Origin of the sequence: Sphingomonas sp. NBWT7 (assembly GCF_014217605.1) — a bacterium.
Classification (GTDB): Bacteria; Pseudomonadota; Alphaproteobacteria; order Sphingomonadales; family Sphingomonadaceae; genus Sphingomonas.
In genome coordinates, this window is record NZ_CP043639.1 from 2,375,465 (window position 1) to 2,433,135 (window position 57,671).

Annotated in this window: 51 protein-coding genes and 1 tRNA gene (2 of these 52 running past the window's edge); 20 read left to right on the plus strand and 32 right to left on the minus strand. The window is 61.7% G+C overall.

Translation table 11 applies throughout. The annotated features are described in order from the left end of the window. From F1C10_RS11510 to F1C10_RS11545, 8 genes are all read left to right on the plus strand, one after another. On the plus strand, positions 1–2,838 hold the 3' portion of the coding sequence (locus tag F1C10_RS11510) for a DUF4123 domain-containing protein (RefSeq protein ID WP_185206331.1). Its footprint begins 690 nt before the window's first position; the window shows 2,838 of its 3,528 coding nt (coding positions 691–3,528); its start codon lies off the left edge, out of view; it ends in the stop codon at positions 2,836–2,838. Next, complete coding sequence (locus F1C10_RS11515; RefSeq protein ID WP_185206333.1) at positions 2,835–3,191, plus strand: hypothetical protein; 357 nt, start codon at positions 2,835–2,837, stop codon at positions 3,189–3,191. The genes F1C10_RS11510 and F1C10_RS11515 overlap by 4 nt, the downstream gene beginning before the upstream one ends. 503 nt (positions 3,192–3,694) lie before the next feature. Then, positions 3,695–4,846: a diguanylate cyclase gene (locus tag F1C10_RS11520; protein WP_185206341.1), complete on the plus strand. Its 1,152-nt coding sequence runs from the start codon at positions 3,695–3,697 to the stop codon at positions 4,844–4,846. 345 nt (positions 4,847–5,191) lie between these two features. Continuing rightward, positions 5,192–6,259 carry a serine hydrolase gene (locus F1C10_RS11525; RefSeq protein WP_258042877.1) on the plus strand — a complete coding sequence of 356 codons (1,068 nt, stop codon included), beginning with the start codon at positions 5,192–5,194 and terminating at the stop codon, positions 6,257–6,259. Positions 6,260–6,266: 7 nt separating this feature from the next. Next, entirely contained in the window at positions 6,267–6,749 is a 483-nt protein-coding gene (locus F1C10_RS11530) for a nuclear transport factor 2 family protein (protein ID WP_258042878.1), read from the plus strand. Between the two features lie 351 nt (positions 6,750–7,100). Further along, complete coding sequence (locus tag F1C10_RS11535) at positions 7,101–7,808, plus strand: hypothetical protein (protein WP_185206343.1); 708 nt, start codon at positions 7,101–7,103, stop codon at positions 7,806–7,808. A gap of 542 nt (positions 7,809–8,350) precedes the next feature. Then, the gene (locus tag F1C10_RS11540) at positions 8,351–8,851 is read left to right on the plus strand and encodes a methyltransferase domain-containing protein (protein ID WP_185206345.1); all 501 of its coding nucleotides are present in this window, start codon (positions 8,351–8,353) and stop codon (positions 8,849–8,851) included. Next, entirely contained in the window at positions 8,852–9,100 is a 249-nt protein-coding gene (locus F1C10_RS11545; protein ID WP_185206347.1) for a hypothetical protein, read from the plus strand. It abuts the gene before it with no gap. Between the two features lie 225 nt (positions 9,101–9,325). On the opposite strand, the gene F1C10_RS11550 is transcribed toward F1C10_RS11545, so the two are convergent. After that, positions 9,326–11,701, minus strand: a complete 2,376-nt coding sequence (locus F1C10_RS11550) for a TonB-dependent receptor (protein WP_185206349.1) — start codon at positions 11,699–11,701, stop codon at positions 9,326–9,328. A gap of 163 nt (positions 11,702–11,864) precedes the next feature. Here F1C10_RS11550 and F1C10_RS11555 point away from each other — a divergent pair, with 163 nt between their 5' ends. Continuing rightward, complete coding sequence (locus tag F1C10_RS11555) at positions 11,865–12,446, plus strand: TetR/AcrR family transcriptional regulator (protein WP_185206351.1); 582 nt, start codon at positions 11,865–11,867, stop codon at positions 12,444–12,446. A 371-nt stretch (positions 12,447–12,817) separates the two neighbouring features. Further along, a complete protein-coding gene (locus F1C10_RS11560) occupies positions 12,818–13,606 on the plus strand; it encodes a Crp/Fnr family transcriptional regulator (RefSeq protein ID WP_185206353.1) in 789 nt (262 codons plus the stop codon). Here the strand turns inward: F1C10_RS11560 and F1C10_RS16580 are convergent. From F1C10_RS16580 to F1C10_RS11610, 9 genes are all read right to left on the minus strand, one after another. After that, on the minus strand, positions 13,592–13,960 hold the full coding sequence (locus tag F1C10_RS16580) for a response regulator (protein WP_219729746.1): 369 nt from the start codon (positions 13,958–13,960) through the stop codon (positions 13,592–13,594). The genes F1C10_RS11560 and F1C10_RS16580 overlap by 15 nt on opposite strands. 1 nt (position 13,961) lies before the next feature. Next, positions 13,962–16,466: a PAS domain S-box protein gene (locus F1C10_RS16585; protein ID WP_219729747.1), complete on the minus strand. Its 2,505-nt coding sequence runs from the start codon at positions 16,464–16,466 to the stop codon at positions 13,962–13,964. A gap of 598 nt (positions 16,467–17,064) precedes the next feature. Next, positions 17,065–17,442, minus strand: coding sequence for a response regulator (locus F1C10_RS11580; protein ID WP_185206355.1), 378 nt, complete (start codon positions 17,440–17,442; stop codon positions 17,065–17,067). Positions 17,443–17,756: 314 nt separating this feature from the next. Beyond that, the gene (locus F1C10_RS11585) at positions 17,757–18,749 is read right to left on the minus strand and encodes an Lrp/AsnC family transcriptional regulator (RefSeq protein WP_185206356.1); all 993 of its coding nucleotides are present in this window, start codon (positions 18,747–18,749) and stop codon (positions 17,757–17,759) included. 960 nt (positions 18,750–19,709) lie between these two features. Further along, entirely contained in the window at positions 19,710–19,901 is a 192-nt protein-coding gene (locus F1C10_RS11590; RefSeq protein ID WP_185206358.1) for a hypothetical protein, read from the minus strand. 28 nt (positions 19,902–19,929) lie between these two features. Continuing rightward, positions 19,930–21,225, minus strand: coding sequence for a cytochrome P450 (locus F1C10_RS11595; protein WP_258042880.1), 1,296 nt, complete (start codon positions 21,223–21,225; stop codon positions 19,930–19,932). A gap of 119 nt (positions 21,226–21,344) precedes the next feature. Then, complete coding sequence (locus tag F1C10_RS11600) at positions 21,345–22,355, minus strand: hypothetical protein (RefSeq protein ID WP_185206361.1); 1,011 nt, start codon at positions 22,353–22,355, stop codon at positions 21,345–21,347. Between the two features lie 24 nt (positions 22,356–22,379). Further along, on the minus strand, positions 22,380–23,549 hold the full coding sequence (locus tag F1C10_RS11605; RefSeq protein ID WP_185206363.1) for a phosphotransferase family protein: 1,170 nt from the start codon (positions 23,547–23,549) through the stop codon (positions 22,380–22,382). A gap of 317 nt (positions 23,550–23,866) precedes the next feature. Further along, the gene (locus F1C10_RS11610) at positions 23,867–25,636 is read right to left on the minus strand and encodes an amidohydrolase family protein (RefSeq protein ID WP_185206365.1); all 1,770 of its coding nucleotides are present in this window, start codon (positions 25,634–25,636) and stop codon (positions 23,867–23,869) included. 461 nt (positions 25,637–26,097) lie between these two features. Between F1C10_RS11610 and F1C10_RS11615 the strand changes: the two genes are divergently transcribed. Then, on the plus strand, positions 26,098–26,295 hold the full coding sequence (locus F1C10_RS11615) for a DUF1289 domain-containing protein (protein ID WP_185206367.1): 198 nt from the start codon (positions 26,098–26,100) through the stop codon (positions 26,293–26,295). 683 nt (positions 26,296–26,978) lie between these two features. On the opposite strand, the gene F1C10_RS11620 is transcribed toward F1C10_RS11615, so the two are convergent. From F1C10_RS11620 to F1C10_RS11645, 6 genes are all read right to left on the minus strand, one after another. Next, positions 26,979–29,234, minus strand: a complete 2,256-nt coding sequence (locus tag F1C10_RS11620) for a TonB-dependent receptor (protein ID WP_185206369.1) — start codon at positions 29,232–29,234, stop codon at positions 26,979–26,981. Between the two features lie 654 nt (positions 29,235–29,888). Beyond that, positions 29,889–31,010: a zinc-binding dehydrogenase gene (locus F1C10_RS11625; RefSeq protein WP_185206371.1), complete on the minus strand. Its 1,122-nt coding sequence runs from the start codon at positions 31,008–31,010 to the stop codon at positions 29,889–29,891. A gap of 809 nt (positions 31,011–31,819) precedes the next feature. Continuing rightward, positions 31,820–32,452 (minus strand): hypothetical protein, encoded by a 633-nt coding sequence (locus F1C10_RS11630; protein ID WP_185206372.1) that lies wholly within the window; start codon positions 32,450–32,452, stop codon positions 31,820–31,822. Positions 32,453–32,465: 13 nt separating this feature from the next. After that, a complete protein-coding gene (locus F1C10_RS11635) occupies positions 32,466–32,855 on the minus strand; it encodes a hypothetical protein (protein ID WP_185206374.1) in 390 nt (129 codons plus the stop codon). Further along, on the minus strand, positions 32,848–33,405 hold the full coding sequence (locus F1C10_RS11640) for a DUF2628 domain-containing protein (RefSeq protein ID WP_185206375.1): 558 nt from the start codon (positions 33,403–33,405) through the stop codon (positions 32,848–32,850). The genes F1C10_RS11635 and F1C10_RS11640 overlap by 8 nt, the downstream gene beginning before the upstream one ends. Positions 33,406–33,465: 60 nt before the next feature. After that, positions 33,466–34,062 (minus strand): DUF805 domain-containing protein, encoded by a 597-nt coding sequence (locus F1C10_RS11645; RefSeq protein ID WP_185206377.1) that lies wholly within the window; start codon positions 34,060–34,062, stop codon positions 33,466–33,468. 120 nt (positions 34,063–34,182) lie between these two features. Here F1C10_RS11645 and F1C10_RS11650 point away from each other — a divergent pair, with 120 nt between their 5' ends. Continuing rightward, positions 34,183–34,428 carry a helix-turn-helix domain-containing protein gene (locus F1C10_RS11650; protein WP_185206379.1) on the plus strand — a complete coding sequence of 82 codons (246 nt, stop codon included), beginning with the start codon at positions 34,183–34,185 and terminating at the stop codon, positions 34,426–34,428. 20 nt (positions 34,429–34,448) lie between these two features. Here F1C10_RS11650 and F1C10_RS11655 read toward each other — a convergent pair whose 3' ends face one another. The 3 genes from F1C10_RS11655 to F1C10_RS11665 form a co-directional block, all read right to left on the minus strand. Next, positions 34,449–34,934: a hypothetical protein gene (locus F1C10_RS11655; protein WP_219729748.1), complete on the minus strand. Its 486-nt coding sequence runs from the start codon at positions 34,932–34,934 to the stop codon at positions 34,449–34,451. A gap of 95 nt (positions 34,935–35,029) precedes the next feature. Further along, positions 35,030–35,407, minus strand: coding sequence for a DUF3768 domain-containing protein (locus F1C10_RS11660; protein WP_185206382.1), 378 nt, complete (start codon positions 35,405–35,407; stop codon positions 35,030–35,032). Positions 35,408–35,455: 48 nt separating this feature from the next. Next, complete coding sequence (locus F1C10_RS11665; RefSeq protein WP_258042881.1) at positions 35,456–35,998, minus strand: site-specific integrase; 543 nt, start codon at positions 35,996–35,998, stop codon at positions 35,456–35,458. A gap of 754 nt (positions 35,999–36,752) precedes the next feature. Between F1C10_RS11665 and F1C10_RS11670 the strand changes: the two genes are divergently transcribed. The 4 genes from F1C10_RS11670 to F1C10_RS11685 are packed head-to-tail and all read left to right on the plus strand — an operon-like array spanning position 36,753 to position 39,917. After that, positions 36,753–36,941 carry a hypothetical protein gene (locus F1C10_RS11670; protein WP_185206383.1) on the plus strand — a complete coding sequence of 63 codons (189 nt, stop codon included), beginning with the start codon at positions 36,753–36,755 and terminating at the stop codon, positions 36,939–36,941. 6 nt (positions 36,942–36,947) lie between these two features. Beyond that, on the plus strand, positions 36,948–37,514 hold the full coding sequence (locus F1C10_RS11675; RefSeq protein ID WP_185206384.1) for an ABC-three component system protein: 567 nt from the start codon (positions 36,948–36,950) through the stop codon (positions 37,512–37,514). Beyond that, positions 37,511–38,020 carry an ABC-three component system middle component 5 gene (locus F1C10_RS11680; RefSeq protein WP_185206385.1) on the plus strand — a complete coding sequence of 170 codons (510 nt, stop codon included), beginning with the start codon at positions 37,511–37,513 and terminating at the stop codon, positions 38,018–38,020. The genes F1C10_RS11675 and F1C10_RS11680 overlap by 4 nt, the downstream gene beginning before the upstream one ends. Beyond that, entirely contained in the window at positions 38,007–39,917 is a 1,911-nt protein-coding gene (locus F1C10_RS11685; RefSeq protein ID WP_185206386.1) for an ATP-binding protein, read from the plus strand. The genes F1C10_RS11680 and F1C10_RS11685 overlap by 14 nt, the downstream gene beginning before the upstream one ends. A 103-nt stretch (positions 39,918–40,020) precedes the next feature. Here the strand turns inward: F1C10_RS11685 and F1C10_RS11690 are convergent, their stop codons facing one another. After that, positions 40,021–40,539 carry a hypothetical protein gene (locus F1C10_RS11690; protein ID WP_185210303.1) on the minus strand — a complete coding sequence of 173 codons (519 nt, stop codon included), beginning with the start codon at positions 40,537–40,539 and terminating at the stop codon, positions 40,021–40,023. 167 nt (positions 40,540–40,706) lie between these two features. Between F1C10_RS11690 and F1C10_RS11695 the strand changes: the two genes are divergently transcribed. Together F1C10_RS11695 and F1C10_RS11700 are read left to right on the plus strand one after the other, a co-directional pair. Next, a complete protein-coding gene (locus F1C10_RS11695) occupies positions 40,707–42,233 on the plus strand; it encodes a M10 family metallopeptidase C-terminal domain-containing protein (protein WP_185206387.1) in 1,527 nt (508 codons plus the stop codon). A 639-nt stretch (positions 42,234–42,872) separates the two neighbouring features. After that, complete coding sequence (locus F1C10_RS11700; protein WP_185206388.1) at positions 42,873–43,841, plus strand: TIR domain-containing protein; 969 nt, start codon at positions 42,873–42,875, stop codon at positions 43,839–43,841. Between the two features lie 149 nt (positions 43,842–43,990). On the opposite strand, the gene F1C10_RS11705 is transcribed toward F1C10_RS11700, so the two are convergent. The 11 genes from F1C10_RS11705 to F1C10_RS11750 form a co-directional block, all read right to left on the minus strand. Continuing rightward, positions 43,991–44,932, minus strand: coding sequence for an NAD(P)-dependent alcohol dehydrogenase (locus tag F1C10_RS11705; protein WP_258042882.1), 942 nt, complete (start codon positions 44,930–44,932; stop codon positions 43,991–43,993). Positions 44,933–44,956: 24 nt separating this feature from the next. Further along, positions 44,957–45,103 carry a hypothetical protein gene (locus F1C10_RS16730; protein ID WP_258042883.1) on the minus strand — a complete coding sequence of 49 codons (147 nt, stop codon included), beginning with the start codon at positions 45,101–45,103 and terminating at the stop codon, positions 44,957–44,959. Positions 45,104–45,112: 9 nt separating this feature from the next. Further along, entirely contained in the window at positions 45,113–45,988 is an 876-nt protein-coding gene (locus F1C10_RS11710) for a helix-turn-helix transcriptional regulator (protein WP_185206389.1), read from the minus strand. Between the two features lie 17 nt (positions 45,989–46,005). Next, positions 46,006–47,223: a cytochrome P450 gene (locus tag F1C10_RS11715; protein WP_185206390.1), complete on the minus strand. Its 1,218-nt coding sequence runs from the start codon at positions 47,221–47,223 to the stop codon at positions 46,006–46,008. After that, on the minus strand, positions 47,223–49,487 hold the full coding sequence (locus F1C10_RS11720) for a TonB-dependent receptor (protein ID WP_185206391.1): 2,265 nt from the start codon (positions 49,485–49,487) through the stop codon (positions 47,223–47,225). The genes F1C10_RS11715 and F1C10_RS11720 overlap by 1 nt, the downstream gene beginning before the upstream one ends. A gap of 468 nt (positions 49,488–49,955) precedes the next feature. Then, on the minus strand, positions 49,956–50,246 hold the full coding sequence (locus tag F1C10_RS11725) for a hypothetical protein (protein WP_185206392.1): 291 nt from the start codon (positions 50,244–50,246) through the stop codon (positions 49,956–49,958). Between the two features lie 293 nt (positions 50,247–50,539). Further along, entirely contained in the window at positions 50,540–52,165 is a 1,626-nt protein-coding gene (locus F1C10_RS11730) for a DUF927 domain-containing protein (RefSeq protein WP_185206393.1), read from the minus strand. A 265-nt stretch (positions 52,166–52,430) separates the two neighbouring features. Beyond that, positions 52,431–53,315, minus strand: coding sequence for a hypothetical protein (locus F1C10_RS11735; RefSeq protein ID WP_185206394.1), 885 nt, complete (start codon positions 53,313–53,315; stop codon positions 52,431–52,433). Between the two features lie 88 nt (positions 53,316–53,403). Then, entirely contained in the window at positions 53,404–53,598 is a 195-nt protein-coding gene (locus F1C10_RS11740; RefSeq protein ID WP_185206395.1) for a helix-turn-helix domain-containing protein, read from the minus strand. Between the two features lie 120 nt (positions 53,599–53,718). Further along, complete coding sequence (locus F1C10_RS11745; protein WP_185206396.1) at positions 53,719–54,345, minus strand: hypothetical protein; 627 nt, start codon at positions 54,343–54,345, stop codon at positions 53,719–53,721. Between the two features lie 328 nt (positions 54,346–54,673). Beyond that, a tRNA-Ser gene (locus F1C10_RS11750) sits at positions 54,674–54,763 on the minus strand. A 169-nt stretch (positions 54,764–54,932) separates the two neighbouring features. Here F1C10_RS11750 and F1C10_RS11755 point away from each other — a divergent pair. Then, positions 54,933–55,739: a DUF1134 domain-containing protein gene (locus F1C10_RS11755; RefSeq protein ID WP_185206397.1), complete on the plus strand. Its 807-nt coding sequence runs from the start codon at positions 54,933–54,935 to the stop codon at positions 55,737–55,739. 116 nt (positions 55,740–55,855) lie between these two features. Here the strand turns inward: F1C10_RS11755 and pyrC are convergent, their stop codons facing one another. After that, positions 55,856–56,893 (minus strand): dihydroorotase, encoded by a 1,038-nt coding sequence (gene pyrC / locus F1C10_RS11760; protein ID WP_185206399.1) that lies wholly within the window; start codon positions 56,891–56,893, stop codon positions 55,856–55,858. 63 nt (positions 56,894–56,956) lie between these two features. On the opposite strand from pyrC, the gene F1C10_RS11765 reads away from it, so the two are divergent. Beyond that, on the plus strand, positions 56,957–57,671 hold the 5' portion of the coding sequence (locus tag F1C10_RS11765; RefSeq protein ID WP_185206401.1) for a folate-binding protein YgfZ. The gene runs 41 nt beyond the window's last position; only the first 715 of its 756 coding nucleotides appear in the window; it begins with the start codon at positions 56,957–56,959; the stop codon falls past the right edge of the window.

The window sequence follows — 57,671 nt, forward strand, 5'->3', positions numbered from 1 at the left end:
GCGGCGCGGCGCGATCCCGACAGCGGTGACGTGCTGCTCCGCGCCCCCGACGGCGGCATTACGCGGGTGCACATCGGCGCTGACGGCCAGATTGCCGGCACGACGAGCCCATCGGGGCGGCGCTGGACCAACGAGCATCGCGCCGATGGCAAGCTCGCGCGACTGACGACGCCGTCGGGCGCGCAACTGTCGATCGGCTACGATGCGTCCGGGCGTGTTCAGGCTGTCGCGCGCAACGGGATCGAACGGTTCCGTGCCGATCACGATCGCTACGGCCGGATGGAGCGCGCTGCCTTTCCCGACGGTAGCGACGTGCGGCTGGCTTATGCACTGGGCGGCGCCAGCGCGCTCGCCGATCCGGACGGCGCGATGCTCACGGCGCGGCGCGATCGGCTCGGCCGAACCGAACGGTTCGGCTACGAGGATGGTCTGCTCACCGAGATCGTTGACGGCAACGGCCGGAGCACGCGCATCGCGCGCGACGATCGCGGGCGCCCGATCGGCCTTCACCTGCCCGACGGGCGTGCCGAGACGTATCGCTACGATCCGCAGGGGCAGCTGTCGGGCATCGTCCGGGCGGGCGGCGTGGCGCTCGACGTCCTTTGCAACACCGCGGGTAAGCCGGTGCGGATGCGCAGCGCCGACGGCGCCGAGGCGAGCTTCGAGTATGACGACGCGGGGCGGCTGATAGCAGCCACCAATGCGGCGGGCGAGCTTCGCTGGCGCTACGACGATCTCGGCCGCGTCGTTGAGGAACGGTTCGGCGACACGGTGGTCGGCTACGAGTACGACGCGGTCGGGCTGGTCGCGCTCACCTACCCCGACGGATCGACCGTCCGCTACGTGCGCGACGAGGACCAGCGGCTCTCCGCGGTGCGGGACTGGACCGGCGGCTGGCATCAAATCGATTACGCACCCGATGACGCCGGGTGGCGCATCGCCTCCCCCGACGGCACCGTCGCGACGACGACGACGACCGCGGTAGGGCTCGTCGCCGCCCAGCGGATCGAGCACGGCGGCGCGCCGCTGTGCGAGACCCGCTACGTGCACGACGACGAGGACCGGCTACGCGAGCGGCACGACAGCCGCACCGGCGCCGCGTCGTTCGACTATGATGCCGAGGGGCAGTTGCGGCGTCATATACGCGCGTCGGGCCTGGTCGAGGACTTCGCCTATGACGCGGCGGGCAACCGTATCGCTTGCGCCGAGGGCGCGGCGCGGTTCGACGCGGTCAATCAGATCATTGGTCAGGGCGGCGTCCGCTACGAGCACGATGCCGACGGCGCGATGATACGCCGCATCACGCCGGACGCCGACTGGCGTTTCGCCTACGACGGCTTCGGCCACCTGATAGCCGCCGAAGACGCGGCGGGGCGCCGTGTGTCTTTCGGCTACGATGCGCTCGGCCGCCGGCTGTGGAAGCGCGTGTCGGGGAACGGGGTGGATCGCATCATCCGCTTCGTCTGGGCCGGCGAGCAGATGATCCGCGAGGAAGCGGACGGCGCAGCGCCGCGCGACTATCTCTACTGGCCGCAGACCTACACCCCGCTGCTGCTGCGCGACGGCGACGCGCTGTTCCACTACCATTGCGATCCCGCCGGCACGCCGCAACGACTGACCGGCGGCGATGGATCGATCGTGTGGGAAGTTGATGCCGATCCGTTCGGCGGCGTGCGGCCGCGTGTCGCTGCGCTCGCCCAGCCGCTGCGCATGCCCGGACAATATTGCGACGACGAGTTCGGCCTCGCGCTGCACTACAACCGCTTCCGCTTCTACGATCCGGCGATCGGCCGCTACATCAGCCCAGATCCGATCGGCATCGCCGGCGGGCTGAACCTCTACGGATACGTCGGCAACGATCCTGTGAATCGCGCCGATCCGCTTGGCCTGTGGTGGAACGTCGTCGCCAGCGTACTGGTTGCCGCGGCGGTCGCGACGGTGGTGGTGCTGACCGCGCCGATCTCCGGGCCGCTGCTAATCATCGCTGCGGGCGCGGCGGCGGGCGCGGCTGGCTTCATGGTCAACGAAGCGATGACGCAGGAGACGTTCTGCGCCTCGTGCATCCTGCTGGCGGGCATCCGGGGAGCCGCCGTGGGCGCCATCGCCGCACTGCCGATCGCCTGGCTACCCGCCACGGCGAGCGTTGGCGCCTTTGCCGGACTGGGCGGGGTCAGCGGCTTTCTGGGCTACGCCGCCGAATGGGTGATGACGCCGGGCATGGAGTGGAACTGGACCCACGCGGCGGTCGCTACGGGGCTCGGCGCCGCGACAGGGGGGCTGGGTCGGTATGCGTCCGGTCGTTTCGGCGCCAAGCCGCCCGCGACGGCTGATGCGGCGGCGCCAGAACCGTTCCAATATACGCCGAAGAAACTCGGCCAGACCGAGCCGGGTGCCGTGCCGAACAATCCCAAGCTGCAGGCCGAGATGGATGCGGCGGCTAACGCACAGGCGCGCAAGGCGGACGGCTATCCTGATCTTCCGGCCGACAAGGCTGCGACCTTTGGCGACGATGTGCGGCCTTGGGACGGGCCGGACGACGGAACGATCCGGCGCGTGATCGGCAGCGACCGCGATGCGAACGGCGGTTATTGGCAAAAGGATATCCCGACGAACGAGGCGGAATGGCGCGGCGGCTCTGCGGTCCTGAACGATTGGAACGGCAACGGCGGCTATGTCGAAAGCCCGACAAAGGGCCTGAAGGGCTGGATTGGGTCTGCCCGCCCGCAGATGTCGAGCGATGGCGTCAATGTGCTGCCCGGCCATGGCGAGCAGATCTGGATGCCGCCGGGTTCCGCAGACCCCGGCCCGACCATTCCTACGCCTTGGAGCATCAAGTGACCATATCGCCCCAAAGCAGCGCCGCGCTCGACCGCCTAATCACGCTCACGCAGGATCTGCTCGCCGAAATGGCAAGCGCCGAAAACTTGTATCCGTCTGCGCCGGGATCGGGCTGGTCGGGTGCCATGGAGACGGTTCAGCGTCATCTTGCCTTCGCGGTGGAGGGTCGCGCCGCCGACGACGCGCCGCTTGCGCTCCGCGGTGCCAATCTGTTGACCACTGCGAACAAGGGGGTAGGCGATCTCGAAACCTCGACCGCCGATCGACCGATCAGCGAGAAAGCGTTCGCGGTGACACGCGCGGCGATCGACGCTGCCAAACATCTTCGGTCGGACGCGGGGCTAGGCTTCTAGCGTCAGGACCCATCGATGTGAGTGTCGCAATCGGATTCGGGCTCCGCAAGGAGATCGGACGAGGGACCTGTTTAGGCTGATGAACGAGCAGATGGAGCGGTTGCGGCCGTTCTTTCCTAAGAGCCACGGCAAGCCTCGGGTGGATGGGCGAACTGATCAGCCGCCGAGTAGCCTGAGCGACTGGCGCGCTCAATCTGCTGGCGTGAAGACCCAAACTCGGTCATCCGCGTCGCCCTGCCGCCTCCCCAACTTCAGACATTCATTCATCGTGGCGCTTCCGGTGCGGGTGCTTCGCAATGGCGCTGCTTGATCGGAACCTTTCGCGAGCGAGAAGATCCAGGGGCTAACCACCCCCATGGCCCATTATACTTCCGACAACTGGGCGTCCGTTCATCTCGACCCGCTTGGTAGGCTGGCAGTGATAAAGCCTTAACCAGCTTGGGCCATATGCTGTGGGACGCTCGGGGGAGCGACTTGAGATTGTAGAGGCGGGCGGTGTTGTAATGAGCGATCCACGCTCAGGTTTGATGCGCCCGAAAGTATTGGGCTGGCTGTTTGCTCCGGTCGCACGACACCCAGAAATACGTGACGAACTGATCGGTACGGTCGTTCAACGTCGACCGGCAGTCTTTATCTCCTGTGCCGCAGTGATGATCATGAGCATCTCGGCCGCGATCCTGACGGGAAGCGCTTGGGCTCTCGGCTGGTTCGCCGCCGACTTTGCGCTTATCTCTTATCGGCTCTACCTCTCGTTTCGCTATGACGACGGGAGTGCTGAACCGATCAGAGGTCGCGCCGAAGTAGTCGCTTCGATGTTCACGCTGTTCATCGTTTTCGGGTTGGGCTGCTCCATCTGCATCATCAGTGGACCTGCCGCTCTTATGCTGATGGCGCTCATCTCGGTGTTAGGCGTATTTGCCGGCGTCGCTTCACGCTGGGCGGCGTTTCCCAGGTTGGCGTTGGTGACCATCACCGCAATCGCGATACCGGTATGCCTGGCGGTGACTGTACGAGCCGGCGGAGGACTGGGCATGGCCGCAGTACAGTTCGCCGCCGTTGCCGCGATGACAATCTCCCAAACGGTGCAGAATCACCGCACCCTTCTGAGGATGCTCGTAGCGGAACATCGAAACGCCTTGCTGGCGCGGACCGACGCTCTGACCGGTTTGGGAAACAGGATACGGCTGCGCGAGGATCTTAAAGCTCTCCTTTCCGATCGTTCGGCCACGGAGTGTCGGCGCGAGGCCCTGCTGTACCTCGACCTCGATGGCTTCAAGGCGTTCAATGACACTCGCGGGCACGATGCTGGCGACGAATTGCTTAAGAAAGTCGGCGAGACGATCTCTACAATGGCGAAGGACGGTCGCGCGTATCGCCTCGGAGGTGACGAGTTCGTCGTGGTAAGCCCTCTCTGCGACCAGCTCTCCGCCGTCCAACTGGCCCAACACATCGTTGGTGGGGTGGCGAGCACGCGGCTTGGAGGCAGTTGTGCTGGCGTTGGTGTGAGTGTTGGCATCGCGCTCGTAAGTGAGAACGACTCACCGGAGGCATTGCTCATTCGAGCCGATGAGGCGCTTTATGCGGCTAAGCGCGCTGGCAAGTCTTGCTATCATGTAGCCGATGCGCCGTCTTTCCATCGCCCTCTGGCGGCTTAGCCGTGTACAAAATCAGCCGTTCAAATCGTGACTCAGCGCCCGCCGACCATTCGCCAACATCAACGGCCGGTTTCCACTGGGTGAAGCGCTATCTTACGAGAAAGACCCATATCCGGTCGTTCGCGGCCTCTTTTTTGCCCCCCCCTTTTCGGCCATCCGTTTATGTTGCCCTTGGAGGAGGAATTGAGCCTTCGCCCCGCTCGCTGACCCAAGAGCTTCTCGAAAAAGGGCGGCATTCGAGATGCTACCGCGGTTCTGATGTCCGTCACCTTGATGGGTGATACGATCCAGATTGCGGCCACGCTCAGACACCGCTAGCTGTTGCATATGAGTAATACAGTCAGTGTGCTGAAGCAGGCAGTTTACGGCGGTTTGGGCGTGCTGGTGGCTTCCGCCTCAGTGGCGAACGCCAGAACGAACGTCACGCTGCCGGATATGACCACAACCCTCATCGAACAGCGCGTGGAGAGCGCGTCGATCGCCCTGATCCGCAACGGACGGATGGTGTCTGCTGGAGCGTGGGGCATGGCGGGGCCGAACCGCGCAGCGACAGCCTCCACGCCCTACAATCTCGCGTCGCTGACGAAGCCGCTTACTGCAGAAGTCATCCTGCGACTGGTGTCGGCCGGCAAGCTGTCGCTCGACGAGCCGATGGATCGCTACTGGAGCGATCCCGACCTGTCGCGCGATCCACGGCGGATGAAGCTGACGGTTCGCATGGCGCTGAGCCATCGCACCGGGTTGCCGAACTGGCGTGATGCGAAGGGACTGGCTTTCGAACATGATCCCGGCACGACGACCGGCTATTCGGGCGAGGGATATCAATACGCGGCGCGCTACGCCGAGCACCGCACCGGGCAATCGTTCGAGACACTTGCTGGCCGCTGGCTGTTCGCCCCCGCCCACATGCGCGCCTCGGGCTATGTGTCGGCGCAAGGCGAGACGGTGCCGATTGCCGTGCCATACGACGACGCGGGCAAGCCGCTGCCGGTCGAGCGGGTGACGCGATACAACGCTGCCGATCTCGCCCACGCGACAGCGCGTGATTATGCGCGCTTCCTCATCGATGCCCGCAACGATCGGGGCCTGGTCGCGTCTTTAGCGGCGGAACGCAGCAAATCGCAGGGCGACCTGGCGCCCGAAATATGTGCCGGACCGAAAGCGGTCACCTGTCCGCCCTGGACTGGCTTTGGTCTCGGCTGGCAACTCCTCGGCTTTTCCGATGGCACGACGATGCTCCACACCGGCAAGGATGCCGGGGCCTTCACCTTCGTCGCGATCGATCGCGCGAGCGGCGACGGCATCGTCATCCTGACCAACAGCGACAACGGGTGGCGGGTCATCTTGCCCATCCTCGAACGTACGGGGAGCGATCCGAAGCTGATCGCCTTCCTCCGCGGCCAGATGAACTGACAGGACCATGAGCATGATGACCGCCATTGCCGTTGCCGCAGCCTTGCTCGCGGCGCCCGTGCCACCCCCGGCCGATCCGTTGACGACGGAGATCGGCGCGCTAGATGCGAAGGTGTTCGACGCCTACAACCGCTGCGACCTGCCGACCTTCTCCGGCTATTTTGATCCGAAGCTCGCCTTCTACCACGACACCGGCGGTGCGACGTTCGAGCGTGACGCGATGGTCGACGGCGTTCGCAAGTACATTTGCGGGAAGGTGAAGCGCGAGCTGATCCCCGCGACGTTCCGCGTCTATTCGATCAAGGATTATGGCGCGATCGAGGAAGGCGAACATCGCTTTTGCGAACTGGCGACCGGACGATGCGAGGGGATCGCCAAATTCGTGATGGTCTGGGCGAAGCAGGACGGCACCTGGCGAATCACCAGCGTCCTGAGTTACGGACACCGTGCCGCGACGCCTGCAAAGCAGGCACGCGCCACTGACAGATAGCTCGTCGAGTGCCTCCTAATTCAGTTTGGCTGACCAGACCCACTTGCGGACACTCGGCGGCGCTTTCCGGCCTCTCGAAAGCGGACACCCGTTCGTCTTCCCAGATCCTCTTCACTCGGGAGCATGCTACCTACGCGGAACGTCGGAGATCACGGACTGTGCCGTTCGCCGGCTTTCCGTCCTTAATCTCTGATAGCTGCCGATTACTACAGCCATCTGTTCGGACACGAATGATCACCTCGGCCCAACTCCGCCGGAGCTACGACTGACTTCCGGTACGGCCGCGATGGACACTGCCCTCCAGGCGCGCCAGTTGCATGACCGACGCGTGTTCGCGGTGGAGGGATGATCATGGTAAAGCTAGATGCCGGGCGAGCGCTGATCGCGTACTCGGGCGCGCTCACCGGAGCGGTGATTTGGCTGGGTCTCACCGCCGCAGCGCCATCGGAGAAAAACGCCCGCTTCGACACGATAGACGTTGGTCGCATCAATGTCCGCGAGCCCGATGGCACGTTGCGCATGACGATCGCGAGCTCGGCGCGAGCACCAGGATTCATCGGCGGCGGCAAGGAGTATCCTCGTCCTGACCGCCGCATGGCCGGCCTGCTGTTCTTCAACGAAGAGGGCACCGAGAATGGCGGCCTGATCTTTGCGGGTAAGGACCAAGGCGGTAAGGCGTCAAGTGGCGGTAGCCTCACCTTCGATCGTTACAACCAAGACCAAGTGGTTCAGCTTTTCGGTTTTGAGGAGGGCCAGAACCGGTCCGCCGGCATCAAGGTAAACGATCAGCCCGAGGAACGCCTCGACTTTCTCGCCGTAGACCGGGTGCGCACCCTGCCAGAGAACCAGCAGGAAGCTGCCTATAGGGCTGCAAACGTCGGCGGAACTCAGCGCCTTTTCGCAGGCCGCGCGACTGACAAGTCGTCACAGGTTGTGCTGCGCGATGGACAAGGCCGGAAGCGCTTGGTGCTACGGGTTGGAGAGGATGGGGCAGCGTCGATCGACTTCCTCGATCCGTCAGGCAAGGTGCAGCGCACCGTTCGCCCAGCGGCCGATTAGGCGCTCGTGGCCATCGCGCCCCGCTTGCCAAGCTCGACTATTGTACCCAGCGCTGTCTTCAGCCTGGCTGCAAGCTGCATGACGGCCGTGATCCATCGGGAACAGGTATACGCCAACGAGCTTACCTTTGGCGGGGGCTGGCCCCTCGTCTTCATCATTGATCAGCCAGGCGTCTCCGTCACCGGCAAACTTTCGATGCTCGAGGATGTGCTCTATTCCATATCCTTCTTGGTCAATACGCTCATCTGTTTTCTGATAACGACCTCCGTCGTCCTATTTGCACGATCCATTTGGGCGGCACGACGAAGATCCTGCGAGAGGCCATCACGAAAACTCATTCGCGCACCGTGCGATCGACAACGTGGCCGTTCTTCCAAATAAGTAGAATTTTATGGGCCGCAGCGATGTCGCGTATCGGATCGCCGTCAACAAGGACCATGTCCCCGTCGCTCTGACGGACGGGTGCACTTGGCACGCACGCGACCATCTATATCATGAGACAATGTCTCACTCTCGTCTGCCCTACCTGCCAAACCCGGCCAATGCTCCAAGCGCCCCGCTTCTTCGGCGACATCGGCATCACTCCCGGCGCGCGGGTGCTCGATGTCGGTTGCGGCAACGGTGACCTCAGTCGGTTTGTGGCTGGGCTTGCCGGGCCAGGCGGCGAAGTCGTGGTGATTGATCGGAGCGAACAGGCGCTGGCGATAGCGCAAGCGGTCGACGCAAACTTGGGTGTGGCGCACATCCAGTACCGGGCGGTCGATCTTTCAGGTGACTTGCCTGATCTGGGCCGGTTTGACGCGATCATCGGCCGTCGCGTTCTGATGTACCTACCCGATGACGCCAAGACACTAGGGCTGCTAGCGACGATGGCTAATCCTAGTGCCGTCTTGGCATTTCAGGAACATGCTCGCACCGCCCTTCCCGTAGGACCCGGGGACCTCGCGTTGCACCGCCAGCTTTATGACTGGAACTGGAGCACGGTTGCAGCGGAAGGAGGGGATGTGGGGTTGGCGCTCCGTCTCGCCGAACTGATGCAGTAGTTGGGGCTTTCGGTCGAGGAGGCGCGCGGCGAAGCCATCCTGCTCCATCCCAACCAGCCCTCCTTCCTGCCGACCCTCACACAGGCGACGCTGCCGCGAATAGTCGAGCGGGGCAACGCGACCGTGGAGCAGATCGACCCCGACACGCTGGCGCAGCGGATGGAGGAAGAGCATCGCGTTGCGGGTGGTGCGATCGTTTGGGACCTAGCCTTCTTGGTCGCGGCCCGCGCCCAACCGGTCTCTCGCTGAAAGTTCGCATGAAGGCGGCTGGGAGCGAGCTGAACGAGGAGAGTCTGCAGCGCGACCTGCCTGACAGACTTGGCCGCGGCAACCCATAAGTCAGCTACCTCGCGGCGCTTATGTGCACTCGAACAACTGCCGTTCGTTCATGTCGGTGTCAGTGATCAACCCATACAGCGCTAAGTCGACGCCCTCATCGATCATGATGCGCTGTATGGGTTTTCAGCCGTCGGGTTAGAACTGAGCGCGTAGCCGAATGCCGTAGGTCCGAGGCGGCGCAAGATAGGCGTTCTGGTCGCCGGTCTGCAGCGGCGTGTTGAATGACTGCGACGGATAGATTTCGTTGGTCAGGTTTTGCGCCCAACCCTCGACGCTCAGCCCCGACTTCAGCTTAACGCCAAGGTTGGCGTTGATCATGTTTACCGCGCCGCGCTCGGTGAGCGAAGCGGTGTTTATAAGCTGTCGTCCGCTGTACTGGTATTGCACGCGCGCCGTCAGGTTCATCTCATCCGTGATCGGCTGGTCGAGGTTGATCGTCGCATTTCCCTGGAATTTCGGCGCGAAACGGAACCGCGAGCCCGACAGCACCGGATCGATCCGTCCGTCATCCTCGTAGCTCGCGTGCGGCAGCCAGGTGCCGTCGAGACCGAGCGTGATCGCGGGGGTCAGCTGGAACAGATTCTCGAACTCGAGGCCATAGTCCTTCGCCGCATTGGCGTTGAGCACGGTGAACTGAAGCCCGACGAACTGCGCGATCTGCACGTTCGAGATATCGTAGTAGAACAACGAGACGTTCGTGCGGGCGCGGCCGTCGAGATACTCGACCTTCGCACCAAGCTCGTACGCGTTGACCGTTTCGGGCTCGTAGGTGGGATCGAGCGGCGCCTGCGCCGTGACTCCCGGGAAGAATCCGCCACGGATCGCCGCGGGCAGCGCGTTGAAGACCGCCGCATTGTTGACGATCGTACCCCCGGCATTGGAGTCGATGTTGACGCCGCCCGCCTTGAAGCCGCGGTTGTACGTCGCATACAGCATCACGTCGTCGATCGGCCGATATTGCAGACCGAACGTGCCGCTCAGCGCCTTGTTCGTGGTGTCGGCGTCATAGGCCGGCCCGGGCGATACGCCGAGCAGCTTGAAGATCGCATTGGGGCGCGGATCGTAGAAGCTGTAGCGGAAGTCGCCCTGCTTCTTCTCGATCGAGTAGCGCAGGCCGGCAATGACGTTGAACTTGCTGCCGATCGCGAAATCCAGGTGACCGAAAGCCGCATAGGATTTCGCACGACCACCCATGATTTCGGTCGCGACGCGCCCCGGAACTGCCGCAGCAGTCCCCGCCGGAACGCCGCGCGCGGCGAGTAGCGTGTTCCAATAAGGCTGCGCCTGCGTTCCCCAGGCAAGGTCGCGACCCATTTCCAGCTTTTCGTCGGAGAAGAAGCCGCCGAGCACCAGATCGGCGTTCAGCGCCTCGATCTTGCCATTGTACGTCAGTTCCTGCGAGATGAAGCGGCTCGAGAAATCCTCGTCGAGGCTCAGGATGCTCGCGCCAGAGAAATCGGCGTCGGCATCACGCTGCCGCACGGTGAACTTGCGGATCGCGGAGACCGAGCGAATGTCGCCCTCGCCCACCCCGATCGTTATCAGCGCGGTGCCGCCGTAATCCTGAATGCGCTGCTGGTTGGAGTTGCTCAGCGATGCGCTGAAATCCTTCAGCCGGCGCGACGGCACGACCTTGCCGTTGCCGATCGTCAGCGCGTCCACCAGCGGCTGCGTCGGGCCGTTGATGAAGTCGGCGGTGGCGTAGCAGCAATTGCCCTCGCTGTTGGAATAGTCGCCGATCAGTCGGATCGAAAGCGCACTGCTCGGCTCGAAGCGCAGCTGTGCTTTCAACGCCTCGCTCGAATCGTTGTTGAGCGGGCGACCACTCGTGGCATCAGTGAAGAAACCATCGCGCTTCGATGCCAACCCGGCGATACGGAAGGTCAGAGATTCAGTCACCGGCACGCCGACTGCGGCACGCGCAAGCACGGTTTCATAATTGGAGTAGCTGAGATCGACCAGGCCGGAGACCTCGGTAGGATTGGGCATCGTTGAGGTCAGCAGCAGCGCGCCCGCGGTCGTGTTCTTGCCGAACAACGTACCCTGTGGGCCGCGCAGCACCTGCAGATTGTCGATGTCGAGGAAGTTCTGCAACGCCGAGGCAGCGCGACTGCGATAAACGCCGTCGATGAAGACGCCAACAGAGCCTTCGAAACTCCGGCTGTTGCCCGTCGTGCCCAGCCCCCGGATGATGACGTTGGCAGAGGACGACGCGATGTTGGTCACGCGAAAGCTGATGCTCGGGCTGATCGCCTGAATGTTCGAAATGTTCTCGACGCGCGCGGTCGCCAGCGCATCCGCGTTCGCAGCCGTGATGGAGATCGGGACGTTCTGGAGGTTCTCGCTGCGGCGTTGCGCCGTGACAATGATGTCGCCGAGCGCCGTATCAGGCGACTGCCCGGACGGGGCTGGCGTGGCGGGTGCGGTAGGCGCCGCATCCTGCGCGAGGGCGGCGGTCGCACTCAACATCGATGCGGTGGATGCAAGGACGACCCAGGTCTTCGACGCCATAATCACACTCCTAAGCAATGAAACGGGCTCGCTCGAGCGGCCTACTTTCGTTGCGCCGCCGCTATCACCGGCCATCTTATAGAACAAGTGTCTCGTTAAGGTGCGTGCAGCAGGGTTTTGCAGTGTTGTTGCAATGTCACGGTCGCGGGTGAATACCCATGCGATGGCAGGCGTAGCGGAAGCGAACCTCGATCAACGGCAGCGTCGCACCCGCGCCGCCCTGCACGCTGCCCTCGAACGCCTGATGAAACGCATGCCTTATTCCGACATTGGGGTAAGCCTGTTGGCGCAGGAGGCGCGCGTCGGCCGACCGACATTCTACCGCCATTTCGCCGACGTGAATGCCCTATTGATCGATCGGCTCGGAGACGATCTTGCGCAGCAACGAGCACTGGCGCGACGGCTTGCCGCGGAACGCCGGGATGCTCGTGCCGCCGTGCAGGAGATCACCGCTCATGCCTTCGACCGCATCGTGGCGCGTCCGGACCTCTACCGGACACTGCTCGATGGTTCGGCTGGTGCCAATGCCAGTACGTTGTTTCGCCAGCAGATGATCGAACTCACGGCGATTTTGCCATATCCGACGACGGACGCGCGGCGACGCCACCCGGCGCTTACCATTGCGATGTTGTCAGGCGCGGTCAGCGGCTTTCTGTTGGCCTGGATCGAAGCCGGGATGACCCCGCGGCCGCAAAAGGCTGCCGAATTGCTCATCGCACTGGTGTTGCCAGTGGAGGAACGTTAGCCAATCTACCCGGCTGATTGCCATCGCCGCCGGGGACCGAACGCAGCAGCCCCACGGAGTGAACCTTCACTAGGCGCGCGCATCCGTCAGGACCCAGACGCGGTCATTCAGCGGCAACGACGCACGTCCCGAAAGCAGACATTCGTTCACCTGAACGGATGAGGAATTATGGAGCTGAGAACGTGGGGTGGAAAGGCTGAATTTGGGAGGAAAGCGGACTGTCGGCTTTCGAGCGGCGCTGGCAGAAAGCTGCCGATGGTTCATCGGTGAACTTGGCCGCGTACCGGTGAGCTGAAGGGCCGAAGTGAACTTGTGTTATAGACTGCCTCTGGACGTTTGATCTCTGTGTAAGCGGTTTGCGGAGACCGACGATGAGCTTTCTCAAGGGACCCGACCCGCTGAAGCTTTTCCTGGCGAAGGTCGAGGGCCGATCCAAGCTGAACGACGAGGAGTGCGATGGCATCCTCGGCTTGCCGGTGACGCCGCGACAGGTGCAGCCGCATCGCGAGATCGTGCGGCTTGGAGATACGGCAGATCATGCCTGTATCGTGGCCAATGGCATCGTGGCAAGGTTCGCTCAGGTATTGAACGGGGCTCGCCAGATCGTCTCGATGCATGTGGCAGGCGACATGGTGGATCTCCATTCGCTGATGCTTCCGGCTGCTCCTGCGCCTCTGGTGGCGCTTACGTCCACAACCATCCTTCAGATCCCGCATGCCGCCCTTCGCGATCTGGTCGCGCGCTTTCCCGGCGTGGGTGCCGCTCTCTGGCGGGAGTGCGTCATCGACGGCAACATCGTCGCGCATTGGCTCGTCAACGTTGGCCGACGCGATGCGCGGGCACGCCTTGCTCATCTGATCTGTGAGCTCGCGGTGCGATCGAACCAGATCGGCAACTTCATCGAGGGCCGCTTTCCGATGCCCATAACACAAGATCAGATCGCCGATGCGCTCGGCCTGACGTCGGTTCATGTGAACCGGATGATGCAGTCGCTACGCGGCGAAGGGCTGCTCGAAAGCTCGGGCCGAGAAACCACCGTCCTCGATTGGCAGGGTCTGGTACGCGTAGGAGAGTTCGATCCTCACTATCTTCATCTCTCGCGTGCGATTGCTGGCCTTGCGCTACGACATCCGGCGGCAAATGCGCTAAACAGCCAATAACAGCCGTGCGATCTCCACGACTTTTTGCGGGGCGACAGGCTTCTCGACCCTCGCCGTTCCTGCGAACGCGTCCGGAATCGCGTCCCGGTCGTACCCGGTCACGAAAGCGAACGGGATCGACTGTCGCGCGAGCTCCTGCGGCAGTTCGAAATCGATCCCCCGGCCAAGGTTGAGGTCGACGAGCGCGCAATTTGGCGCATTCGACTTTAGTGCGCGAGCCGCGTCCGCTGGATCAGCGAACGGGCCTACGACCTGTGCCCCGGCCGCTTCCAGCGCCGCCTGAAGATCGGTCGCGAGATAATAATCGTCCTCGAGGATCAGCACCCTCGCGTTCTGCAGCGTCGGCTCTGTCATGCTACCGTCCTCCCGCATCAGTCTGAAGGATGCTTTCGCCGTCGACGAGCGGAAACTCGATACGGGCTTCCAACCCGCCCGGCCTGAGTTCGACGCTGCCATAGCCCCTGAGCTCATAGGGGATGCGCCGCCTGATCAACTCCGTCCCGAACCCCTCTCGGCGCGGTACGGCATCGACGATCGGCACGCCGTGTTCCTGCCAGAGGATGACCAGCCATTGCGAACCGTCGCGTGCCTCGACCTGCCAGCTGACATCGAGCCTGCCGGATGCACGTGAGAAGGCACCGTATTTGGTCGCGTTGGTCGCCAGTTCATGAATAGCGAGCGTCAGCACCTCGGCGATCTTCGGTGACACTACCACGGGCTCGCCGAAAAGACTGACCTGATCCTCGGACGCCGCTTGCGCCACGATCTCGTCCCGGATCAACAATTCGAGATCTACGTTCGTCCCGGCCGTTCGCGTCAGCAGTGCCTGCGTTCGCGCCAAAGCGGCGATCCGGCCTTGCAGATGCGCGACATAGTCTTCGGTAGACCGCTCACCATCGTTCGACCGACTGATGATCGACCGGGTCACCGCCAGGATGTTGCGCACCCGGTGCTGGAGCTCGGCCAGCAAGACTTGCTGCCGCTCCTGCAACCGGCGCGTCTCGGTGATGTCCTCAACGATGCCGCCGATGCGGGCTATGTGCCCGTTGTCACGCAGCGGAAAGTCAGTGTTGCGGATCCATCGAAAAGCGCCGTCGGAGGGGCGCCGTATACGAAATACATGCTGGGCGGTCTGGCCAGATCGAGCTGCCTCTAGGTGTTCTAAAGCGGACTTGTGATCCTCTGGCACGATCATCGCCATCCACTTCGTCATGTCGCCGAGCAGGTTGTCGAGCTTGGTGCCGTAGATGTTTGCGACGGCTGGGCTGACAAACTCCATGTTGAGGGAAGTAGCATCCCGCACCCATAATCCAGCCGTTGACGCCTTCGCGAACTGCTGGAAGCGATGTTCGCTCTCCAGCAAAGCGGTTTCGGCGCGAACACGTTCGATCGTGGCCCAGGTGCGCTCTGCTACTTCCTCAACAAGGGCTATCTCGGCAGAGCTCCAGTGTCGTGGACGTGACGATACTGCGGCCATTGAACAAAGCGGCATCTTCTCGCCACGCCGGATGGTCGACGCCACCATTGCTCGCATCCCCAGCGCCTTGCTGTTGGCCCTTTCCTCCGCGGTTAGTCCGCGCCTGGCGAAGTCATCCTCAACGACAAAGGTTCGGTCGAGGACCTGCTCATAAGCGTCCGGAAAGTCTGACAGCCGAACTGTCGAAGGTAGTGCCGGCACCGTTGCGTTGCCGGTCTGATAAGGAAATTCCGCAACGTCCTCTTCAGGTCGGTAATATGTAATGTAACACCGGTCGAGGTTCATGTGCGACAACAGCAGCGTGATGGCGCGGTGAGCAATTGCGTCGACATCCGGCTCTGCGCGCAAAGAGTCGGAAAATCTCAACAAGAACGCCTGCCGCTCCTCGCTTGCACGAAGCGCCTCCTCAGCCTGCTTCCGATCGGTAATCTCCTCGTACAGCACGACCACGCGATCGCCGCCGCCAGGATATGCGAAGACCTCGAACCAGCGGTTGAGGTTGGAGACAGGATATTCGATCCTCTCGGGGACGCCGGTACGAGCGACCTGATCGAACCCCTCCGTCCAGTGCAGCTCAAGGCCGGGGAAAACCTCGCTCGCTCGGCGTCCTTTCGCTTCCGATACCGCGATACCGAACAGCCGCTCGAAGGCGGGGTTGAATTCAAGGTAGAGCTGATCAAACGCACGCCCTTCTTCATCGCGTATAAGCTCAAGCTCGCAATAGCCCTGGCCCATCGTTTCAAAGAGCGAGCGGTACTTTGCCTCGCTCGCGCGCAGCGCTGCTTCGGCGCGGACTTGCTCCACCGCGCTCCAGGTCCGCTCGCCAACCTCGCTGAGGTAACGCAGCTCGGCGGCGCTCCATTGGCGCGGCGTTCGCGAGTGGACGCCGATGCACGCAACCAGCCGTCCGCCGCGTAATAGCCCGACTCCCGCAAGCGCCTGCACGCTGATCGCGGCATAGGCGTCAGGGTCCGGCACGAACTCCCCAGGCACCGTCGCGTCCTCGATCGACAGTGTCCCGCCGGACTGGAAGAGCCTGTGCATCGCCGGCGAGAAGTCCGACATCCGCATCCGATCGGGAATTGGGGGGGCACCGCGTTCCGACCTCTCCGTGACGCGAAAGTGGTCCTGGTCTTCTTCGAATTCGAAATAGCTGGCGCGCATCACGTCCAGCTGTTCGGCGAGTAGCTTCATCGCCGTAGCCTTCACTTCGGCTGGGTCGGTGAGCGCTCGAAGCGCATCGCTGAAACGGAGGAGGAAGGCTTGCCTCTCCTCGCTTTCGCGCAACGTCAAAAGGCGTTCCCGGGCCTCAGTCTCGCGAAGGACGCTTTGAGGCGCTGCCAATTGCCGCTTCGAAGCGGCGATTTCGTCGGCATTGTTCATGCCGAAGTATCACATGCAAGGACGGATCGTGAACTCACCTGGTTTAGCCTAGTTGCAATTCAGCAGGGTCCACAGCCGCGTTATTTCCGCGACAACGATGTACCGACCGAGATCCGCTGTTGGCGCGTCAGCTGCGAGGGTGCTTTTAGGCACCCCCCGGTAGCCGTAGTAACCAATTCTACCGCTCTGCATCACACCCGTGGGCGGACGGATCGCGCCGCGGATCTATGCCGATGCGAAGATTAAGACCTCGGCTCGGATACCTGCGCTTGTTGGAGCGCTCGCCCAGCATGCGCGGCAAAGCATTGTTTTCGCGAGAGGAGACACCTCCCGACCATCCCGGTGAACAGACGTCAGGGGTGGCGTGCACACCGCTCGGACCAGAAGCCTCCTGGCCTCAACCCGTTCGCACCCTTGTGGAGTTAATGCGCGCCTCCAATCAGCCGATGTTCATCGTCTGGGGGGCTGAGCGGACTCTGCTCTACAACGACCCCTACGCCCAGATCCTCGCCGATAAGCACCCTGAGGCTATGGGCCGAGACTTCCTGGACGTCTGGTGGGAGATCCAGGGCGACCTCGAGCCAATCGTTGCCAGGGCCTACTCGGGACGGCCTAGCGCCTCGATCACGCGGCTGACCTCTATAGGTTTCAGGCACAGGGGTACGCCGTCGTAGCGCGACGGGATGCTCGGCCGCTCATACCCAGTCACGAATACTACCGGCACGCCGCGCGCCATGAGTGCGTCGGCCACCTCGTAGACCTTCTCGCCATCGAGGTTGATGTCGAGCACGGCCCCGTCGATCCGGTGCTGCTCTAAAATGGCGAGCGCTTGCGACAGCGATGGAACCGGGCCGATGATCCGTATCCCAGCCTTCTCGAAGCCGTTCGCCAGGTCGTGGGCGATGAAGTAATCGTCCTCGACAATGAGAATACGGCCGCTTTCACTCAATCCGCGCTGACCCGCTCCATCGTCCATGCGCTAACCCATATCAGGGGGCGACCGTGATGGCACGTTAAATGGTGTTCTTGCGGCGTCGCGCTCCCTGTCGGCATGACCTCAGGTCGGCCGGCTGCCGGGATCTAAGTGGCACTACTTTCCACGGCAGAAGGATCACAACGGTTGAACAAATGTCCGCTCCCGGCAGGGCGCGAACGAAAGCGGCCGGTCCGCTTCCCACCAATTCCGGATGATCATGGGTGCCGCGACAATTCCGTTAAGCGGACGGGCAGCTTCCATCGTGACGGACTCAGAAAGCGCCGATGTCCACTTTGCCACCTGCGGACATTTGGTTAGCTGAGGCGTTTACGCTTCGTCGCAACCTCAGGGACATAATGCCAATTGCGCTGGTGCTTGTCGTCGCCAACGAAAACGTAGTCGTACCGATGTTTCAACGATCGTAGCAGCGGACGATAGATCAATTGATCAACGCCCGAGATGGCGCGTAGGCGGTCGACGCAAAGGGCAGCAATGAGCGCCTCAGAAGCAGCGACGCAGAACAGCAACGCTCCGTGAGCGCCGTCGGTCACCGCGGCGAAACTGACTATCTCCTCTTCGGCCATCTCGTCTACGATCATAGCCAGAACATCGGCGCTACCATCGAGATAGACATATGCGCCGGCGGCATATCCGATGCGGTCTGGCTCGCAAACGACCCCAAGCCGCATGGCCCGTCGCTCGGCCAGCCGCTTGAGCCGGATGCGAACGCTGCCCTCTGATATGTTAATGCGTCGCGCGATCTCCCGGTTGCTCTGCCGGCCGTTTTCCACCAGTAGCGCGATGATCGCCTCGTCGAGCGAGTCCTGCCGATCAAGCGGCAGCGGCGGACCAACGTCGGTGCGCAAATTGCCTGAGCCCAGACGGAAGGTCGTGATCTCCTCAGCGGTCGTCAACTCTACGGAAACGACCCCGAAGATAGCGTGCACCCGCTGCATCATCCCGTCGAGCGTCGCCGCATCGGGCGCCACAAACGTCACGATCAATTCCGGGCTTCCCGGGCACAGGACGACGCTGAACGCCTCCTCAATTGCGGTGAGCTGGCTCGCCACTCGCTTGAGCGACCCTCCAAGCACGAAGATGGAGGCAAACGCGAGCAGGCGGTACCCTGCGGCCTGAAGATCGCGCTGCGCCATCACACGCATTACGTGGCCGTCAGACATGCTCCGGATGCGGCCGGCGACAGTTTGCTCGGTAACGCCGGTGGCCGATGCGATCGACTTGTTGGTCGCACGCGCGTTACGTTGCAGGCACCGGATAATCTTCAGATCGACGTCGCTGATGCTCATTTCTGCTCCCGATACGGCACAGTCGTATTGGCACCCAGCAATCTTGCCGTCGAGCCGCTCATGACCGAACCGTTGCCAAACATGCAGTATGAATCGCTGCGAAAAACTACAATATGCGTCATCTTCGACAAATAGCTACGACACTCTACGCTTCAACGAAGCTGAGCAATTATTGCACGTCTTGGTACAAAAATAGATGAATATGAAAGATAACAGACAGACTTGCAGGATAGTCTTAGAATTAGCCTTATAACCATGTCTATTCCAATTTATTCATGAGTTTAGATATATGATACGATTGATATCTGGCATTATACCGCCAAAATCGATAAACATACATAGTGCGATGATTGGTTAACCGTTGCTGTTCTACAGCTATCGCAAAGTCTGGGTTGCACTACTTTTGCGCTGACAATCATCGAATCACCGGCGATTTAATTTCGTGTACGACGTCGGCTTCGTATGGGCCTAGATGACATCGGCTCGATAACGCTCATTGGCACTAGCGCACCGTGCTTGGCACGAACACGACCGTTCGCGCAACGGCGCGGAGCCACTTCGCCACTCTATGTCGTTCGAGGTCGTCGCCTTTCGCTTCGTAGCGAATGTGGCTTCCACCGCTGGTGCCGCGGCAGCCACCTTCCTACCATGGGCTTGAGCTCGCCCCCGCTTGGCGTGGGCTGGTAATCGGGATTTCTCGCAAGCGGCACCCGGCAAATCGCCGGGACCCGCGAAGCGTTCGAAATCACGGGCGAACGTCGAAGCACTTTTTCGCGTTCCGGCGCAGTAGCGGCGACATTCCGCCTTCCGATCTTAGTCCGTCGTCGCATTCGATGACGTGGGATCCGAGTTTCACGCCAATGATACGTGATCCCGCCTATTGCGTGCCGAACCGGCTGTATGCGGGCGACACCGCCCCGCAGCGGTCCGCGCGCCCTTCGCTAAGAAATGGTCACGCGGCTACCTTCGCCACGGAGCGTGTCCTTGTTTACCTTGACGGGTATCTCCTGCTTCACGACCTCTGTCGCCCACTAGGCAGAGTAATCGTGCGATCACCTCCTCGCTAGCGGGATTGACAATCTCGATCGTCTGGGGGGAACGCGCCGCTTTACCGCCGATCGTCATCGAGAAATCGTCGTAGAAACTGATCATGGTGCATTCTTAGTGTTGATAGCGCAGCTCAGGTTGCCCGGAAGCTGACGGGCAGCCGCTTGGGGCCGCTGATGAAGACAGATTGCGTCCATGCCGGCTCGCCGGCGAGCTTAATCGAGTGAAGCCTGGGAATTAGCTCTTCGAACAGTATTCGCATCTCCAGCTTCGCCAGATGCTGGCCAAGGCACAGGTGCGGGCCGAAACCGAAGGCGAGTTGTTTACTTGGGGGGCGGTCGAGCCGGAACGCGTCAGGATCTTCGAAGACAGCCTCGTCGCGGTTCCCCGACAGGTACGACAGCATAATCCAATCACCCTCGCGCATCGACTGTCCGGCGAACTGGACGTCGCGAGCCGCGGTGCGCATGAAGTGGTTGACGGGCGTGACCCAACGCACCGCTTCCTCGACAAGCGCGGGGATCAGTGTGGGATCGTTTTTCACGCGCGCGAACAGCGCTGGGTCGCGGGCCAACGCCAGCGCGCCACCCGCCGTAGACGCCGAGGTGGTGTCGTGCCCCGCTGTCGCTACGAGCACGTAATAACTGTTGGCCTCGTGATCAGCGATCGGCGCGCCATCTATCACGGCATTGGCAATGATTGAGGCAACGTCGTCACGCGGCGTCTTGCGGCGCTCGTCGGTCAACACTCGAAAGTAGGCGTAGAAATCCTCCAACACCGCTTCGAAGACTTTCAGCGCGGTCTCCGGACGCTGCATCGCGTCGGCTTCGCGGCCAAGCTCCGGATCGCGAGCGCCGAACAGCTGCTGGGTCAACATCAGCATTCGTCCCTCGTCTTCCTCCCGAACGCCAAGGATTTCCATGATGACGTGGAGCGGGTAGTGGAGCGCCACGTCCGAAACGAAGTCGCATGCGCCACCGCGTGCCAGCATCCGGTCGACATGGGTGCGCGCAATTGCGCGGATGCGCTCGGTCAGCTTCTTGATGTTGCCAGGCATGAACCAAGATTGAGTGAGCATCCGATAGGTGCGGTGCTCGCGCCCATCCATGTTCACCATGCTGCGCGTGAGATGCGGCATGCCCATCGCGTGCTCCACGGCAACGCGCATATCCATCGGCAGCATCACTGTAGAACGATCCCCGTTGCGGAACAGATCCGCTTGTCGCTCGATGTCGAGGATGTCCTGATGCCGCGTCACAAGCCAGAACGGATCGACGTTGGGGGCTTCGAGCCGAGCGACCGGCCGGTTCGCACGCAGCCATGCCAGATCGGCGTGGACGTTCGCCGGGTTCGCATAGGTCGACGGGCTGGTGAGGCTCCGTGCCATCACTGACGGCACATATTCTTCGGGTAAGTCGGTAGCGCTCAATGCAGCCTCCATCACGATACGATCATGCGTTCCGCCGTCCTGGGCGCTGCGGAATGCCGCAGGCGATCGGCGATCGGCGGCTGCAGGCGACGAAATGCCGCGCCTGCCCGTTCCATTGATCAGAAGCCATCGAGGACACGCCGCTGCTCCTGCGGCAGCGTTCCGGCAAACTCGTGAACACCGAAGCCAGAAAGGCCCGATCCCTGCCAGTCGGACAAGGCGTTGTCGTCGTACCGGCCCGCGCCGGAGCCTGGAAGATACTTAACCAGGTGAATCAACGACGTTCCTTCGACCTCGATGGGCACCTCGCCGCCGATGCGGATAGCGGTGCGATGGAACTTGCCGAGCCCGTCGGCTGGAAGGAACGTAACGTCCACGTCGGTGGTCGAATGCACACCGTCCTTGTCGACTACAACACCGACCCCCCGCGTCTTGCCGTTGATCACCATCCCCGTGGCGTTGAAGAAGACGTTACCATCCTCGCTGATCGACGCAGTCCAGAATCCGTGGCCGGTCGCGGACATTGAGGACTCGTCCCGCGTGCCCCAGGTGTGATCACGGACGAAAAGCCCGTCCACCTCGATCAATGCGCCGTCTATGGTCATCGTGCCGGTACATCTGCCGCCTTGTTCGTAGTGCACCTGCGAGTTCTCGTAGACGGGCCTGCCCTCATGGTTCTCCCCCGCCGTGCTTTCGTCGAGCAGGCGGAAGGCGTCGCCGAAATCCGCCGGGGGCAGCGTGCTCGTCAAAGTGAAGTCGATCTCGACGGGTACGTCGCCGCCGTCCTCCCATGCGATGAAGCCAAGCGGACCGTAACCGCGCATCCCCTCAAACGAACCCGTCAGCCTCAGCTGCCGGTACGGGGTCTCAGGATGGAGAGTCAGGCCGCCAACGGCGAACACCCCGTTCGGGATTGGTTCCGCTACCTTACGTGATACGATGACGTCGCCGTAAAAAGCCGCGATCCGTGCCACCAGCCCGCCCGATGCCGGCCAGCGTTTGCAGTGGATCAGGAAGCCCGCGCGCTTGCCGCGATCAGACAGCACGATGAAGAAGTTCTCCTGCCACCGGTCGGGAAGCGGCGTCGGAGGCGTGTGTGGAAGTTCGTCTATGTCTAAAAGGGCGTTCACGGGATCGCTCCTTGCGCTGCGAAATCAATGGATAGGCGCGGGTGCGCGCGACGGCGGTGCCGCAGCGTGACGCTGCTGGAACGCCGCGAGGGTTCGCTCGAGACGTTCGCGGCCGGAGGTCATATAGGCTACTTCCAGGTCCTGCTGATCATGCGGCAGCCGCGAGGTGATGAGCATGCAGTAGTTCGCCATCCGCCAGGCGCTGAACAGCTCGCAAAACTCCCAGTCGCGCAACTCGCCCCGCATATCGCCGTAAGCCCTGATGAGCTCCTCACGGGTGGGCACGCCGTCGGTCACGGCGCGCCCTTGATGGTAGAACTCAATCTGGCTGAGCAGATAGGAGACGTCGCTTTCGCCGTAGCCCAGTTGGCATACCTCCCAATCGAGCACCGCTGCGACCTCGGCACCGCGGGTCATGTAGTTCACGAAGCCGGGATCAGCGTGAATGACTTCGTACGGGCGATCGGTCGGCGCGCGCGCAAGGATGATCGCTGCCACCTCGGCGAGCCGCTCGCGCAGTACGATATACCGTTGCAGCCGCTCCGGTGGAAGCGTTGCCTCCTCCAGCGCTATGTCGATCTCGCGCTTGCCCCACAGAATTTCACCTTCCAACGGGGTGGCGCCGCCGCCCCGCACGTGCAGGCTCGGAACATTGAGCGACGAAGGCGGAATGTCATGTAGACGCGCCAGCACGTCGATGATGTTGAACAACAGCTCGCGACGCTCCGCAGGACTGGCCTCTATGATTGGGCCGTCCTCGAACGGGAGGACGTGCGGCGCGGACGCTTCTACGCGCTGCATGATCATTCCCGAACCGCCGAAGATTTCTCCTTTGGTATCGAGCCACAGCACGGCCGGCACCGGATAGCCTGCCTTGTTGAGCGCCGCCATGACTTCAAACTGCGCAGCCATATCATACTGTTTGAAGAAGGTTGCGCCGGTGTCGTAGCGGAAAACCAGCCGCCTTGTTGTACGGGTGCCGCCCGCCTCTACAAAGATGTCGAACAGCTGCGTGCCGCTAGAGGCTCCCGCTGTCCGCGGCCTCTGATCGAGTTCGATCCCAACGATCGTGCCGTCGAAGTCAGGTTGCTTCTGGATGTAGCGCAGCAGCCGCGTCGCGCTGAGCTCAACGCCCGCGGTGCGTGACATCATGCCCTTGATAGCAGACGCAAAGTCGCCGGACGATACCGACATGCCTTGTTCCCTTTTCCAGTGCACCGACGTGTCTTCGTACCCTTGCCTGCGGAACGGATTTTACGAGCCGTGCTCACCAGCTTTGCGCGGGACCGCGCACAACCGTGATTGATCGACCGTGGACCGGTGGGGATGGGCGAAGAACGACAGCGCACGGTATGTTGCGCGGATGGTGCAAGCGGCGATGCTCGCCTTCGTCTAGGCGTACCTGCGGCATGCGGAGCGCATGCTGGGCAAGAGGTGCCGGCGTGGCGCGTGGCCACGCCGGCGAGATGACGGAGAACGCCGACGGTGGAGAGGTTCCGCCGGCGCAGCTTTCACTCCGCCGCGAGCGGCAGCTCGTCGAGCAGTTGCAGATCGGCATGCACGCCGCGGACGGAAATCATCCGGCCTGGCGTCACGCCGGTATCTTGCCCGTCCTTCATGATCGGCTCCCCGTTTACGACAACCCACTCGATGCCTTCTGCCCGGCAAACTCGCCGCCAATCGCCCTGCGGCAAATCGTGAACTGTTTCATACTGGTCGCGATCGTAGCCGAGCGCTTCCATGTCATAGACGTAGAGGTCGGCCGCCATGCCCTCCAGTAGAGCGCCACGATTGGCAAAGCCGAACACGCGCGCCGGGAGATAGCTCAGGTGATAATGCATCTCCTCCAGCGGGATGATTCCCGTGTCACGAACCAGCCACATAAGATTGTCGGTGGCGAACTGGCCGCCGGCATGAAACTTGATGTGTGCGCCGCCATCGGAAGTTCCCGACAGCACACGTCTGTGACGCAGGATCTCGGCCGACTTCACGGGGTCTTCACTGGTCGCCATAGTGGTCCGGAAGTCGGCCAGCGCGCCGGACTCGGCAATGATTTGGAAGAACACGTCGACGACATGCACCCCTTCCGCTGCCGCGACATCGCCCAGCAGCGTGTTGTTGTACTTAGCGAAACGCGTCGCACCCTGCGCGTCGACCAGCTTGAATGTCTCTAGGGGGCCGCCGGCTCCGGCCCATTCCATCGGATCGTATTCCCCTACCGCGCGCGCACGGAAAGCGCGATCAGCGGCCAAAGCAGTCATCCTATCCGCCGTCCGCGCGATCGTGAACTCGAGGAAGGATGGACTGGTCGACTGCCAAACGTCGAAGTCGACGGCGCGGAGCTGGTTCCACGAGCGGTTCACAAAAGCCTGCCCGTAGATGTTCAGCCCTTGGGCCTCCATGCGATCAAGCCAGTCGAGCAAGCTGCGGTGATACTCCGGGATCGCATCCACCGGAGTGATAATATTCAGCAGCACCGGTTGACCGGACGCCCGCGCCAGAGCCTCGACGGCGTCGCGATTCGCGACGCGACCCGGCGGCAGCTCGCAAAGGCACTGGATCACCCCTTCACCACGCTCGCGCAGCACATGGGCGAGGAAGATTGCGTCGTCGATACATAGGTTGTCGGTCGGCATCGGCGAACCGTCGACGTCCTTGTGGCTGTTCTGGTCATTCAGATAGGAGAAGCCGAACCCGATGGCGCCAGCGTCCATGGCTTCGTTGAGGAGCCGCGCCATCTCCACGCGCTCAGCATCCGTGGCCCCTCGCGACTTCGCGGCTTCGATCCCCATTACGTAGATCATTAGCGAGTTGAGCGGCATAAACGCGGCCAAATTGATACCCTTCGGTATTTCGCGCATGTGCTGCATCCACTCGGGGAAGCTCTCCCAATTCCACGGCAGCGCCTCGCGTAGTGCCGGAACGGGCACTTGTTCGGTGCTTTCCATCATCGCCATGTAGCGATCGCGATCTTCCGGACGGCAAGGCATGAATCCAAAGCCGCAATTCCCGACGACGACCGTTGTATTCCCGTGCCACGAGGAATTGGTGCAATAAGGGTCCCAATGCACCTGCGCGTCGTAATGCGTGTGCGGATCAATTACACCAGGAGCAACAATTTTGCCCTTCGCATCGATCGTGCGGGCGGCCAGTGCTGACGAGATGTTGCGGCCGATTTTGGCGATCACTCCGCCCTTGATCGCGATATCGCCGATGAAGCGCGGCACGCCGGTGCCATCGATGATCGTCCCGCCGGAAACCAAAAGATCGTATTCCGCCATGCCATCTCTCCACAGATGTCTGCGACTCGCGATTCCTTCGCGGTGCTTAATGCTGTTTCGCATTGTTTTCCCTGGAATGTCAACATAGCAATAATGCGCAACTTTTCTGTAGCTACCATGGCTGGATTTATAACCGGCGAAGCTGAAGAGGCTGCGACCGAAGTGCGCGCGCCTCCGCTCGCCTGTTCTCCCTAGCTCTCTGGTACGAACCGTCGCGATAGCATTTTCTTATCAAAAGGGTGACGGCGGCCTGCGAAGGGAGGCGACAACCAGAAGGCGCGCCGGATCTTCGGACGAAAGTAACAGGAGAGCTACCTGCGACCGGCCCGTCGCATATACCTTGAGAAAGCCGCTCTCCGCAAAAAGCTGTTTTCGCCTTCATCATGTGGTTATTGCGTACTCCGCATGGTTGTTCTATTTCGTTCGCTGCTGATCACGAGCCGAGGGAGCTTCGGAACATAATGTCCAAGGGCATCAGATCGCCGTGCGTAAGAGTATGCCGCCCGGACGTAGCCGGCGGACCGTGTTCCGGCTGCCTTCGCACCAGAGCGGAGATCGTCGGCTGGGCAAGGATGAGTGAGGACGAGCAGCAGGCGATCGTGGACGACATCCCCCGTCGGATGCGGGAAAGGTTTGCCGCACGGCGGATGGGCAGGTGATCCCGACCGCCACCGATTGATGACGCAAATTTGCTATAATGGGCGCCATGTTGTCGTTTCACATGCCGCAGAGAAGAGAGACTGGATGCAATAGACAACTAGGTACCGTTGAGCACGGTTGCCGGTAGCTGACTTGATTCTAAGGTTACACGGCATCGGGCAGCCTGCGCGCAGCCCTCGCCGTTGCCGACCCGGATGGGCGATCTAGCGTTAGCACCGGCTTCCCTTTCGAAAGAATTCAATCGACCTACCAAACGTCAGCCTCTCGCGGTTCCACACAACCCCCCGCAGGGTGAGCCCGAGCGATGAGGCCGTAGCGCGAAACATCGAACTGCTGGCCCGTATTCTCAATGCCCGTAGCATCACCCTGATAACAGCGCCTTCGGGTGCCATCCCGGACTGGCTGTCCTGCTAGCCCGGCGTCAGGGCGTCACGCGACACGTAATTGCCGCCGCCGCGCTAGCGCGCTTCATTTCGCCATACGGCGACAAGCGAACCTCAATACGGGCGCCCTCTTCGACTCTGCAATCCCATGACGGCGACGCACAGGCAGCCGCGGATCCGACCGACACCTGATGGGCATCGATCCGCGCTATCAGACCTACGGGACGGAGAAACCGGCGGGCTCCTCCGTCACGATCCATATTCATTGGCAGCTCTCGAGAAGTAGTGCGGAGTGTCTTTCAAAAGTTATATCCAATCTCGACGCCGTAGGTTCGCGGTGGAAGGTAGTTGCCGAAATAAGTGCCAAGGATCGGCGAATCGAATTTGTGGCTGACCACGTCAACATCGGTCAGGTTTTTAACATAGCCGCGCAGCGTCAGACCCCTGGCAGATACGAGCCCGGCTGTCAGATTCACCATCTGGAACGGCGCCTGCCGATCGCGCGGTTCGTTGAATACACGGAAGTAATAGCTCCCACTGAAACGCACGTCGGCGCGAAGCACGAAGTTGTCGAATGTGTCTCCGCCAACTGGCAGCGTCAGCTGTGGCGCCACCGTGAACGAATACTGCGGCGCGCGATCAAGCCGATTACCGGCGAGATTTCGGGTGCCGGCTGCTAGATTGCTCTGATCGGTGCTGGAGAAGCGGGTGTACTTGGCGTCGAGCCATGTGCCCGATAAATCGAGGCGCAGGAAGTCGGCTAGGTTGAACACGGTCTCGATCTCGGCACCATAGGTACGGGCGTTTGCGTTATCGATCTCCGACGATGTGATGAAGTAGCGATAGAGCTGCAAACCATTATATTTGTAGTAGAATACAGAGCCGTTCAGAGTTACGCGTTTACCAAGGAGTTGTGTCTTGAAGCCGCCCTCAAACGATTCGATCTTCTCTGGTTCGTAGGTATCGCCGCAAGATGAGGAATTTACGCCACCAGATTTGAAGCCTTTCTGATACTGTGCGTACAGCATTGCATCACGCGTCACGTCAAACTGGGCTCCGACGCGGGGACTGAAAGAGTTGAACTCCAATCGCTGCTTCTTGTTCACGCAGGAACTAAGGATGCCCAGGCCCGGGATCTCAACGCCGGAGGTCTGTTCGCTATGCTTAACATCGTGCGAGTACCGTGCGCCGCCGTAGATGCGGAACCCTTCAGCTACCGTCACGGTGGCGTCGGCGAAGCCAGCCAGCGAGCGTACCCGCTCGCTCAGCTTGCTGACCGCGACGGAACCCGCCGGGAGCGAGGTCGCAGGCGTCGCACCCGGGATTCCCGATGGGAAGGGCACTGGAATGTCGGTCAGGAAGTTTTCTTGGAAATAGAAGGCACCTAGGAGCCAGTTGATCCCAGTGCCGACCTCTCCGGTAAGGTTGAGTTCCTGCGAGAACACCTTTGACGGTTGACGCCTGTTTTCGACAGTTATGATCGGCTCACTCGTGCCGTCTCCGTCTAGCTCGTTCTTGAAGCGGTGATCGATATAGCCAGAAATAGATTTCAGCTGGACACTTTCAGACAAATCCCAAATTAGCGAGCCGCGAACCAAGAGCGTCGACCGATAGGAATTCGGGTTAAAGTCGTTGCCTACCGTGCGCGGTTTGCTGGGTGCCACGGCGCTGCCGAGCGCCGGGAACAAGATCGGCGCAATCGCACCCAGCGGATAGATGATCTGCTGATAAGTCTGGAACTTCTCGTCTTGGTACTGCGCCGAGAGGTCGAACGTCAGATTGCTCGCCAGATCGGCCTGAAGCGCACCGCGTATAGTGTAGCGACTTAGCTTGTCGAAGTCGTCCCCGGTGTACAGGTTCTTTACATAGCCGTCGCCACGATAGTCGTAACCTGCGCTCAGGCGGACCCTGATCCCGTCGCTCAGCGGGCCGGAGAGGTAGCTGCTAGCAGAAACCGTATTGTAGTTCCCAACACCCGCGACAAACCCGCCGGTCAGCACTTTGGTGGGCGCGCGTGAGATGAGATTAATGGCCCCGCCAGTCGCATTGCGGCCGTACAAAGTCCCTTGAGGTCCGCGGAGGACCTCGACGCGCTCGAGATCGGCGGATTCGATTGTGGCCATCGTGGTGCGCGGAACAAACACGCCATCGACGTGAAGCGCCACATTTGCTTCGACCACACCCGAGTCAACTGAAACGCCGACACCCCTCAATGTCACGAACGTGCCGCCATTCGTCTGCCCGAAGACCAGCGACGGTGCTTGGGAGGTAAGGTCTCCGATCGAGCGCGAGCCGGTGATTGCAAGTTGCTTGCTGTCGAACGCGCTGATCGCACCTGGAACATCCTGCAGCGCTTGCGCCCGCTTTTGTGCGGTGACGATGATATCGTTGGTAGAGCCCTGCTCGGCGGCCGGCTCGGGTGCGGTGCTTTGCGTCGTGTTGGTCGCTGCCTGCGGCGGCACGCCAGCGCCGCTAGATTGTTGTGCGACAGCCGGAGCGCCACACGCGAGTGCCCACAAAGAAATGCCGACCGCGGCATTACGGTGAAGTCGCATCTTCTTTCCTCCCTAATTCATTATTTTTATTTATTTTTGTTATTATATTTCAAATGCCGGGCTTCGTATGGGCCGTAATTGCTATCCGTAAACTCGGAACGTTCGCGCGGTTGCATCTCTAAGAACGTGCTCCCTCCGAACACACTTCTCACCCTTAAAGCACAAATAATCGTAACGCGATTTGTTACATTGTACAACGGTTTTCGCATATCGCGTAGGGCAGCTGCGGTAACCGCGCTTTTCATTATGTCGCCCCTCCCAGGATCCGATGCGATCCCGCAGAGGAGCCCGTGCAAGTGCTTACGAAGTCTGGGCGCCGCCGCCACGGACCAGCTAAGCAACCGCGACGAACAGGAAATTAACCGCTGGCTGATACTTCTGTTGTAAACGGCCGCCTGCCACCCTAACGATGCGAGAGGGTGATAACACGTCAAGGCCGATAGCGACGCTACAGAGGCCCCCCTCCTGCCACGCACACTCGGACAAGCACCTCGACCTTGCGAGCTGCAGCGCCACCCAACAGGCTCAAAAGGACGGCCACTCCGCCGAGCAGACGGAGTGGCAGATCGTCAGGAGCTATGTGGTAACCCCTGAAACTCTAACTGCGTTGTGGACAGATGGATGAACGTTAGACTGACAGCACGGTGCACACAGTCAGCCGCGCGACGGGTCTATCAGAAACTTCTCGCCCGTAGCCTTTTTCTCGTAGGCGCGCAGAACATCTGGTTCAAGCGCTTGGGCGAGCCCAATGACGTGACTGTAGTGGCTAGCAAAGGTCGTAGTAAGTTCATCGGCAACGCGTTGCCTTAGACGCTCTGCGACTTCCTTTCCTGCCCTTGCAAGGAATGGCAGTAGCAGCCAGCCCGAGACGCTCCACTCGAAACCAAAACGCCTCGAATTAAGTACTACCAGTGAATGATCAAGCACTCCGTAAATATAGAGTCGCTTCATTTCATCCGATCCGTAACGACTATAATCAACCATTGAACGCGTCGCCACAGCTTCCATTGCTTCCAGTATCTGTGTAGCCATCGAACCTCCCCCGATCGCGTCGAAAGCTACAGTGGCGCCGGTCGCTTCGACTGCGTCTTGAAGCTGATTTATGAAATCCGGATCCCGACTGTTCAAAATGTGAACAGCCCCAATGTTTTTTAATATCTCTACTTGTTCAGCTGATCGCACGATGTTGACGAGTGGAATATCGTCCGCCAGACAAACCTTTTGTAGCATTTGCCCCAAGTTCGAAGCTGCGGCGGTATGGATGATCGCTTTGTGCCTCTCGCGCCGCGCCGTTTCGACAAAGCTAAGAGCAGTTAGGGGATTGACGAACATCGATGCGCCAGCGGCTGCGGTAACTCCCGCGGGAAGCGGAACGACGTCGCGAGCAGAAACTTTTCGGTAGTCCGCGAAAGTTCCCCCACTCGCTACCCCAACCAACCTCCCGTCAAGAGCCTTGGCATTGCGCCCTGCCGCGACGACGGTTCCAGCACCTTCCACCCCCACAGGCAGTGACTGTCCTATTCGCCCCTTCACCGCAGACAGCTTATCTTCCGGAACCGTAAAGGAGATCCCATTTCTTCCTTCAAGGATGCGCATAGTGGAAAGGTCGGCCGGACCGAGAAGCAGGCCAAGATCACTAGGATTGATCGGGGCCGCCTCGATATGGATTACTACCTCATCGTCACCCGGCGCATCGATCTTCGCGAATTCAAGCGAAAGAGTCAACGTGCCGTTAACGTCAATCTTTGAGCGCAACTCGCGTCCTTCAAGCGCCATAATCCTTTCCTCCCAATAACTGTTAGTTTTTTTAGTGATGCCATGTCTGGTTCGGCAATCTTAAGCCGATTGCCTTATTCAGGCTAACCATCACCCGATTCAGCTGATCTAAAGTCTTTTCCGCCAAGTTTTGAGTATCCGTTATTGACATCTCTATCGCTGAAATATGGCCGTGCTACGGCCGTCCTTCGCTGCCGAAACCTTTCCCCACACACTTGTCGCGATGCGCTTTCATGACGTTATTCGGCCTCAAGAAGGAGCACGATGCTGCTCATCTTGCTTTACTCGTTTGCGCCGCTGCGAGACCCGTTTGACGGGCGGGAGATCGTTGACCCATGAAATCACATGCCAGATTATAGCGTATTATTAGGTTATACAATCTGTGTTTACATTTATGCGTAAACCTCTGCGCCTGCAGCTGGGCGCTAGAGCTGTTGCCCGTCGCCCAAACGAACACCGCATCTGGCAATTGGCGTCCGAAAACGGACCGGCAGCTCTCCACCATTAGTGGGCGGTCGTGCCCCCCCCCCCCCCCCCCCCCCGCGTCCTGAACGAGCGGCCGCTTACCGGTAATCGCGGCCCGAAAGCAGACAGGCTGCTATCCACCATTTACAGACGCTCAAGCGCCCTGCCCCATAGTCTAGAAACCTGCCGGCCTAGCGCGGCTACCCATTGATATTGGCTGCCGGTAATTGGCGCCACTTGCAGCGGCCGAGAGGCGAAACACGCGAACATATGGCAAATGTGTGAAAACCTCATCAATGGCTGCCCCGCACGCTTAAGTTTGACAAAGAATGGCCTCCACTGCGTTACATGGCGTTGGTTGACGGATATAAGTACTCGAGCCCAGCCTCCGGCGCAGGCGGCGCCTCGTCGTCGCCTGGCTCAAGCGCGTCGGCATCCGGATCAGGATCGCCGTCCACCGGCGTGACGGCTGGTTGCGCAATAGCAGGAATGGTGCTCGGCTCGACCATGGTCGGAGACGGCGTAGAAGCCGCCGCCGGTCGCGCTTTTTGTGCCTGCTGTGCAATGGTGAGCGCCGCGTCCTCGCTCGCGAACGCGCCCAGCAGTTCGCCATCGAGCTTGGCACGGACCAACACCGCGACGTTTGGCTGGCAGGCTGTGATCGAACCCACGTACGGCCGTTGCTCGGTCTCGAACTCGAATTCGGTCGTCTTGCCGGCGAACTTGTCGTCTTTGCGCAGCGTGAGCACGCCCGCGGTCGAAGATCCCGACCAGCCGGCTACGAAACCGTTGTTCGCCATCACTGCGAGGAACTCGCTGAGCCTGACGTCGACCGCGCTGTTCTTCGCATCGGACGATACCGTGCCGACGCACATGGCGGTTAGATCGCTTGGAAGGGCAGTGCTGCCGCCGCTTAGGTCGGAGCAAGCGAGCAACATGGGCAACACTGCCAGCGGTGAAAGTTTGATGATGCGCATCGATGTGTCCAATCTAAGTGGTGCGGGCGCTGCGCAGCTGCCGGATCGTCTCCGACAGCATGAGGCAGTCCTCGCGCATGATGAGGTTCATGTCCTCGCGGCGCTCCAGGCGGGCCGCGAGGTCGATGATGCACTGCTCGATCAACTGAATGGTCGGTCGTGCGCCAACTGGAAGCCGCCGTCCGATGTCCGCGAGCGCACGGAACGCTGTGTCAGCGCGCAGCTTGACGCTTCCCATCAGCCTTTCCTCATCGAAGAGGTAGTCGATCAGCGCGTCGGCTATTAGCTTCTGCTCGGCGGCGGTCGGCGCACGATCCTCTTCGAAGATGTGATAGTCGCGGACAAAGGATCGAACACGATCCCGACCAGCAGCCGTCACAGCACGCTCGGTGCCGTCAGGCACGCCCTGCACCCCACCAGATCATCGGGTTCCAGCTGTGGACGCCCTGACGAACACGCAGATAGTAGAGCGGCACGCAGACCCAAGCGAACACCGCGCTCGGTATGATGTAGGTCGCCCGATCAAACCATGCTGGCACTTGCAGCGCATCTGTGATGGCGGTGAAGGCGATTGTTGCCGCGCATAGGCTTAACGCAGGGCGCCAAAGGCCAAGGTAGACATAGTAGAGCGGCCCAAGCAGGAAGGCCAACGGGCTCATCACAAGCTGCGCCGTCTTGATGGCAGACAGATGCTGTACCGCTGCGGTGTAAGCGCGGCTCTTCGGCATGCCGTGCTTGTCGATCAGCTCAAACCGCTCCTGCCAGATCGGCGCTAGCTTGCTCTCGTCGATCGTTGGTTCAACGCGGGGCGCGGCGGGGTTGCCATTCCCGGATGCGGGCGGGGCACCGGAAAGCAGCTTGGCCTTCTCATCGTCGTACTCGGCCGCACTTAACGCGCCATCGCGATGCAGGTTGGCGAGACGTTCGAGCTTGTCATACGTCGATTGATCCATTGGGCTGGTCCTTGGATGATGGGTTGATGATCATTGGAAGGGGGCGGGAGCCCTGTTGCGTCAGCCGCGGTCGAGACTCGCGGCCTTTTGTTGCTCGAACTCGGCGTCAGTCAGCACACCGCCGCGATGAAGTTTGGTTAGCCGCTCGAGTTCGGACACGCGGTCTGCCGCGCGGCGCGCATCTGCAGACGGCGTCGCCACGATGTGGTCGGACGGTGGCGGCCCGTAGGCATTGTCGCCCACGTCGCCAGGTCGGCTAAGCTGCACGACAATGTAGATCGCCAGCGCCAGCGTCAGCAGGATGTCGATGCCGTTGATGAGCGCGAACGGTGCATCGATCAGCGACCCACGGGTGCCGGCACGCATGCGGTCCACGACGAAGTAGATGCCGTTTAGGACCCATTGCAGTCCGATCACCCAGCCGGTGACGCCGCGATCATGCAGGCGGCGGAACGTCACGGCGTAGGCTGGAATGGCGAGCCCGAGCATAACTAGCAGCGCGAGCCACGGGGTGCCACTCAGTCCCTCACGGCCGAGGTCGAGCATGCCGGCGAAAAGGTAAGCCGCAACGGCTACCGCGATGAACTGCCAATATTCCGCGCGGCTAGCGCGGCCAGAGAACTGGAAATAGCGCCGCAAAGGCTGCGTCCAGAGCATAAACCTCTCCTGTTTTGTCGAATAAAGGACGGCGGCCAGCGACACGAACGCAGCGTGGCACAAGCGAAAAGGGTCGTAAATGCCGTGGTCTAAAAGACAGCGCTACCTGACCATGGGGCAATGGTGCGGGTCTCGGGCAAGCAGGACGTTGATCAGCTGCTACTGCGCCTCGGCACGGCGATCCGTACGCGCCGGCTAGCTACAGGGCTTTCACAGGAGGCTCTCGCAGATGCCGCCGGTGTTGATCGGTCGCATATGGGTAAGATCGAGCGCGGCGAGCGCAACGTGACCACGCTGCTCCTGATCGATGTTGCCGGAGCCTTGGATGTGACGGTTGCATCGCTGTTTGAGGACGCCCGCCTCTGAGCTCGGCTCGTTCCGGCGGCCTAGTACGCTAGGAGGGCGACCACGCTGGCCGCTGGTACGAAGTGCGGATCACCTATGCGAGCCGGGTCAAACGAGATCGATCTTACCCATACCCAGCAATGCTCTGAACTGTCGAATAGGTTGATGCGCGTGCGACTGTAGCTGCTGACTACAGTCGTATGGTTATAGCTGTCCATCAGCGCGATCAGGACCGGCCAACCGTTCCGAAGGTTGTGTCTAATCGCGCGCATCGCGTCGCGGTCAGTTGGCTTGTTGGCCGTTTCGAACACCGGCGACGCGAAGATCTCCAAGCCTGTGATAACCGCTGCCTCAAACACCATGTCGTCACAAAGCCGCTGCCAGACACGCTGCGTGATGCCATCTATCAGCGATCGCTGAAGCCGCCGTGATTGGCTAAGCGAGGTAAGCCCGCGATTAAATAACGCTGTCAGTTCGGTACGCCGCAGCGGGCGAAACGGATGGATGACGAGCCGTAGGGCGTTCACCACTGCGTAGATCCCGCAGAGGCCATCTAGGTCGCCTTGGCGGAGCGGCGCGAGGGCCCTTGCGGCCTGTTCAAGCTGATACCTTCCCGCCACCGTCAATATTCCGACGCCAGCATGATCGTCAGGACGCGTCCTGTCAGACCGGGTAAGCTAGGATCGGGTGAGCCATACTGGTAGCGGTGGTCGTAGTAATCGATCTTCCAGAACACCCGCTCACCAGCAACTTCGACGCTGCCAAAATCATGCTCGGCGTGGGGGTCGTTGCCGTCGTTGAAGTCGGCAAAGGTGCGCACCGCGGCGACCGCGTGCAAAACGCCGACAGGACCTAGGTCACGGATGCCGCTGGTCACCATTACGCGGCCGCCTGTCAGTGACACGCGGAACTGGTCGTTAAGCTCACGAATGCGCGCACGGCGCGTTGCTAGGTCGCGCGCCTCGGCGTGAGGCGCACGTGTTTCGTTGCTGCGGGACATGGCAGCTCCTTTCCGGTGATGAGGTGAGGGTAGGTGGAGGTAGGGGAGTTAGATGCGGGCGATCAGACGACGCTGAGCGTCACGGTCACCCTCGATGTAGCGCTCGGTCGTGGTGATCGCGCGATGCCCAGCGAGCTCCTGGACGTCGCGTAGTGAGCCGCCTGATGTGGCAAGTAACCGAGCAGCGCGAGTGATGAAGGTGCGGCGGCCCGAGTGCGAAGAGCAGCCGATAAGCCCAAGCTCGCGGTAAAGGACGCCGAACCAGTTCACGATGCTGCCGGCGGTCATGTGGCCGCCGCGCTCGGAACAGATGATCGGACCGTCGCGTGGGCGCCCCGCTAAGCGGTGTAGCCGGCCCAGCGCGCGGGCCAGTTCGACGTTGAGCGGGATCTGCCGGGCAGAGCCGCACTTGGCGATCTGCCGCGCAACGGCGAGATGGTTGTTGATGAGCCCGTCGCTGGTCAATGCCATCGACCAGCTAAGCCCGGCTATCTCGCAGGCTCGGAGGCCGGCCTTGAAGCTGAGCAGGATGATAACGCGGTTACGATCGGGTTGGCGTTGCTGCCTTACGTGGTCGAGCGCACGACGCACGTCTTCTGGCGCCAACGCCTTCGCAGGCTGTCGGAGCATGATTGACTCGATGGTGGGAGTGAGCTGGCGCACACGCAGCCAGCATCATTACGCTACCAGAACAAAACGTGAGTGTCAAGTTACAGCATGTGGGGAGGTACGATCTGCGCGAACGCATTTTCTCAGTACTGCCACGCTCAGTCGCTTTTGCCCCGATTTCCCCGGTATCCCCGGATTATTAGCAAATGTGCGATGTCCGAGATTGCTTGTGTTGCTTGATATGCAGTCCAGGAATTTAAATCAGATAACTTACCTAACTTTCCCAATCAAAGCTAGACGGGCCCGAAGATCACGTCAGATCGCTCGTTTCAGGTCATCCATTCGACATCGGTCAAACGCATTCAGCCACTTTCTCCTCGGCTTTGATGACGGTCGACTCGAGATTTGCTGACCCTCTTCGAAGGCGTCTGATCCGCGGGCTTGGGCGACAATGGGCGACGAAACAGTGGCGGACCCACGCAGCGGTGAGGAACGGCTGATCGCCGGGCCAGACACTTTCAAAGCGCAAACCGCAGGAGACATGGATCGCGCCAACAAGGACGCTGTAGGCCCTAGATGGTGGGAAGCTGCCTGTCCGCTCTCGGACGGTCAGTCGCGGTAACCTGCCATTCGTTCAACACCAATTCGTTTGGCCTTCGCTAAGCGCCTGCAATGCACCAAGTCTTGTAACGCCACGCCGACACGGGCATCAATCGCTCGAGGGGGAACGACATTCATGCCCGCATTCCTGGTTCAGCACTGGAAGGAGATCCTGGCGGTTGTCGCCGCGCTCGTGGCGGGCGGCGTGGTCGTCAAGCTGATCTCCATCCGCGTGTCCAGCTCGTCGAATAAGGTCAATCAGCGAGGCGCGATTTCCGGCGGCGACATCGTCGGGCGGGACAACAACCGCAACCGGCGGGGCTGAGCGCCCTTGGCGGACAGAAACGACGTCAATCAGCGGGGCGCGACGGCAGGCGAGAAGATCGTCGGGCGTGACGACAACTCCGTCAATGTCCTGCTGTCCGGCGACAGTCAGGTAAGCGTGCTCGTCAAGCAGCTCGATCGTGAGATCCACACCGACGAGATCCGCGAGCAGTGGATCGACAGCCTCCAGTTCTTCGAGGAGCAGTACGTCCCCGACGGGATCAGAGGACTGGAAGCGAAGCTCGCGAGGTGCGGACGGCCGGACAAGGTGGGTCTGGCACTCCGGCACAAGGAACTCTTCGTCAAGTTCCTTAACCGCTACTCGCTCTACGGGGCCGCGCAAGAGCTGCTCGCCCTCTGCCTGCATCGCATCCATGCGGAGTTCGAGACCCACGTCCATCCGGCGTGCGGCAGCAGCGACGGCGCCGAGATCGACCGGATCGTGTCGGAGAAGGTCGTGCAGGCGGTCGTCACCGAGTACGGACTCGGGACCTTCGCCCTCAACCATGGATTGGTGCTGGGCATGACCTACTGGCTGGCCGATCGCTGTTACGTACGCTGGCACGCGGCGTGACGCAGCTCGTCTACCATCCGGCGTTCGACCCCTACAACGCGCTGCTCCGCACGTGCCGTTTGCTGGACGAAATGGCGGGCGGGATCGACGTCACCGCCCTGCGTGTGCTCGACTTCTTGCTCCTCTTTCCCGAGCATCTGGCGTCCGTGCGCCTGTCGCCGGCGCTCAAGGGCGCGGTGCGCCGGCTGAAGGCGCAGCCACGTTTCCCCTACGACCGCCTGCCGACACCCCGCGCGTTGTTCAGGAGGATGGCGGCGCCCTACGAGGCCGCCGTGCAGACCCTCGTCTCGCGCGGTTTGGTGGACGTCGACGATAAGACGGGAATCATGCGGTTGAACGAAGGCGTGGTGCCGCCCCTGCTCATGTCACTCGCCAAGCTTCGAAACAAGGAGGAGGCCGACCTGATGTCGGTGCTGCAGCAGCTCGGCAGCCAGTATTCGGCCTATGGTCCAGACGGGTTGAAGGACCGCTCCCACCTCGACGAATTCCTGTATGACGCTGTTTAAGCCGACGCTGGTCATCCGCGAGGTGGCAGTCTCCCGAGGCACGTCCTACGCGTATCGCGAGCGCCTGCACGACGGCGTGAACATCATCGCCGGCGAGAACAGTTCCGGCAAGAGCACGATCCTCAGCCTGATCGTGTACGGATTGGGAGCAGACATCTCCAACTGGAGCGAGCAGGCCCAACTGTGCGACCGGGTCTCACTGGAGGTAGAGTGCAACGGCAACGTGGCCACCTTTTCGCGTCTGATATCCGTGAAATCCGGTCAGCCGATGGAGATATTCGCCGGCTCGCTCGAACAGGCGGCTAAGGCGCCGACGTCTGAATGGATGCGGTTCCCCTACCGCACGTCGGGCGAGCGGGAGAGCTTCTCCCAGGCCGTCTTCAATCTCCTCGCCCTGCCGGAACTGCAGACCGACACGTCGGGCAAGCTCACGCTGCATCAGCTGCTGCGCCTGATGTACTCGGATCAGCTGAGCGCGGTGGATCACATCTTCCGCGACGAAAACTTTGACTCGCCGCAGCTGCGCGAGGCGATCGGCCGGTTCCTGATGGGTGCCTACGACACCGACATCTACGCGAACCAGTTGCGCATCCGCGAACTCGACAAGGAGCTCGCTGCAGCCGACGCGACCTTGCGAGGGATCTACGCGCTGCTCGCCGACGTCAACCACAGTCTGACCCTGGATTGGGCGGCGGCCGAGCGGCGGAACGTCGAGGAGCAGCTGATCCGACTCGCTGAGGAGGCGTCCCGGACGGAGGCGGCGCTCTACGAGGATGATGCTGGTGACGTGGTGTCGCTGGAACCGCAGCAGCGTGCCCTGGAGGCCGTGCGCGTCGCGCAGAGCGAGCTCGCCGCAGTTGACCAGCAGATCGAGGGGTTGCGGCTCGAACGGGCCGATTCGGAGATCTTTCTCGCCACGCTCAAGCGCAAGATCGATGCCCTGCGGGATTCAGCGACGGTCGCGGAAGCGATCAGCGAGGTCGAATACAGCTGGTGTCCGGCGTGCTTCGCTACGCTGCCGACGCACGACAATCCCCACACGTGCCGCCTGTGCAAGGCGCCGATGGACGAGGAGCGGATGCGCCGCCGGGTTGTCGGACAGCTCAACGAGTTGCTCGTCCAGCATAAGCAGTCGACCAGTGTGCAGGCGGACCGGGACCGCGAGCTGGCGGAGCTGGACGAGCGGCGGACCGCGACTTTTGCCCGTTGGAAGGACGCCGCGGCGCGGCTGGGTACGGCCAGGCGCACGCCGCAGAGCGACGCCAGGCAGAGGCTCGCGACGCTCAACGAGCAGATGGGCTATCTGCGGCGGGAATTGGAGGAGATTGCGAGGCAGGAGCGGCTGATAGCGAGACTGGACGCGCTCTCGACCAAGAAGGCAGACGTCACGGCCGAGCTGACGCAGCTAAGGGACATGAACGAGCGACTGGCCGCGACCCAGCAGGAGAGGCTGTCGAACGCCTACCGGCGCGTCGAGCGCGAGACTCTCGCCCTGCTGCACCACGACCTGCCTCGCCAAGATTCTTTTGAGAAGGCGGAGAGCGTCTCCTTCGACTTCAAGCGGGACGCCATCTCCGTCGACGGCCATACGTACTCGTCCGCATCCTCGACGATTTATCTGAAGAACGCGCTGCTCTCCTCGTTCCTCGCCGCGGCCGCGGAAGATCCCGGCTTCCGGCACTTCCGCCTGCTCATTCTCGACACGATCGAGGACAAGGGCATGGAGCCGGAGCGAAGCCGTAACTTCCAGCGGCTAATCGCTGAGCGGTCGGCCTCGCTGACGGCACGACACCAGATCATCTTCGCCACGGCGATGATCAGCCCCGAGCTGGACAACGCCGAGTACGTCATTGGTCGAAAGTCGACGCATGCGGAGCGTACGCTCTCGGTTGGCTAAACCTAAGTAGATTTGCAGGCCCTGTATTTCGCTTCTTGGGGCAAAGCCGCCCTGATCTTCGGCAAGCTGACGATTGCTGAATGAACGTCCACCCCGAGGTGGCTTAAACGGGCGGCCAAACGTCCGTTTGTAGGTCTCCTAAGACTTCTGTTCGCTCCGACAACTCCGAGGCATCCTCTACGGCTCCTAAATAGCGTACCGTGCTGTCTATGTTGGCATGAGTACGAGAAAGAATGAACGACGACATTCGCCAGCGCTTCGCAAGCCTGTCATTACAGCGCGACAAGTCGCTGTCCGAGCTTCCGCTCGCGATCGGCGGCAACGTGCCTACATTCAGCAATTCGTGGAGCGCGGGACGCCGAAGGTGCTCGCCAAGTTCGATCGCCGGATCCTTGCTGAGATCCTTGGTGTGTCGGAACAAAAGCTTGGCGGGCCAGCGCCCGTGCGGTCGACGCCAACCGACATCGACGATCCTGAGCTCGTCGACGAGGTCGCGAAAGCGATGTGAGAGAGCAGCGAAAGCGATCGCATTCGCGAGAACGATCATTTGCCGTGAGATAAGGCATTCCACTGGCAGGATCCGTTCCAGCGCAATGCGGCGGCTGCGGTGCGTAAACTCCACGAGCCGGGCTACCTATAGCTCCCGGGTTGGTAGGCATCGTTAGATTATTCGCTGATCAATCAAGCATCGGCGATATCGGCGATGTTTTCTCAAGAGTTCAAGATTTCTACTATTGCCACCGCCTGCTTCCGACGTGATTAAACGAACGGCAAGCAGGGGGGAATATCATGGCATTTGTTGAGGGTACGGACACTGACGACACGTTGGACGGCACGACGTCTGGTGACGTAATTCGTGGCGGTTTGGGTGACGATGTAATTTACGGGAAGGGCGGACCGGATAAGATTTCGGGAGGCGCCGGTAACGACACGATCTATATCAGTTACGACCTTCTTTACGCCCTCGGCGGCGGTGGAAATGATCGCTTCGTTGCAGAGGGACTTGCGCTAAACAGCACTTATCAAGCTCGCGTGACTGGAGGTGCAGGACGTGACGAGTTCGACGCCACGAGAATATCCGCGGGCGCCAATTATCTGTTCTTCACCGATACTGGCGCTCGTAATACGTTTCAGGTCGGATCGTACATTGTCGACGAAGTTGAGATCGTTCGCGGTGGCTCCGGGCCCAATTGGTTCTTGCTGCAGAAGTTTGACTACGGCGTCACGGCCTACGGCGCTAATTACAATGACGTGTTCTATCTATCACCGGGCGGCGGCAACGTATCCTACGGATACGGCGGTGATGATACCTTCACGGTCTGGAACCGGGACAAGGCCTATGGCGGGACTGGAAACGACCAGTTCAATATCGCGCTCGGCGGTGGGACCGGTACGCTGGTCGACGGCGGCGAAGGCGTCGACAGCATTACCTTCAGCTTTGGTACAGTCGACCTTGATCGAGGTTTGGCGTTCCGGCCCTGGGGTGAGCCCGTTAGGCTGATCGACATAGAGAACGTCACAGCTCACCGTGGGTCACGCCTACTGGGCAACGATGCAGATAATATCCTGACGACCCCATACGGCAGCATCGATCAGGGTTCTCACCTTGATGGACGAGGCGGTGACGACACCCTGATCGGCTCTGATCTCGGTGACACCCTCATCGGTGGTGCCGGCAATGACACGCTGATTGGTGGCGCTGGTGGCTACGACATCATGGATGGCGGTACCGGCGCCGATACCGTGGTCTTCATGGAAGGCACGCAGGTAATCGCGACGCTCACCGACACGGGTTCTTCGAAGTTCACGATCGATGGGGTCGATCGCGGTGAGATGAAGAATATCGAGAATCTCACGGGCGGCGGCTTCAACGATATCCTGACGGGAAACAGCAAGGCGAACCGGCTCGAGGGCGGCAGCGGCGACGACGTGATGGATGGCGGGCGTGGGAACGACACCCTTGTCGACGGTTTCGGCTATGACATCATGACCGGGGGTGAAGGAAGCGATCGCTTCATGTTCACTGACAATGGCGCGCTTGTCGGAGAGCCGATCACCGTTGAGATCACCGACTTCGAACAGGGTCTGGATCGCATCATCCTGACCGCTATCGATGCAAATACGTTGGTTGAGGGGAATCAGGCATTCCGCTTCATCGGCGAAGAAGCCTTTCACGGCAGGGCGGGAGAGCTTCGCTTCGTTCGCGCCGACGCCATCACGCTGATTTATGGCGATCTCAACGGCGATCGTGTCGATGACTTCAACATCCAGCTCGACGGCGTGATCAATCTTGTAGCTTCTGACTTCTCGTTGTGAGTGGTTAGACGCACATTCGTCTCAGAACGTAAGCGTTAAGTAGCAAGAAAGGGGATGAGCTTCGCAGCTCATCCCCTTTCTTGTGAATGCGTTCACATTACCCGCGACGCCGGCGATAGAGCGGGTTCGCCTCACGCCCCCATAAAAGCTCAGGCTTGTTCAGATTCGTCGGCGGCGGGCTAGCTGCCGAGGTGAAGATGCGTCCAGCATAGTGATCAACCTCGACCTTCGCGGCACCACGGCGGAGAGCGTCACGCGGTTCGACAATCCGTGCTCCTACGATGTCTCAAGTGCTTTCACGCAACCCGCACGAGACGAAGTAGGCCGTCCATCTCTTCCGCCATATGGTAAGCTCCTTTGAGCGGTCGGATAGGCCTGCTGTGCGGGCAGCTAAAACCATCGATTGACTGATCGGCCGCAATGAAGTCGCCAATGTTGCCGCACTACCTGCGGCTCGGATTGCATATCGCGTGTCAAGCCGTCCCGCCCCGAATGAACAAAGGTCCGCTTCTGAAAAACGGCCGTTTGGGTCTGAACGTCTGGTTGTGGGTCATGGCGATACGGCTTTCAGCGAGTAGGATTGCGCCGGCAGGCCACTGAGATATTGCGGCGCTCGAGCTGGCGGCGCATCGTGCGCGAATGGCCAAGCTCTTCTTCTCGTACAGCCACAAGGACGAGGATCTTCGAAATGAGCTCGAGACGCATCTCGCGACGCTGAAGCGCAAGGGACTGATCGAGGCGTTCCACGACCGGCGCATCCCCGCCGGCGCGCATTTAGATGATGCGATCGACGCCTACCTCGAGGAGGCCGACGTCATACTCTGCTTGGCGAGCCCCGATTTTATCGACTCGGAATACTGCTACTCGCGCGAGATGACGAGGGCGTTTGAACGGGACGCAGCCGGAGAAGCGAAGGTCATTCCAGTGATAGTTCGACACTGCGACTGGCCCAACACGCCTCTAGCCAACCTGCGAGGCACGCCGCGCGACAATCGCCCTGTCAAGTCTTGGCCTGACCGGGACGAAGCCTGGCTTGACGTGGCGCGAGACGTACGCGCGGCGCTTCTCGCCGCGGATGACGGTGTTCGCTCCTTCAAGGATAACGTGGCGGCAGTGGCGATGCCCGCATCGTACGTGGCCCCCGTCATGGCGCGGCCCCGCTCGGCGAACGTGGCAGTCGAACGGCGATTTACGGATCTCGATCGCGACCGCTTCGTCAGGCAGACGTTCGAGTTTGTTACAGAGTTCTTCGCGAACTCGGTGGCCGAGGTCCAGGCGCGGGCACCCGACGTCGAGGGCTCGATCGTCAACCTAGACGCCAACCGCTTCACGGCGGCCGCCTACCGCGACGGGCGCAAGGCCGCTGCGATCACGGTCTACATGGGCGGGATGTCGCGCACCGGTCGCGAGATCAGTTTCCACCTCACGGACGATGGTGCCACTAATACCTCCAACGGCTCCTTCTACGTCACGGACGACGAGGGAGAGCTCGCGTTCAAGAGTCTGTTCGGCAACCTCGGGGGCTCGCAGGAGAAGTTGGTGGGACCCGAGGAGGTTGCGGAGCAGATATGGTCGGCCTTTTTCGACCCTATGAGCCGCAGCCGCTAGCCTTCCTCCGTCCGGACGCGGCGCACTTCGCGATTATCTCGAACCGTTTTGCTGCGCCGTTGGCGCTCTTTGACCTAACTGCTGCGCAGACATGAACGGGCGTCAAGTTTCGGGAAGCTGATGAGAAGGGCGGAATGTCGGGTTCTGGGTCAAATGGTCCCTGGCAGCAGCACCGCCTTCACGAACTCGCCGCGCGCCTGCGCTGCGATCGCGACGTTGATCTCGGCCAGCGGGAACGTCTCGATCAGCGTGTCGAACGGAAAGCGCCCGGCGGCGTGATGGCGCAGCAATTCGGGGATGAAGGTCTGCGGATCGCTATCCCCTTCGATGATGCCGATGATGCGGTGCCCCGGCGTCATCAGCGCCGAGATGTTAACGCTGATCGCCGCGTCGGCGCGCTTGGGCACGCCGACCAGCCCGATCGCGCCGTGGCTGCCGAGCGATGCCAGCCCGGCCTCGATTGCGCCGACGTTGCCGCTGGTGTCGAACACATAGTCGAGCCCGTCGGGCGCGATCGCGCGCAGCGCCTCGGCCAGTGCGCCGTCATTTGGATCGACGACATGCGTCGCGCCCAGCCGCCGCGCGACCTCGCGCCGCGCGGCGATCGGCTCGACCAGCACGATCGTCGCGCACCTTTGGATCACCGCACCCATCACCGCGGCGAGCCCGACCGGCCCGCCGCCGATGATTGCGATAGACGATCCGGCGGTGGCGGCGAGCGAGCGCATCACCCCGCCCGCGCCGGTCTGGAAGCCGCAGCCGAGCGGCCCCAGCAGTTCGACCGGCGCGTCGGTCTCCACCTTCACCACGTTGCGCGCGCGCGTGATCGTGTGGCCGGCGAACGACGATTGGCCGAAGAAGTGCGACGATATGTCCTCGCCGTCCTTCGCGAATGCCTTCGATCCGTCCTCCAGCCGCATCCCGGCATAGTTGAGCGGCGGAAAGGTGCGGCAGTAGCTCGGCAGCCCCTCGTCGCAGCCCGGGCAGTGGCCGCAGCTCGAGAAGCCGAGCACCACCTTATCGCCCAACGCGAGGCCCTCTACCCCTTCGCCGATCGCCGCGATCGTCCCCGCGCCCTCATGGCCGAGCACCGCGGGCAGCGGATAGGGTGCGAACTAGTCGCGGAAGATGAGATCGGTGTGGCACACGCCGACGCCGGCGATCCGCACCAGCACCTCGCCCGCGCGCGGCGCGCCGACCTCGACCTCCTCGACCGAAAAGTCGCCTTCGGGAACGCGCGCAACCGCGGCAATCGTCTGCATGGCTCTCTCCTAATGTGCCTTGGTCGCCCGCCAAGTACTCGGGGTTTGCCCGGCGTAGCCGCGGAAGGCCCGCGTGAAGTGGCTTTGACTAGTAAACCCAAGAGCCTCGGAAACCTGCGCGATAGTCAAATCGGATCCAGCGAGCAGCTCCTGCGCGCGATTCAACCGTGCCTTCATCACATATTGATGCGGGCTTACCCCTGTTGCGCGCTTGAACACTCGGCAGAAGTGCGACGGCGTCAGCCCGGCCTCTGTCGCCATCACCTCCAGGCTGTGGTCAGCTTCGGGATGGGCGAGCACGCGGTTCATGATGTGGTGGAGGCGATAGGCGGCAAAATCGCTCGTCGGGATCGTCGTCGCTGCGGCGCCCTGTGGCCCGCGCACCATGTGCGCCTTGAGCGCGCCGGCTAGCGCGGTGACGTATACCTGCCGCTCGGCCGTCTGCGGGGCGTAGAGCTCGCCTAGGATCTGCCGCGTCAGCGCCGCGCCCAGCGGATCGGCGAAGGCGAACCGCATGCGCTGGAACTGATCATTGGCCGGCGTGCCCCGAAGCTCCGCCGCAGAGATCGAAAGCGTCACCACATCGAGCTCGCCATCCACGAGCCACCCGCTCGGCTGGCCGGCCGGCAGGATGGTCGCGCAGCCTGGAATCGAACTCGTCTCACTCCAGCCGTCACGCTCCCACACCTTGACCCTCGGCTTGCCGGCGATGTGCACCACGAAGGTAGGATCGGGCAGCGCGGGCAGTTGATAACTGCCGACGAACTGCCGCCAGCGTGAGAGCCGCCAGCCATCGCCGGTCGATCCGATCGCGAGATCGGCGGCACGCCCAAGCGCATCGGAGATGATCGCCTCGTTGGTCCAGGACGTTTCGGCTGCAGCCATCCTCCACCCTCATCCTCTCATGCGCGGGCGAGCGCCACCTCGAGCGTCTTCAACCCATTGATGAAGTTCGAGCGCAGCCGCACGGGCTGCGCCGTCACCGTAAACGACGCTACACGCTTCGCCAGGGTCTCGAAAGCGACGCGAAGCTGCATTTCCGCCAGTCGCGACCCGACACAGACGTGCTGCCCCGAACCAAAACCGACATGGGAGATGTTGCCGCGCGTCAGATCGAACGTATTGGGATCGGTGAAAGCTGCCGCGTCGCGGTTACCGCTGGCATACCAAAGGACGACCTTGTCGCCTTTCGCGATACGCTTGCCGCCTAGCTCGGTATCGGCTGTCGCAGTGCGCCGCATGTGCAGCACTGGGCTGGCGTGGCGTACCATCTCCTTGACGCCATGCACCAGCAGCGAGGGATCTTCGCGGACGGCATTCCACGCATCCGGTTGTTCGGCAAAGCGCATCATCGAATGGCTGAGCGAGTTGCGCGTGGTCTCATTGCCGCCGACCAGCACCAGGATGAGGTTTCCCACGAAATCACCGAACGGCACGGCCACACCATCGATCTGCGCATTGGCGAGCAGCGAGGCGATGTCATGCGTGGGTTCGGCCCGGCGCGCGTCGAAGAGTTCGCCGGCAAAGGCGAAGAATTCACCTAACACGCTCTGCATCGCCTCCGGGCTTTGACGAAAATCAGGATCGTCCTCTCCGACGAAGGCATTGGTCCAATCGTACAGCTTGGGCCACATATCCGGTGAGATGCCGAGCAGCTCGGCGAGCGTCAGCAACGGCAGCGGAGCGTTGAGCAGCGTCACGATGTCGATCGGCTGATCCAGGGGAATTGCGTCCACAAGCGCCTCGACACGCGTGCGTATACGGGCCTCGATGTCGCCGAGCCGTACGGGCGACAGGGCCGGCATCACGAACTTGCGATAACGCGTATGGATCGGCGGGTCTCGCGAGATGAACGGGATGCCAATCGCACTGTCGCCGGCCCCCGTCAGTCCGACTTCGTTTTCGTTGAAGATGCGGTGTCCGCCCCATTCGTGAGCCGAAGAAAACAGGCCAGGATTGCGCGATACCGCGACGATATCGGCGTGACGGGTGATCGACCAGAAGCCCGAACCGTCCGCCTCATCGCTCCAATGCACCGGATCGTGCGCGCGCAGTTCGGCAAAAGCGTCATACGGTACGCCGCGCGCATATAGCCCGGGATCCTTCAGATCGGAAACCATCAGAACGTGATCCGTACCGCGCCGCCATAGGTGCGCGGCGCGGCAGGAACGAGGAAGTTGTACGGGAAGCCGGCGCCGCGAAGATCAAGCCCATAGGCATAGGTTTCACGGCCGAAGATGTTGTTTCCCCAGGCCTTCAGCGTGATGCGCCCAATCGTCCATGCCAAAGTCGCATTGACCTTGGCGAAATCGCCCTGCTGCAGTTCGGCGTTGTTCTGCTGCGATCCTGCAACGTTGGTATCGTTGAACGGCGAGAAGAACTGCCGCGTGAAGAAAGCGACGTTGGGCGAGAAGACGAGGGCGTTCTCCCCGTCGCGGAATACGGCAAGATCGACGCCGCCTTGCGCGGTGAAGCGCGGGGCGAAGGGTAGATCGTTGCCTGAAAGATCGGTGCCCTGCAACGACAGTTCCTTGTACGTCGCGTGGAGATAGCCGAGCGCCGCGTTCAGGCTGATCGTCGGGGACAGCCGCAGCACCGCTTCGGCTTCCGCCCCGTAAATCTCCGATTTTGGCGCATTGACTAGGAAGGACACCGGGCCGGGCCGCGTATCCTGCACCTGCTGGTTCGAGTAATCGTAGTAAAAGCCCGCCGCAGACAGCGTCAGCGCACCGAACCGTCCCTTCGCGCCGACTTCATAGGCGTTGACGCGCTCTGGTGCGATATAGGTGATCCCTGCCGATGACGTGTAGCCACCGCCGTTGAACGCCCCCGAACGATAGCCGCGATTGTAGCTGGCATAGACCAGCGGGCCATCGTCGAACTGATAGGACAGCGAGACGCGACCGGTCAGCGCATTGTTGCGTCCGCGCAGAGCGAAGCGTGCACCCGGATTGTACGGGCAGGTTCCCGGCACCCCGGGACAAGGCACGGTCGTGGCAAGGGGAAGCTGCGCGCCTCCTACGTCGCCGGCGAACAGATAGGCGAAGCCGTCGTCGTAGCGCGATCGATCCCAAGTGTAGCGGCCGCCGAGCGTCAGCGTCAGCCCGCGCGAGAGTTCGTAATCTCCCTGCGCGAACACTGCGGTGCTGCGGCGCCGCTGAGTGTACCTCTGGAAGAAGCCGCCGTTGACGCCAGGTCCGAGCGCTTGACCGATGTTGAAGGTATTCTCCGTCTCGACCTTGTCGAACCCGTAGAAGCCGCCGGCGACGAGCTTCACCGGCCCGCCATCGTAATTGAGGCGCGCTTCCTCGCTGAATTGATCGTAATTTGAGCGCCAGTTGATATCGAGAATATCGAGCGGCGATCCGTCCGCCGCTTGTTGCAGATCCTGCTTGCCGGCGTCCTTCGACGTAATCGACGTCAGCGTCACTTGCGGCGAGATTTCGTAGGCGATCGTAGCGGAAGCGCCATAGGCTTCGGTGCGATTGCGGCCGACCCAATTCTCATTGGTTTCAAAGAAATCCAGCCCCTGACGGAATGGCAACAGGCCGTGCACCGCCGCCTGGGTTCCGCGGTCGCGCCCGCCATAAGCCTTGATCTTCACGTCGAGCGGCCCGCCACCGGGGCGGAAGCGGAGCGTGGCACGCCCCTGCAGTGTGTCCTGCGAATTTGCGTCGCGCCCACCAGGGGCAACGTTGCGGATCCGCCCATCGCCCTTTGCGAAATTGCCCGCGATGCGAATGCCGAGCTGATCCTCGACCATCGTCGCCTCGACCGCCGCCTGCGCCGTCCACGTATCGTAGTTGCCGTAACCTGCCTCGGCATAGCCTTCGTTGCGGGTGAGCGACGGCGCACGCGTGATGAAGTTGATCGCACCGCCCGTCGTGTTGCGGCCGAACAATGTCCCCTGTGGCCCTCGCAGCACCTCTACACGATCGAGATCGAACAGCCCCATGCCGTGCGCAGTACGGTTTGCTAGATAGACGTCGTCGACGTACACGCCGATCGGCGACGCCTGGTTCGAATTGTATTCGTTCGCGACCGAGATGCCGCGCAGCGAAAAGTTGGGCTGCGTGTTGCCGTATGGGCTCGATACCTGAAGATTGGGCACGGCACTGGCGAGGTTCGCTGAGTTCGTGACGCCCTTGTCCGCCAGCGCCTCGCCACCAAGCGCCGTTATGGCAATTGGCACGGTCAGGATCGATTGCGATCGTCGCTGTGCGGTCACGACAATATCGCCCGTTTCGGTCAGCGCTGCGGGTACGGCTTCGTTGGTAGCCGGATCATTGGGAGAACCGTCGCTGGTGCCCTGCGCAGTTTGTGCACCTACGCCAACGGGAAAAAGAGCGCCGGCAAGCAGCGCGGCCAGATAGGCGGCTTTCATCCATCCCTCCTTTATCGAGCCGATCTCGCCGGATCCGCATCTTATAGGGGGATATTAGTAGCGCGCGTGATCACCTCAGGCTTTACACGCGCTTGCGATGATTTTTGCCATTTCTTGCGCCTAGGCTTCGGGCTCGGAACGGCGACTGTGCATCACTCAGCGACGTGTGTTGATGCGTCGATCCTACACGCAGAAGAAACTCGTGGACTGCTCGCGCACGGCGGGGCGCGCGCTCGATGGAGAGTTTAAGGCTGCATAAGTGATGGCTGATTTGCGGCAACGGCAGATAGCCACATTGGCTAAACCAAGAGCTGCCAGGCAGGAAAGTCCCCAATCTCGGCCGTTCCGAGCGGCTGGCTCGGCGCGCTTCAGCGGTCGGTCCGCTTACATGAACGGGCGGCCCGTTTCGGGTGCTGCCTTGAGGGCGCTGAATGACCGACAATGGGTCTTTCCTGCCAAGCAGTGCGCTTAAAGAGGCTTGTCGATCTCGATTAGTTCCAGTGGCTGCGCTAGCGTCCCCGTGCTGACGAACAACCGTTCAACGCCGACACGGGCCGCCCAGACTAGACCCGCTGCTTCAGCCTCCTCGGCATTCTCATAAGCCGGCGCATCAACGATCGTGACGGACTCGCCGTCATCAGTGCCCACGCACAGCGCAGATGCCGTGAGCTTGAAGATGGCTTCGGCTGTCTGCTCGATGCGAATGCAATCAACATCAACCGATGCCTGCTCGCCGACGGGCAGTCTGACGATTTCCATTCGATGCTCCTACCTTGCCAGTATCGTGAACGCTGTCGTGGAACGAGGGGTTCGTGCGACTTGCGATTGACCGGGATATGCTGATGCATCGCCCGTTTGGCTCACACATGAGTCCTTAAGAACGAGCGACCGGAGTTGGAAAGCGGCGTCACGGCGCTTAATGACCGCTGGTGGGTCTGAAAGGACTTAAATGCCAAGGCAGGCATAGTTCGCGGACGCCGACCATACCTCTTTCAAACAATGAATGCCAGGGAGCTAGTCAGCTCCCTGGCACCCAAATTTTCAGATTGTACTTACGCTTGGGTCAGCAGAGGCGACCTAGCGCGCAAGCGGATGCAGACCATACGGTCGCGCTGCGACTTGCGAACATTACGATAGGTATCGTAGCGATCTCCTTCGCGAACGAGGAGCTTGCGAATATCCTTATCGGTCTTACGCACCGTCGACCAATTCGCGAACAGCTCCTCGGCAACATCACCGGTCATCAGGAACTCGACGTCGCCATTTGCTTTGTTCATGCGAAATGCCTTGGTCTTGCTGAATTTCCGGTCAGACAGTCGACCGTCCCTGCCACGCTTTAGCACCATGACACTCGAGTCGCGGAGCAGCCCGGCGACTACCTCCATCGGCCGCGGCGGGGGCAGGGTCGCGTTGACGTGCAGGTTATAGCACGCGAGGGTCGATTGCAGTGGCGAGAACGTCTCCGGAAGCGCGCCGAGATGCTGGGCCAGCCGCATAGCGGCGTATACCAAACTGAAGGCCTGCAGGGTGCGCCTTGATGCCTTTCGAGGATTAGCTGCGGCCGCTTGTTCCCGGAATTGCTGGAGGTGGTAGTCGAAGCGTGCGCGGAACCCCTCCCTGTCCTCCGCGATCAGGTTCACCAGCCCTGCCAGGAAATGCGGCATGGCATGGCCATGATGGCGATCGGCAGCCCGCAGCAGCGGGCCAACGAAGTCGCTGATGGTGAGGTAGGGCGGCGGAAGGTGGTCGAAGATGCCGTGAGGACGCCCCTTCAACGGAAGCGCGAGGAACCGGCTTGCGACCGCGTCGATCATCTCCTGAGAAGCTCCGGAGTCGGCAATCATGTCGATCAGATCATCGTTGGAGGTGCTGACGTAGTTAAAACGGAATCGGCGAGACAGAACCTTGTAGCGATACTTTTCCCGGCCTTCGGCAAGGCGCATCGAGATGTCAATCAATGCGCGCCCACGAGCAGTTTTGGACATTCCGAAGCCGAACAGAGCTGCTTCATCAATGATCATCGTCAGATCAGCATAGTTCTGCATCTCCCACTCGATACCGTTGTCGGTGCCAGCGAATGAAAGGCCGTAGCCGTTGCCACCGGAGGTCGAAGGATAGCCGCAAGCGGACGCCATGACCGTGACCAACGAGCTCTTACCATCCTGGTTCGTCCCCGAGAGGTTGAAGCCGGGATTGATCGACTGTTCGCCAAACGCACGCAGCGGACCCGCGAACATCGTGCCGAGCATGAACTCGCATACCACTTGGCCAGCGAGCGGGCCAGCAACCTCGTCAAGCCACCCGGAGAGCGTGCCGTTCGACGCGAAGCGCTCGGTTTCGCAATTGAAGATCGGGTTTCCAGGTTGGACGCCGGTCGGCGCGAAAACCCGACCGTCTGGGTAAACGAAGCAGTCACCGTTCCAGCCCGCCGTTTCGTAAACAGCTTCGTCCTCCCATTCCGTGATACCGGATATAGCATCCCGGATCTCGGCACCCCGCTTTCCAAAAGCGATGATGCCGCTGTCGCTCATCGCGGCAAGTGCGCCATTAGGATTGCCGATTAACTCCTTCATGTACTCATAATGGATACAATCATCCTCTTGGATTTTCGCCATCTGCCGACCTTTCGGTGTCCGAATGCCAGATACAATGCCGTTAAAGTAAATATACTTATTCATAATTTATACTCATCTATTGTGCTTTCAGGCGATACACGCAAAAGACGGATCATATCGGTTCGAGAGGCATAGAACCTCTCCCCGAAATCCCCGATTTCCTCGGTGATCTGTGATGCATAGCGCCGTAAGGGATGGTTGGATGAGCTGTGCAGTCAGCTATTCTACTGCACGTCACTCTCCAAAAGGTGTGTTTTAGTCGCTCGACAGCTGGATCCTTGCGGTTTGCGATGAACTCAAAAGGTTTCAAGATGATCATTCGGCCACACTAGGTGGTCGGTGTCAGGCGTCCCTTAATTACGCGAAGACCACGCAGAACTGAGATGTCCTCAATCGTCCAACGGTCGAAGAACAGCCTTTCGAGCGGAACAAGCTCTGCTGGCATCGGCCGTGGGTACGACCGATCGCGGTTGCCGGGTTGATTGCGAGCGCTCGGCTGCGATGGCCATCGCTCCTTCAGCACGTAGAGGCACAAGTAGCCGATGTTGCGGAGGCGCTTACGCTTCAGCACCACGCGTCTGTTGACCAGGTCACGTTCTTCGTCTGCCTGTTGCCTCGGTGACTTGTACTTTCGGAGCTTGCGGAGCGCATCGACGGCTGCGAGTTCACTGCCTGTGGCGAACCCGTGCCAGTGAAAGAGGAACAGGCCTTCCTTTTGCAGATAATCGCAGTCGAGGAAGAACACCGACCAGCCAGGGCCGGTGAGGCGCAGCTTCTTGCGGACCCGATCAAGGTCCGCCTTCAGCTGGCTTGCCCAGCGTCGCGGGTCAACGTGTAGGAGTTCATCTGGACGCACATCGCCGCCGCGGAACGCCATGGTCGCGAACGTGACCTTCTGGCCTCGATGCTGCGCTCCCTCGACGAGCCGGTACAGGGCGCCTCCAACATGGAGCCGGACGTAGCCCTGCGTGACCTGCGACGCCCGCGACGGCGGCGCGGGTGCGTCACAGGCAACGCGGCCTAGCTTCCGCGCGAGGTCTAGCACCTCGAAGAAGTCGCAGTTTGTGTGCGAGGTCGAGGGGGCCAGGCCAAGCTGAAGCGCCATCCTTTTGTCGCGCAACACGCGTGAGCGGAGAGAGCCGAAGTCGGAGCGGCGCGACAGATCATATCGCCCGCGCTCGCGGCGAAGATTCTTCAAACCGGCGCCGCTCATCGAGGGGTGCTCACTTGGAGGCTACGCGTGACCGGCGCACCTTCAGCGTGCTTTGCAGCGTCGAGGCTGCGGTGATCAGCAAGGGGCATCACTTAGCCTTCTCGCTGCCATTCGCGAGCAGCGCATCGATGCTCGCCACCGTGATCAAGGTGCGACCCAGCACCTTTACCTTCTTCAGCTTGCCCTGTGCGATCAGGTTATACGCGGTCGTGCGGCCGAGGTCGGTCATCGCCGAGAAGGTCGCGATCGACACTGCGATCGGCTCTATGGTTCGTGTTGGCATCTGTAGGTCTCCGTCGTTGGCGGCTTGCCCGCTGAAGACCTTTTCTCATTGACGTACTGTTTGCGCAGGAGAGCTATCGGGTAGAGACCGAGTAAGAACGGGTATTATCTGAGCGCTGTGCTAAAGCTCGCAGAACCGGTTCCAAATCCTCCTCACTGGCTCTTTAATCGAGTCTTCGCTGAGAGCGTTGTCGCCCATTGCCGCTATTATGTCTTCTCGAAGCGCGGCTTGCGATCTGATTTGTCCGGGAACCAAATTTCCGTCCCTGGCGATCTGGATCACCTCAAGCCAAAATGCTTCCCAGCGGTAGAAGTCAGTTCGACGACCACCTTTCGTCGGTGAACTTTTAGTGAGCGTTTCAGGATTTGCTGGTTGCTCTAAATCATCTTTAAAGAAACTGACGCCCTTGTAGTAGATAAACTCCCGCGGCTTCAGCGATATGGTCACAATGAAAAAAGACTCAGGCCAGATCCACGAGTCAACATCGTCCGCCCATCGTACAGATTGCCGGAAATCCGACTGGACCTCTTCTTCAGGATCATGGTCTGCAGGCTCTCCAGTCGCGCTCTCCCAGGAGGCATTCATGTCAACGTGATCGGCACCCCAAGCCTCAGCAGCACGAGCTCGCAGTTTTCCGTCGCGGAGCATCTCGGCCAGAGTGTCTTTTGCGATCGCGCGACCGCCCAATCGGCCTTCCACCATCTCGAGAGCGTCGCTCGCGCTGATCCACTCATTGTCAGAGGCCATATCAATCCCTTCGAAAAGCAATGCCCTAGAGCTAGTTACCATGGCTCGCAGCCGTCAATGGCCGGCTCGAGGCAGCAAGCGCGATGTGCAGCTGGAGTGTCGTGTGAAGGACGTGCCCGTAACGCGCACTGCGCTATCGATGCTGTCCATGGGGCAGGACGACATTGCGCTTCAGCATGAGCATCTGCATTGCCGGCGAGCTCAAGCCTACAAGCCTCGTTCGTTCGCACATGCTCACAGGCGTGTGCGCAAAGCCAATCAGGAAGTGGGCACCGCCGTGGGCATGGCATGCCGCTAAGCGTCTAAGTTGCTTTAAAGGCTAAAGAATTGGCGGAGACGGAGGGATTCGAACCCTCGGTACAGTTTCCCGTACGACGCTTTAGCAAAGCGTTGGTTTCAGCCACTCACCCACGTCTCCGGGCCGGCAGAGGCGCGGCTATAGCGGCGTCTTTCGGGGCGATCAACACCACCGCCGCGGTTCGGATCGGCGCGCCGCCGCCGCGCGCCGTCGCATGCGTTCATTGCCGTGACAGCCATGCTACGGTTAAGATGGGCGAACGGGGTGCGCCCGGGGGAGTTTTTCAGTGATGCGCAAGTTGATGGTCGCCCTAGGGCTGGTCGCCACGATGCTGAGCGGGGTAGCACCGGCGCAGGTGCGCACGATCGATCCGAACCAGACGATCGACGGGGACCTGCAGGGTGCGCGCGTCCCGCCGCCGCCGCGGGCGCAGCAGCCATCGCGCACGGCAACGCCGCAGCCGCGCGCGTCGACGCCGACCTATCGCGAGCCGACCTACGCCGACGACGCGGCGCCCGACGCGGCCCGTCCGCCGGCGCCCACCGCCCCCGCGCAGCAGAGCGAGCGTACGCCGGCGCAGGAGCAGCGCGCCGAGGCGACGACGCAGGCCGCCACCACCTTCAAGCGCGACGATCTGATCGGCGCGGGCGAGGGCGTGTTCGGCAAGGGCGCCGAAGGCTTTGCGTCGATCATCGAGAAGATCCTGAGCGAGCAGGGTGAGCCCAACGCCTATATCGCCGGGCGCGAGGCGGCGGGCGCGTTCGTCGTCGGGCTGCGCTACGGATCGGGGATCATGACGCACAAGGTGGAAGGGCAGATGCCCGTCTACTGGACCGGGCCGTCGGTCGGCTTCGACGTCGGCGGCGATGCCAACAAGGTCTTCGTCCTCGTCTACAACCTCTACGACACCGCCGAGCTGTTCCGGCGCTTCCCCGCGGCGGAGGGGCGGCTCTATTTCATCGGCGGGTTCGCCGCGACGTATCTGCGGCGCGGCAACGTGGTGCTGATCCCGGTGCGGCTCGGCGTCGGCTACCGCGCGGGCGTCAACGTCGGCTATATGAAGTTCACGCCCAAATCGACCTGGCTGCCGTTCTAGGCGAAGCGCGGCGAGCGCCACGGTGGCGCTAACTCGCGCAGGCCCGGCCGGCGGGCGCCAACAGCGCCCGTTCGACGGCGCGGCTGCACCGCGGCGCGCGCCCGCCCTACCCGCTCCTAAGCGACCAACCGCCACCCCAGCGTCTCACCGGCATGGAACGGCACCACCGCGGTATCGCCCTCGCCCACCAGCGCCGGCACCAGCGTGTCGACCCGCTCGAGCGTCACCGTCCCGCTATTGAGCGGCAGGCCGTAGAAGCGCGCGCCGTGCTCGCTCGCGAACCCCTCGAACCGATCGAGCGCGCCTTCAGCCTCAAACACCGACAGGTAGCTTTCGAGCGCGAACGGCGCGTTGAAGATGCCCGCGCAGCCGCAGCCCGATTCCTTCGCGCCCACGACGTGCGGTGCGCTATCGGTCCCGAGGAAGAACTTGGGCGAGCCCGATACCGCCGCGGCGCGCACCGCGAGGCGGTGGCGCTCGCGCTTCGCCACCGGCAGGCAATAGGCGTGCGGACGCAGGCCGCCGTCGAAGATCGCGTTGCGGTTGATGATGAGGTGCTGCGGCGTGATCGTCGCGGCGACGGTGTCGGGCGCGGCGGTCACACAATCCGCCGCATCGGCGGTGGTGATATGCTCGAGCACGATCCGGAGCGCGGGAAAGTCGCGCACCAGCCGCTGCAGCGTGCGATCGATAAACACCGCCTCGCGATCGAAGATGTCGATGTCTCGGTCGGTCACCTCGCCGTGGATCAGCAGCGGCATACCGATCGCCTGCATCCGCTCAAGCACCGGGGCGAGCGCGAAGATGTCGGTCACGCCGTGCGCCGAATTGGTCGTCGCGTGCGCGGGATAGAGCTTGCACGCGGTGAACACACCTTCGGCATGCCCCGCGGCGATCGCGTCGGGGTCCGCCGCGTCGGTGAGATAGCAGGTCATCAGCGGCGTGAAGTCGCACCCCTCGGGCAGCGCGGCCACGATCCGGTCGCGATAGGCGCGCGCCGCCGCCGCGTCGGTCACCGGCGGGGTGAGATTGGGCATGATGATCGCGCGGGCGAACTGGCGCGCGGTATGCGCGGCGACCGCCTGCAGCATCGCGCCGTCGCGCAGGTGGACGTGCCAGTCGTCGGGGCGGCGGATCGTGAGGCGCTCGGTCATGCCACGCGCGATAGCCGGCACCCGCCGGCTTGTGAATGACGCCCGCGCGCCTAGCTTGGCGGGATGACCGATGCCGCCCCCGCCCCGCCTGCCGAGACCCCCGCGACGACGCTGGCCGATCGCGCGCTGATCCGCCTGTCGGGCGCGGACGTGCGCGGCTTCCTCCAGGGGCTCGTCACCAACGACGTCGCCGGGGCGCTACCGGTGTGGGCGGCGCTGCTGTCACCGCAGGGCAAGGCGCTGTTCGACTTCATCGTCTGGGCCGACGGCGACGATCTGCTGCTCGATGCCGAAGCAGACCAGGCGGACGCACTCGCCAAGCGGCTGACGCTCTATCGCCTGCGCCGCCCGATCACGATTGCGCGCGACGATGAGCTGGCGGTGCACTGGTCGCGCGGCGGCGACGTGGGCGTCCCCGATCCGCGCCTCCCCGATCTCGGGCGGCGCTGGATCGCCCCCGCGAGCGCCCCGGCAGCGGGCTGGCACGCGCATCGCCTCTCGCTCGGCGTCACCGAGGGCGTGGCCGAGCTCGGCAGCGGCGAGACGCTATGGCTCGAATGCAACGCGCGCGAGCTGGGCGGCGTCAGCTTCGCGAAGGGCTGCTACGTCGGGCAGGAGAATACCGCGCGGATGAACTATCGCTCGACGGTCAATCGCCGGCTGGTCGTCGCACCGCTCGCCGAAGCCGGGCCGCGGACACGCGCGCGCCACCCCGATCTCGGGATGATGGTGGAGCATCGCCGCGTCGAAGCGCTCGGCGATGCGCTTCGCCCAGCGT

Excerpts from the sequence above, each read along its gene's own strand:
- F1C10_RS11520 (WP_185206341.1), top strand. The coding sequence starts at position 3,695 with ATGAGCGATCCACGCTCAGGTTTGATGCGCCCGAAAGTATTGGGCTGG.
- F1C10_RS11530 (WP_258042878.1), top strand. The coding sequence starts at position 6,267 with ATGAGCATGATGACCGCCATTGCCGTTGCCGCAGCCTTGCTCGCGGCG.
- F1C10_RS11535 (WP_185206343.1), top strand. The coding sequence starts at position 7,101 with ATGGTAAAGCTAGATGCCGGGCGAGCGCTGATCGCGTACTCGGGCGCG.
- F1C10_RS11540 (WP_185206345.1), top strand. The coding sequence starts at position 8,351 with ATGCTCCAAGCGCCCCGCTTCTTCGGCGACATCGGCATCACTCCCGGC.
- F1C10_RS11550 (WP_185206349.1), bottom strand. The coding sequence starts at position 11,701 with ATGGCGTCGAAGACCTGGGTCGTCCTTGCATCCACCGCATCGATGTTG.
- F1C10_RS11555 (WP_185206351.1), top strand. The coding sequence starts at position 11,865 with ATGGCAGGCGTAGCGGAAGCGAACCTCGATCAACGGCAGCGTCGCACC.
- F1C10_RS11560 (WP_185206353.1), top strand. The coding sequence starts at position 12,818 with ATGAGCTTTCTCAAGGGACCCGACCCGCTGAAGCTTTTCCTGGCGAAG.
- F1C10_RS16580 (WP_219729746.1), bottom strand. The coding sequence starts at position 13,960 with ATGACAGAGCCGACGCTGCAGAACGCGAGGGTGCTGATCCTCGAGGAC.
- F1C10_RS16585 (WP_219729747.1), bottom strand. The coding sequence starts at position 16,466 with ATGAACAATGCCGACGAAATCGCCGCTTCGAAGCGGCAATTGGCAGCG.
- F1C10_RS11580 (WP_185206355.1), bottom strand. The coding sequence starts at position 17,442 with ATGGACGATGGAGCGGGTCAGCGCGGATTGAGTGAAAGCGGCCGTATT.
- F1C10_RS11585 (WP_185206356.1), bottom strand. The coding sequence starts at position 18,749 with ATGAGCATCAGCGACGTCGATCTGAAGATTATCCGGTGCCTGCAACGT.
- F1C10_RS11590 (WP_185206358.1), bottom strand. The coding sequence starts at position 19,901 with ATGATCAGTTTCTACGACGATTTCTCGATGACGATCGGCGGTAAAGCG.
- F1C10_RS11605 (WP_185206363.1), bottom strand. The coding sequence starts at position 23,549 with ATGTCGGTATCGTCCGGCGACTTTGCGTCTGCTATCAAGGGCATGATG.
- F1C10_RS11610 (WP_185206365.1), bottom strand. The coding sequence starts at position 25,636 with ATGGCGGAATACGATCTTTTGGTTTCCGGCGGGACGATCATCGATGGC.
- F1C10_RS11615 (WP_185206367.1), top strand. The coding sequence starts at position 26,098 with ATGTCCAAGGGCATCAGATCGCCGTGCGTAAGAGTATGCCGCCCGGAC.
- F1C10_RS11620 (WP_185206369.1), bottom strand. The coding sequence starts at position 29,234 with ATGCGACTTCACCGTAATGCCGCGGTCGGCATTTCTTTGTGGGCACTC.
- F1C10_RS11625 (WP_185206371.1), bottom strand. The coding sequence starts at position 31,010 with ATGGCGCTTGAAGGACGCGAGTTGCGCTCAAAGATTGACGTTAACGGC.
- F1C10_RS11630 (WP_185206372.1), bottom strand. The coding sequence starts at position 32,452 with ATGCGCATCATCAAACTTTCACCGCTGGCAGTGTTGCCCATGTTGCTC.
- F1C10_RS11640 (WP_185206375.1), bottom strand. The coding sequence starts at position 33,405 with ATGGATCAATCGACGTATGACAAGCTCGAACGTCTCGCCAACCTGCAT.
- F1C10_RS11645 (WP_185206377.1), bottom strand. The coding sequence starts at position 34,062 with ATGCTCTGGACGCAGCCTTTGCGGCGCTATTTCCAGTTCTCTGGCCGC.
- F1C10_RS11650 (WP_185206379.1), top strand. The coding sequence starts at position 34,183 with ATGGTGCGGGTCTCGGGCAAGCAGGACGTTGATCAGCTGCTACTGCGC.
- F1C10_RS11660 (WP_185206382.1), bottom strand. The coding sequence starts at position 35,407 with ATGTCCCGCAGCAACGAAACACGTGCGCCTCACGCCGAGGCGCGCGAC.
- F1C10_RS11670 (WP_185206383.1), top strand. The coding sequence starts at position 36,753 with ATGCCCGCATTCCTGGTTCAGCACTGGAAGGAGATCCTGGCGGTTGTC.
- F1C10_RS11685 (WP_185206386.1), top strand. The coding sequence starts at position 38,007 with ATGACGCTGTTTAAGCCGACGCTGGTCATCCGCGAGGTGGCAGTCTCC.
- F1C10_RS11695 (WP_185206387.1), top strand. The coding sequence starts at position 40,707 with ATGGCATTTGTTGAGGGTACGGACACTGACGACACGTTGGACGGCACG.
- F1C10_RS11700 (WP_185206388.1), top strand. The coding sequence starts at position 42,873 with ATGGCCAAGCTCTTCTTCTCGTACAGCCACAAGGACGAGGATCTTCGA.
- F1C10_RS16730 (WP_258042883.1), bottom strand. The coding sequence starts at position 45,103 with ATGCAGACGATTGCCGCGGTTGCGCGCGTTCCCGAAGGCGACTTTTCG.
- F1C10_RS11710 (WP_185206389.1), bottom strand. The coding sequence starts at position 45,988 with ATGGCTGCAGCCGAAACGTCCTGGACCAACGAGGCGATCATCTCCGAT.
- F1C10_RS11715 (WP_185206390.1), bottom strand. The coding sequence starts at position 47,223 with ATGGTTTCCGATCTGAAGGATCCCGGGCTATATGCGCGCGGCGTACCG.
- F1C10_RS11720 (WP_185206391.1), bottom strand. The coding sequence starts at position 49,487 with ATGAAAGCCGCCTATCTGGCCGCGCTGCTTGCCGGCGCTCTTTTTCCC.
- F1C10_RS11725 (WP_185206392.1), bottom strand. The coding sequence starts at position 50,246 with ATGGAAATCGTCAGACTGCCCGTCGGCGAGCAGGCATCGGTTGATGTT.
- F1C10_RS11730 (WP_185206393.1), bottom strand. The coding sequence starts at position 52,165 with ATGAATAAGTATATTTACTTTAACGGCATTGTATCTGGCATTCGGACA.
- F1C10_RS11735 (WP_185206394.1), bottom strand. The coding sequence starts at position 53,315 with ATGAGCGGCGCCGGTTTGAAGAATCTTCGCCGCGAGCGCGGGCGATAT.
- F1C10_RS11740 (WP_185206395.1), bottom strand. The coding sequence starts at position 53,598 with ATGCCAACACGAACCATAGAGCCGATCGCAGTGTCGATCGCGACCTTC.
- F1C10_RS11745 (WP_185206396.1), bottom strand. The coding sequence starts at position 54,345 with ATGGCCTCTGACAATGAGTGGATCAGCGCGAGCGACGCTCTCGAGATG.
- F1C10_RS11755 (WP_185206397.1), top strand. The coding sequence starts at position 54,933 with ATGCGCAAGTTGATGGTCGCCCTAGGGCTGGTCGCCACGATGCTGAGC.
- pyrC (WP_185206399.1), bottom strand. The coding sequence starts at position 56,893 with ATGACCGAGCGCCTCACGATCCGCCGCCCCGACGACTGGCACGTCCAC.